Source organism: Aquimarina algiphila (genome assembly GCF_007489275.1).
GTDB lineage: Bacteria > Bacteroidota > Bacteroidia > Flavobacteriales > Flavobacteriaceae > Aquimarina > Aquimarina algiphila.
On record NZ_VLNR01000030.1, the window covers coordinates 1 to 57,671 of the forward strand.

Annotated in this window: 49 protein-coding genes, 1 pseudogene and 1 riboswitch; of the genes and pseudogenes, 19 read left to right on the forward strand and 31 right to left on the reverse strand. The window is 32.6% G+C overall.

Translation table 11 applies throughout. The features are described from left to right. The first annotated feature begins 111 nt into the window (after positions 1-111). Entirely contained in the window at positions 112-1,035 is a 924-nt protein-coding gene (locus FOF46_RS14905) for an outer membrane beta-barrel family protein (protein WP_167571852.1), read from the forward strand. Positions 1,036-1,104: 69 nt separating this feature from the next. After that, positions 1,105-1,494, forward strand: a complete 390-nt coding sequence (gene gloA2 / locus FOF46_RS14910) for an SMU1112c/YaeR family gloxylase I-like metalloprotein (protein ID WP_143917006.1) — start codon at positions 1,105-1,107, stop codon at positions 1,492-1,494. Positions 1,495-1,547: 53 nt separating this feature from the next. On the opposite strand, the gene FOF46_RS14915 is transcribed toward gloA2, so the two are convergent. The 3 genes from FOF46_RS14915 to FOF46_RS14925 are packed head-to-tail and all read right to left on the reverse strand — an operon-like array spanning position 1,548 to position 5,520. After that, positions 1,548-2,348 (reverse strand): SDR family NAD(P)-dependent oxidoreductase, encoded by an 801-nt coding sequence (locus FOF46_RS14915; RefSeq protein ID WP_143917007.1) that lies wholly within the window; start codon positions 2,346-2,348, stop codon positions 1,548-1,550. Continuing rightward, positions 2,345-4,444, reverse strand: coding sequence for a carbamoyltransferase family protein (locus FOF46_RS14920; protein ID WP_143917008.1), 2,100 nt, complete (start codon positions 4,442-4,444; stop codon positions 2,345-2,347). Before FOF46_RS14920 ends, FOF46_RS14915 begins: the two co-directional genes overlap by 4 nt. Positions 4,445-4,461: 17 nt before the next feature. Then, a complete protein-coding gene (locus FOF46_RS14925; protein ID WP_143917009.1) occupies positions 4,462-5,520 on the reverse strand; it encodes a hypothetical protein in 1,059 nt (352 codons plus the stop codon). Positions 5,521-6,202: 682 nt separating this feature from the next. On the opposite strand from FOF46_RS14925, the pseudogene FOF46_RS33075 reads away from it, so the two are divergent. Both FOF46_RS33075 and FOF46_RS14930 read left to right on the forward strand, forming a co-directional pair. Continuing rightward, a pseudogene (locus tag FOF46_RS33075) lies at positions 6,203-6,331 on the forward strand (hypothetical protein); the annotation flags it as partial. 276 nt (positions 6,332-6,607) lie between these two features. Beyond that, positions 6,608-6,865, forward strand: coding sequence for a transposase (locus tag FOF46_RS14930; protein WP_143917010.1), 258 nt, complete (start codon positions 6,608-6,610; stop codon positions 6,863-6,865). A 599-nt stretch (positions 6,866-7,464) separates the two neighbouring features. On the opposite strand, the gene FOF46_RS14935 is transcribed toward FOF46_RS14930, so the two are convergent. The 4 genes from FOF46_RS14935 to mnmE all read right to left on the reverse strand — a co-directional run bounded on the left by FOF46_RS14935 (position 7,465) and on the right by mnmE (position 12,436). After that, positions 7,465-8,598, reverse strand: a complete 1,134-nt coding sequence (locus FOF46_RS14935; protein ID WP_143917011.1) for a hypothetical protein — start codon at positions 8,596-8,598, stop codon at positions 7,465-7,467. Between the two features lie 8 nt (positions 8,599-8,606). Further along, positions 8,607-8,882: a helix-turn-helix domain-containing protein gene (locus tag FOF46_RS14940; protein WP_143917012.1), complete on the reverse strand. Its 276-nt coding sequence runs from the start codon at positions 8,880-8,882 to the stop codon at positions 8,607-8,609. 863 nt (positions 8,883-9,745) lie between these two features. After that, a complete protein-coding gene (locus FOF46_RS14945; protein ID WP_143917013.1) occupies positions 9,746-10,873 on the reverse strand; it encodes a site-specific integrase in 1,128 nt (375 codons plus the stop codon). A 171-nt stretch (positions 10,874-11,044) separates the two neighbouring features. Then, complete coding sequence (mnmE, locus tag FOF46_RS14950; protein ID WP_143917014.1) at positions 11,045-12,436, reverse strand: tRNA uridine-5-carboxymethylaminomethyl(34) synthesis GTPase MnmE; 1,392 nt, start codon at positions 12,434-12,436, stop codon at positions 11,045-11,047. A gap of 314 nt (positions 12,437-12,750) precedes the next feature. On the opposite strand from mnmE, the gene FOF46_RS14955 reads away from it, so the two are divergent. After that, a complete protein-coding gene (locus FOF46_RS14955) occupies positions 12,751-14,640 on the forward strand; it encodes a trypsin-like peptidase domain-containing protein (RefSeq protein WP_167571855.1) in 1,890 nt (629 codons plus the stop codon). 199 nt (positions 14,641-14,839) lie between these two features. Further along, positions 14,840-15,178 carry a DUF4870 domain-containing protein gene (locus FOF46_RS14960; RefSeq protein ID WP_143917016.1) on the forward strand — a complete coding sequence of 113 codons (339 nt, stop codon included), beginning with the start codon at positions 14,840-14,842 and terminating at the stop codon, positions 15,176-15,178. A 61-nt stretch (positions 15,179-15,239) separates the two neighbouring features. On the opposite strand, the gene FOF46_RS14965 is transcribed toward FOF46_RS14960, so the two are convergent. Then, on the reverse strand, positions 15,240-16,523 hold the full coding sequence (locus FOF46_RS14965) for an ammonium transporter (protein ID WP_109438549.1): 1,284 nt from the start codon (positions 16,521-16,523) through the stop codon (positions 15,240-15,242). A 45-nt stretch (positions 16,524-16,568) separates the two neighbouring features. Next, positions 16,569-16,907 carry a P-II family nitrogen regulator gene (locus FOF46_RS14970; protein WP_109438550.1) on the reverse strand — a complete coding sequence of 113 codons (339 nt, stop codon included), beginning with the start codon at positions 16,905-16,907 and terminating at the stop codon, positions 16,569-16,571. A gap of 496 nt (positions 16,908-17,403) precedes the next feature. Between FOF46_RS14970 and gltB the strand changes: the two genes are divergently transcribed. Both gltB and FOF46_RS14980 read left to right on the forward strand, forming a co-directional pair. Continuing rightward, on the forward strand, positions 17,404-21,903 hold the full coding sequence (gene gltB, locus FOF46_RS14975; protein ID WP_143917017.1) for a glutamate synthase large subunit: 4,500 nt from the start codon (positions 17,404-17,406) through the stop codon (positions 21,901-21,903). Between the two features lie 13 nt (positions 21,904-21,916). Then, positions 21,917-23,380, forward strand: coding sequence for a glutamate synthase subunit beta (locus FOF46_RS14980; protein ID WP_109438552.1), 1,464 nt, complete (start codon positions 21,917-21,919; stop codon positions 23,378-23,380). Between the two features lie 208 nt (positions 23,381-23,588). On the opposite strand, the gene FOF46_RS14985 is transcribed toward FOF46_RS14980, so the two are convergent. The 18 genes from FOF46_RS14985 to FOF46_RS15070 form a co-directional block, all read right to left on the reverse strand. Beyond that, complete coding sequence (locus FOF46_RS14985) at positions 23,589-25,055, reverse strand: S41 family peptidase (RefSeq protein ID WP_143917018.1); 1,467 nt, start codon at positions 25,053-25,055, stop codon at positions 23,589-23,591. Between the two features lie 201 nt (positions 25,056-25,256). Continuing rightward, a complete protein-coding gene (locus tag FOF46_RS14990; RefSeq protein ID WP_143917019.1) occupies positions 25,257-28,025 on the reverse strand; it encodes a M56 family metallopeptidase in 2,769 nt (922 codons plus the stop codon). Beyond that, on the reverse strand, positions 28,025-28,384 hold the full coding sequence (locus FOF46_RS14995; protein ID WP_109438555.1) for a BlaI/MecI/CopY family transcriptional regulator: 360 nt from the start codon (positions 28,382-28,384) through the stop codon (positions 28,025-28,027). The genes FOF46_RS14990 and FOF46_RS14995 overlap by 1 nt, the downstream gene beginning before the upstream one ends. 207 nt (positions 28,385-28,591) lie before the next feature. After that, entirely contained in the window at positions 28,592-29,830 is a 1,239-nt protein-coding gene (locus FOF46_RS15000; protein WP_143917020.1) for a glycosyl hydrolase family 18 protein, read from the reverse strand. Positions 29,831-30,041: 211 nt separating this feature from the next. Continuing rightward, positions 30,042-30,977, reverse strand: a complete 936-nt coding sequence (locus FOF46_RS15005; RefSeq protein WP_143917021.1) for a threonine ammonia-lyase — start codon at positions 30,975-30,977, stop codon at positions 30,042-30,044. A gap of 81 nt (positions 30,978-31,058) precedes the next feature. Then, positions 31,059-31,700, reverse strand: coding sequence for a fused MFS/spermidine synthase (locus FOF46_RS15010; RefSeq protein WP_143917022.1), 642 nt, complete (start codon positions 31,698-31,700; stop codon positions 31,059-31,061). Between the two features lie 57 nt (positions 31,701-31,757). Continuing rightward, on the reverse strand, positions 31,758-32,717 hold the full coding sequence (locus FOF46_RS15015; RefSeq protein ID WP_109438559.1) for an aldo/keto reductase: 960 nt from the start codon (positions 32,715-32,717) through the stop codon (positions 31,758-31,760). 17 nt (positions 32,718-32,734) lie between these two features. After that, positions 32,735-33,583 (reverse strand): alpha/beta hydrolase family protein, encoded by an 849-nt coding sequence (locus FOF46_RS15020; RefSeq protein WP_143917023.1) that lies wholly within the window; start codon positions 33,581-33,583, stop codon positions 32,735-32,737. Positions 33,584-33,585: 2 nt separating this feature from the next. Continuing rightward, complete coding sequence (locus tag FOF46_RS15025; protein WP_143917024.1) at positions 33,586-35,106, reverse strand: M20/M25/M40 family metallo-hydrolase; 1,521 nt, start codon at positions 35,104-35,106, stop codon at positions 33,586-33,588. Between the two features lie 204 nt (positions 35,107-35,310). Further along, complete coding sequence (gene dnaN, locus FOF46_RS15030; RefSeq protein ID WP_109438562.1) at positions 35,311-36,429, reverse strand: DNA polymerase III subunit beta; 1,119 nt, start codon at positions 36,427-36,429, stop codon at positions 35,311-35,313. 124 nt (positions 36,430-36,553) lie between these two features. Beyond that, positions 36,554-37,129 carry a DUF1572 family protein gene (locus tag FOF46_RS15035; protein ID WP_143917025.1) on the reverse strand — a complete coding sequence of 192 codons (576 nt, stop codon included), beginning with the start codon at positions 37,127-37,129 and terminating at the stop codon, positions 36,554-36,556. A 117-nt stretch (positions 37,130-37,246) separates the two neighbouring features. Then, positions 37,247-38,278: a FecCD family ABC transporter permease gene (locus FOF46_RS15040; RefSeq protein ID WP_109438564.1), complete on the reverse strand. Its 1,032-nt coding sequence runs from the start codon at positions 38,276-38,278 to the stop codon at positions 37,247-37,249. Beyond that, on the reverse strand, positions 38,279-39,418 hold the full coding sequence (locus tag FOF46_RS15045; protein ID WP_143917026.1) for an ABC transporter substrate-binding protein: 1,140 nt from the start codon (positions 39,416-39,418) through the stop codon (positions 38,279-38,281). 132 nt (positions 39,419-39,550) lie between these two features. After that, a complete protein-coding gene (gene cobC, locus FOF46_RS15050) occupies positions 39,551-40,069 on the reverse strand; it encodes an alpha-ribazole phosphatase (protein ID WP_109438566.1) in 519 nt (172 codons plus the stop codon). Further along, on the reverse strand, positions 40,051-40,815 hold the full coding sequence (locus FOF46_RS15055) for an adenosylcobinamide-GDP ribazoletransferase (RefSeq protein WP_143917027.1): 765 nt from the start codon (positions 40,813-40,815) through the stop codon (positions 40,051-40,053). The genes cobC and FOF46_RS15055 overlap by 19 nt, the downstream gene beginning before the upstream one ends. Positions 40,816-40,849: 34 nt before the next feature. Continuing rightward, positions 40,850-41,173 carry a hypothetical protein gene (locus FOF46_RS15060; RefSeq protein ID WP_143917028.1) on the reverse strand — a complete coding sequence of 108 codons (324 nt, stop codon included), beginning with the start codon at positions 41,171-41,173 and terminating at the stop codon, positions 40,850-40,852. Between the two features lie 66 nt (positions 41,174-41,239). Beyond that, positions 41,240-42,277, reverse strand: coding sequence for a nicotinate-nucleotide--dimethylbenzimidazole phosphoribosyltransferase (cobT, locus tag FOF46_RS15065; protein WP_143917029.1), 1,038 nt, complete (start codon positions 42,275-42,277; stop codon positions 41,240-41,242). 12 nt (positions 42,278-42,289) lie between these two features. Beyond that, a complete protein-coding gene (locus FOF46_RS15070) occupies positions 42,290-42,802 on the reverse strand; it encodes a bifunctional adenosylcobinamide kinase/adenosylcobinamide-phosphate guanylyltransferase (RefSeq protein WP_143917030.1) in 513 nt (170 codons plus the stop codon). 84 nt (positions 42,803-42,886) lie between these two features. After that, a riboswitch (cobalamin riboswitch) is annotated at positions 42,887-43,182 on the forward strand. A gap of 81 nt (positions 43,183-43,263) precedes the next feature. Between FOF46_RS15070 and FOF46_RS15075 the strand changes: the two genes are divergently transcribed. Further along, positions 43,264-45,186 (forward strand): TonB-dependent receptor plug domain-containing protein, encoded by a 1,923-nt coding sequence (locus tag FOF46_RS15075; RefSeq protein WP_143917031.1) that lies wholly within the window; start codon positions 43,264-43,266, stop codon positions 45,184-45,186. Positions 45,187-45,258: 72 nt separating this feature from the next. On the opposite strand, the gene FOF46_RS15080 is transcribed toward FOF46_RS15075, so the two are convergent. Further along, positions 45,259-46,671 (reverse strand): S41 family peptidase, encoded by a 1,413-nt coding sequence (locus FOF46_RS15080; RefSeq protein WP_143917032.1) that lies wholly within the window; start codon positions 46,669-46,671, stop codon positions 45,259-45,261. A 229-nt stretch (positions 46,672-46,900) separates the two neighbouring features. Here FOF46_RS15080 and FOF46_RS15085 point away from each other — a divergent pair, with 229 nt between their 5' ends. From FOF46_RS15085 to FOF46_RS15100, 4 genes are all read left to right on the forward strand, one after another. Further along, entirely contained in the window at positions 46,901-47,410 is a 510-nt protein-coding gene (locus FOF46_RS15085) for an RNA polymerase sigma factor (protein WP_109438573.1), read from the forward strand. Next, a complete protein-coding gene (locus FOF46_RS15090; protein ID WP_143917033.1) occupies positions 47,397-47,834 on the forward strand; it encodes a hypothetical protein in 438 nt (145 codons plus the stop codon). Before FOF46_RS15085 ends, FOF46_RS15090 begins: the two co-directional genes overlap by 14 nt. Before the next feature lie 51 nt (positions 47,835-47,885). Next, a complete protein-coding gene (locus FOF46_RS15095; RefSeq protein WP_109438575.1) occupies positions 47,886-48,422 on the forward strand; it encodes a DUF4252 domain-containing protein in 537 nt (178 codons plus the stop codon). 149 nt (positions 48,423-48,571) lie between these two features. After that, complete coding sequence (locus tag FOF46_RS15100; protein WP_208746781.1) at positions 48,572-49,075, forward strand: DUF4252 domain-containing protein; 504 nt, start codon at positions 48,572-48,574, stop codon at positions 49,073-49,075. 77 nt (positions 49,076-49,152) lie between these two features. Here FOF46_RS15100 and purB read toward each other — a convergent pair whose 3' ends face one another. Both purB and FOF46_RS15110 read right to left on the reverse strand, forming a co-directional pair. Then, positions 49,153-50,496, reverse strand: coding sequence for an adenylosuccinate lyase (gene purB, locus FOF46_RS15105; RefSeq protein ID WP_143917035.1), 1,344 nt, complete (start codon positions 50,494-50,496; stop codon positions 49,153-49,155). Positions 50,497-50,707: 211 nt separating this feature from the next. Beyond that, positions 50,708-51,262: an adenylosuccinate lyase gene (locus FOF46_RS15110; RefSeq protein WP_143917036.1), complete on the reverse strand. Its 555-nt coding sequence runs from the start codon at positions 51,260-51,262 to the stop codon at positions 50,708-50,710. A gap of 179 nt (positions 51,263-51,441) precedes the next feature. Between FOF46_RS15110 and FOF46_RS15115 the strand changes: the two genes are divergently transcribed. Further along, positions 51,442-51,978: a heme-binding domain-containing protein gene (locus FOF46_RS15115; protein ID WP_143917037.1), complete on the forward strand. Its 537-nt coding sequence runs from the start codon at positions 51,442-51,444 to the stop codon at positions 51,976-51,978. 116 nt (positions 51,979-52,094) lie between these two features. Here FOF46_RS15115 and FOF46_RS15120 read toward each other — a convergent pair whose 3' ends face one another. After that, positions 52,095-52,778, reverse strand: a complete 684-nt coding sequence (locus tag FOF46_RS15120) for an SIR2 family NAD-dependent protein deacylase (RefSeq protein WP_143917038.1) — start codon at positions 52,776-52,778, stop codon at positions 52,095-52,097. A 387-nt stretch (positions 52,779-53,165) separates the two neighbouring features. On the opposite strand from FOF46_RS15120, the gene FOF46_RS15125 reads away from it, so the two are divergent. The 5 genes from FOF46_RS15125 (at position 53,166) to FOF46_RS15135 (ending at position 57,653) form a co-directional block, all read left to right on the forward strand. Then, positions 53,166-53,903: a LytR/AlgR family response regulator transcription factor gene (locus FOF46_RS15125; RefSeq protein WP_109438581.1), complete on the forward strand. Its 738-nt coding sequence runs from the start codon at positions 53,166-53,168 to the stop codon at positions 53,901-53,903. 422 nt (positions 53,904-54,325) lie between these two features. Continuing rightward, entirely contained in the window at positions 54,326-54,487 is a 162-nt protein-coding gene (locus FOF46_RS31585; RefSeq protein WP_167571857.1) for a hypothetical protein, read from the forward strand. Between the two features lie 88 nt (positions 54,488-54,575). Beyond that, positions 54,576-54,749 (forward strand): hypothetical protein, encoded by a 174-nt coding sequence (locus tag FOF46_RS31590; RefSeq protein ID WP_167571858.1) that lies wholly within the window; start codon positions 54,576-54,578, stop codon positions 54,747-54,749. A gap of 90 nt (positions 54,750-54,839) precedes the next feature. Beyond that, the gene (locus FOF46_RS15130; RefSeq protein ID WP_143917039.1) at positions 54,840-56,885 is read left to right on the forward strand and encodes an ATP-binding protein; all 2,046 of its coding nucleotides are present in this window, start codon (positions 54,840-54,842) and stop codon (positions 56,883-56,885) included. Between the two features lie 96 nt (positions 56,886-56,981). Continuing rightward, positions 56,982-57,653, forward strand: coding sequence for a response regulator (locus FOF46_RS15135; protein WP_109438583.1), 672 nt, complete (start codon positions 56,982-56,984; stop codon positions 57,651-57,653). Positions 57,654-57,671: the final 18 nt, after the last annotated feature.

The following is a 57,671-nucleotide window of genomic DNA, read 5'->3' on the forward strand; positions in this document are numbered from 1 at the left end:
ACAAGTTATTTAATACACACACTTTTGGGGGTGGGTCAATTTAAACAAGAATAGGTGGGTCAGTTTAAATAGGATTTACTGGGTCAATATAATAGGAATAGGTGGGTCAGTTTGGCAAGAATTTCCACTGAGATTACTAATATTAATCTAGAGTCAAAAAGAAGGGATTTTGTAAATCAAAAAAGATATTCGGATTTATTTCCTTCTGCTTTTTTCCGATATACCATTAATGACCATCATAAATTTCAATTGTCGTTATCTAGAAGGATCAATAGACCCAGAAACTGGATGATTATTCCATTTTCATCATTTACTGATGAAAGAAATGTGTTTTCAGGTAATCCGGAAATAGATCCATCGTATACCAACTTATCCGAATTAAATTATAATTATAAGATTTCCAAAAAATTGAGTATTAATCCAACATTGTATTATAGGGGAACATCAGATGAAATGGAGTTTTTTGTTGAAAAACAAACTGTAACAATTGATAATGAGACCAGAGAAGTATTTGTGTCAACAATTGCAAATATAGGTCAATATAATGCTTTTGGATTAGAAATGGGAGTATCATATAAACCTTTTCCTTGGTGGAATATGTATCTTGAGTTTACCTTTAATGGTTTTAAACAAGTAGGGTCTTTTAGAGGAGCAAGTTTTGATGGAGAAGGCGTTTTAATCTATGGCAGATACAATACGACAATTAGTTTTTTGGATTATTTTAAGTTACAGGTCCAGAATAATTATAGAGGTCCAATAGAAACAGGTCAATATAAAAGAAAAGGGATATATCAAATGAATGCTGGTTTAAGCATTGATTTGTTTAATCAGCGTGGATTATTGACATTTAATATAAATGATGTTTTTAATTCTGGGGTACGGAAGGTAACATCTTTTGGTTCGGACTTTACTAGAGATTTGGAATTACAAAATAGGATTCGTCAAATAAATTTGTCGTTTAGTTATATTTTTAATCAAAATAAAAACAAAGGAAAAAAAGGTAATCAATATGATAATTTTAAAATTATTAATTAAAATTACCGTCAAAAAATAAATATTAACTGACTTTATTATGAAAGATAAAAGTCATTTGTTTTGTTGAAAATGATTAAATTAAATAAAGTTCATCACGTTGCAATAATATGCAGTAATTACGAAGAATCAAAAGCTTTTTATATTGATCTTTTGGGTTTCAAGATAATGAATGAAATATATAGAAAAGGAAGACAATCATACAAATTAGAACTATCATTAAATGGGTTATATGTGATAGAACTCTTTTCTTTTCCTAATCCACCGAAACGAATTTCAGGACCTGAAGCAGTTGGGCTAAGGCATCTTGCTTTTGAAGTGGATGATTTTAATTTAACGCTAAAAGTTTTGAAAAGAAAAGGAGTTAAAGTTGAGGAAGTAAGAATTGATAACATAAAGAATAAGAGATTCACGTTTATATTTGATCCAGATAATTTACCCATTGAATTAGTTGAAAAATAATTGAAATTCATATCACGATGATCGTTTAGTATTAAGTTAGTTTTGGTTGTTTTTTATTCTAATTTAAAGGCTTTACGAATATTTTTAAAAAAACGTTTTGGAAAGAATTGTCGTTTAAATACCCAACTAATTTCGGGCCCTCCAACGAATTTATGATCAACGTCTTTTTTAATTGCTCTAATTACTTCTTTGGCACAGCGATCCGTAGCCATTCCAAATTGTCTTTCTTCTCCGGTAGGATTTCCTTGTACTTCTCCACTTTCTGTAATTAATCGTTCACCTATACCTGTGTTTATAAACCCGGGACTTACAATTAATATGTGGATGTTATCCTTATATAACTCCATTCGCAAGGATTCAAAATATCCTTGTAGAGCAAATTTAGAGGCTGAATAGGTAGAATGAAAAGGAAAACCGAGTTTACCTAAAATACTTGATATTACAACAATTTTACCTTTTTTTTTCAGTTGCATTTTCTTTGCGACTAGTTTGGTTAAATTAATTGTACCAAAAAAGTTTACTTCCATTATTTTCCTTTCAATTTCATTTGGAGTATCCAATGTTTTTGTTCGATGTCCAATACCTGCATTATTAATTAATATATCAATTCTACCAAATTTTTGAACTACTTTCTCAACTTTATCAGGAAAATCTTCAATATTCTCAAGATCAAAAGGAAGGATTAAAATGTTTTTTCTGCGAGATTTAGAGTTTTTAGCTACTTTTTTTAATTCCTCTTCTCTTCTTGCAGAAAGAATTACGTTCGCTCCTGCATTAATAAATTCGAATGCTAGAGCTTTCCCAATTCCGGAAGATGAACCGGTTATCCAAACTATTTTATTTTCAATATTCATTTTCTTATTAAAAAATCACCCATGACAAGAAAATCCAAGTCACATTCATAAAAAAAATTAAGAGCTTCATTCGGAGTCTCGACTATAGGCATTTTCCTGCGATTGAAAGAGGTGTTTAGTAGTACTCCTATACCTGTTTTTTCTTTGAATTTGTTAAGAAGTTTGTAATATTTTTTATTCCAGTTTTCAGTAACTGTTTGAATTCTACAAGAACCATCCTCATGCACTACCCCAGGAATTTTTTCTCTCCATTCTGGTTGAACTTGTGCTATCATGAGCATATAAGGACTTTCTCCTTGAAAGCGAAAATAATTTTGAACGTCTTCAAGTAATACTGAGGGAGCAAATGGCCGAAAATCTTCTCGAAACTTAACTTTGGAATTAATAAAATCTTTAATGTCAGTACGTCTAGGATCGGCCAAAATACTTCGATGTCCTAAAGCTCTAGGACCAAATTCACTTCCTTCTTGAAACCATCCAATGGTATAGCCGGCAGCTAATAAGTCTGCTGTTATAGAAATAATGTCTTTCTCTTTGGTATATTGAACATTTTGGTTATTTGTACTAAAATTATTCAATAATTTTACCATTATTGATTCGGCCTTATTCTTATCTAAACTATGTTCCATATTTGGAATATCACCTTCTACTATTAATTTGTGATTAGTTATAAGATCGGGTATAGTAATTGAGCCTAACATCCATTTTATAAAATCCGAACTGGATATAGAAATCACTCCTAGTGGTTTTTGTGTTATTTCTTTCAAAACATCACATTTTTTATCATTAAATACAAGATTGTATATACGATATTCTTTTATTTTAATTTGAAAAATGAAGTCTGACTTAGGTAAGTGTTTTGGAATTATACATTCAGAGATTACGTTAAAAAAGTTATCAATAATTTTGTCGTTATTAATATTGTCTGTGAAAAAGAAATTATTAATAGCACTTTGAATTTCCTCCGAAGAATAAATTTTTCCAAAGCAAGTATTACCATTGTTTTTTTTGCGAGGATTTTTTAAAATTTCTAACCAGCCATAATAGGCACAACCAATAGCAAGACCATTATCTCCAGCAGCAGGTGTAACATATAGATTTTCAAATGGGGTACTATCTAAGATTTTTGCGTTAATTACTGCATTCAAAGCTAAACCACCAGAATATGCTAGGTTTTTAACGTTACAAATTTTAAATCTTTCATTTAGCAAATTTAGAATTGCATTTTCAGTTTCTTTTTGTATCCAATAAGCAATGTCGGCAAAATACTGAAAACGATTCTTAAAATCTTCGTAATCCAAACAAGGTTTATCAAATTTTTTTTGCCAGTCATCCTTTACAAAAACTCTACCATTTTCAAATTGGAAAATTTTAGTTTGATAAGTTTTAGGATTTCCATAAGGTGCCAATCCCATTAGTTTTCCTGCTTGCCTAAACATTTCATTTGATCTATTACCTAGGCAATATGTGCTGGCTTGTTCATACAAGTCTCCTATAGAATGATCTACAAAAAATGGAAACATTGAAAGATGAGGGAAATCTTTTCTACATGAAAAATCTTTAAAGATAGTTTTCATTCCATCTTTAGAATAGAAATAAAAACTATCTTTTTCAAAAAGTACATTTAAAAAATCATTGCTAACTTTTTTAGGAAATATCTCTCCTTGGAGATCTATACAATACTTCATGGATTGACCAAATCCATCTATAATGCATATTGCCATTTCGTCAAATGGGGCTAAACCTATAGCATTGTAAGCATGTGCCAAGTGATGTGAAATACTTATAATAGGTACATTATGCTCACCTTTTGTTATTAACCTTTTCCCATTTCCTCCCCACATTTTGTGATAATCTTCAAGATATATGTGAGAATCTCCACATTGGACAATTAAGGTTAAATCATTAATTTTAATACCTTCAGAATTAAGACAGTAATTAATTGCTAGATTATCATTAGCACCATCATGTTTTTTTCTTGTTAATCGTTCCTTTTCTATAGCAACAACGATCTCTCCATCTTTAAGTAAACAGGCTGAACCATCATGAGGTGATAATCCTGTACCTAAAACATAAATAGGTTTTTTATTTTTCATTATTTAATAAAGTTAGATTATAATATTTCTATTGCTCTTACTCTATTTAGCCACGTAAGAAGATCAATTATGATATTTTTTTGGACATTTTTATAAGTTTGAATTAAATTAGTGACACTTATTTTTTTTCCACTATTTATTTGAAGAATTATTTTGTGAATTTCCGAGCTATAATTAATTTGATAAAAATGTCCATTAGCAGCAATGCCGATATCAACCTCAATATGGATGCAAATTATTGGAAATTTGATATTAGTGAGAGAAACTTCTGAAATTTCGGAAATAGGATTTATTAATGCTTCTAAAGGTTCAGGTGGAAACGTAAAATTAAACCCAGTAACTAATTTAGACCACTCTTTCAAAATCGAAACTTCAGAAGTTGCATTTTGAATAATATTTTGGGCAAGACTAATCTCCTCTGGAATAGTTAACATATTTTTATGAGGATTTTTAGGAAATGGTAAAGAATCTTTCGGGAATACTCCTGTTGTATTTCCCGATTTTTTTGCAATTAATGCAAGTAAAGATGTTAGAATGTTTTTTTTACAAGTTAATGCTAAAGCTAATGAAACTGAGAATTCATCAACTTTTTCACTACAATGCCATAATTCCGAAGGCCAATAAATAAATCCTCCTGGTTCAGCTTCCATTAAAATCGAATCTTTAATAAAGTTAGAATATTCTTCTTTCTTAGTTAAATTTGGATGATCTTCTATGTAATTTTTAGGCCAAAATCTCATCCCTTTTCTCCCTATTACTGGAATATGAAAAACACTGTCTTTTTCAAAATCTTGATGAATACCGAAAGGGGTTTTACAATTTCCAATGAAAAGATTTGTAACTGTTCCTATTTTGTTGAACCCTACATTTTTATATAATTCGTACAAAAAATCTCTTCCAAAGTTCCATAATGAAAAGTTTTGAGCTTCTAATCTGTTTATGATTAAAGTATAATTTTTCCCTTCGAGTATTTCTGAGACACGTTGGTGATAACTTAAAAAGTCTTTATCATCAATTCTAGGGTAAAGAGGGTGATCTGTATAATATTTTTCCTTTCCAGAATCTAACCATAGCATGCAGAATACAGGTTCTCGGTTTTGTTGTAAACAATTAATTACAGATTTAAATAATAAATCTTCGTCTATAGGAGGTTTTTCAAAAAGATCATTTATGGATAGAGGGGTTTTCTCCCAATGATTTTTAATGAAATGAGTCCAAAAATTAAGGTCCTTAAGAGTATGTGTCATAAAAAATATTTATTCAATTCTATTATTATAGGTTTTGAGCGCTTTACGTAAAAATAAAAAATTATTAATTGTCTAAAAGGCATTAAATTTGGTTATTAATGTTTAAATAATCTATTAAAATTTACCTTGCTTTTTGATTTAATACAATGAATATTTTTTATGTTTTTTTAATTTATCATTAAATCTAGCCAAAAAAATAGTTTTTTAACTATACAGTATTAAATATAAAAAAATCAATTCTTTTGAATGCTTATATTGGTATAAGATTGTTAACTTAGTTGTTTTTACTAGCTTTTTACTTTTTAGAGCAAATCTCTTTGAAGGTGAGATTAAACTAGTTAAGCTAATTTATATATTTTTTTTCTTTTTTTAAGTTCTCAAATAAAGAAAAAACTACACTTTTTTAGTATTTGACCAAAAATACAACGGTTACTGTTCTATTACTTTGCTTTTACATTAAATATATAATTCCCCCGGAAATTAGGGCAATAAGTTAAGTTCAAAGTTTACTGCAAAGTTCAAGACGAAAGTTGTTTTAGAAGCTTTGAAAGAACGAGAGACAACCAATGAGTTGTCTCAACGTTTTACTGTTGCCCCACAGCAAATCACCTCATGGAAAAGAGTTTCTGAAAAATGCTGAAGGCATTTTCACCAAAACTTCTAAACCTAAAAAGAATGAAGTCTAAGAAAGGGAAAAACGTTTGTTGAAAACTATTGGGCGGCAAAAGGTAGAGGTTTATTTTTAAAGAATGCCTTGTCATGAAAGAGAGTATACAACAACGTAGATAGCATGTTGATAAGGCGCACAAGTTAAGTGCTGTTCATCAGTATGAACTGCTTAGAATCTACCGCAGTGGATTGTATCATAAATCCATAGGTGATTCGGATTTAAACCTAGGGTTGATGCGCTTGATCGATGAAAACATATGCACATCCTTGGTTAGGAGTTCCTAGAATGAAAGCATGGTTACAAAAAGATAAAGGGTATCAAATCAATTATAAACGCATAGTGTGTCTTTACAAATTGATGATCACTAGTGCTATTGGTCCAAAACCTAATACTTCTAGACGAGGTAAAGGAGAGCTTCATAAGATTTATACCTATCTGCTGAAAAACCTTAAGGTCGAACATTCCAATCAAGTATGGGCATGGGTATCACTTATATCTCTATAAAAAGGGGGCTGTATTTGGTTGCCACCATTGACCTATACAGTCGTTTTATAGTCGGATGGCTATTATTCAACACCATGATTGCTGAGTGATGCAAACAAACTCTGGGTACTGCTATTGAAAAGTATGGTACTCCAGAAGTTTTAAACACAGATCAAGGAAACCGGTTTACCGCTCTGGAATTTAGTACCTATGTAACCAAGGACCAAAATATCTGATTAAGCATGGATGACAAAGGAAGGGTCATTGACAATATTTTTATTGAACGCCTTTGGCAAAATCTGAAATATGAACATGTATATTTGTTCCCATCTGATGATGGTTTGCAATGCTCCAAGGGATAAAAACCTGGTTATAACAAAGAATGTAGATATCAAAACTTGTATAATGAACATCCTATAGCATTTATAAACAAAACTTAAAACCGGCAGCATAGTGAAAAATAAAGAGAAAGTCAGGTTGTTAACAAAAAGGATAAGTTATCAGTCCCCCTCCAGACCCCTTCTTTCAACTTCATTATCATCGTATTTTTTAATATACTGTTCTAAACATTGGAGGAATTATAGTTGTTTTAAAATTGAACATTAAAAACAAAAGTCAAATCAAATTTCTAGGTTCGTCGGGGTAATGACTGGATATGCATTTTGGGCTCCTTTCATTTCGGCCCATGCAGAGCTCTTGTATTCTTCTATTATTCTTTCCTGAAATAGTTTTATGAATTCTTTTCCAGTATGGTTAGTCGCCTTTTTTTTGTTTATCCGGCAATTTCTGATGAAGGAATCATAAGCTTTGACAAACAATCTAAATGTACTCTTCTCAATGTTGATCAAACTCTTTAAGATATCGATATCATTGGAAGAAAGTTCGTGTCTTGTTTTCCAATAATGGAGTTTTTGGGTAATATGCTGTCTGGTAAAGGTTTCTTTCCTTAGATTAAGGTCAATGTCCTTTGTATAGTAGGGTTTTATGTTAATTAAATTGCCTTTTACCGAACTGTTGAAGGATACATTGGAGCTTCTGTCAAGTTTCGCTCTTAGGGGTTTTAATACACTCTTATTGAATGTGTTTGCATCTTTGTATGAGTAGTCATAGGCTTCCTGGAGATTTTCGAGCTTTACCTTGGTTCCCTTTTCGGGAAGTTCCAGGAGCCATAGGTAAAACAGAACTTGTTTCATTTTTGAGAGCTCCCAGGCTGTATCAAAAAAAACGGGATTGTAAGAACAGATTTTTAAAAACTTTTCGATCCAATAGCTGGACATCAAGAATGAAATTTCTCCTTTCGATATATTGGCGTTACTGATTACACCTCCATAGGAACGAATGGTTTTTCCCCGGAGGTTCTTTGCTTTATGCCAACCTTTTTCAAGTTCTTCCAAAAACTCAAGACCTTTCTCCACCTGGCGATAATTTAGGTTTTTGTCAATATCGGAAACTTTATAGGTAAATCTTGCGTAGGTATTGTGCTTGGTCATGAAATCCTTATCAAATAGGGAAAGTTGGCCTTTGTTCCTCTTAACTTGGAATTGGTCATAACTCAAATCGTTGAGTATCTTGAAAATAATTCTAGCCGTCGTAATCGGTGCGGTAAGAAGCTTTTTGTTAGTAAGAGGGGAAAGAATTTCCCGTCGTAGTGCTATCGGGAAATTTACAATGTCACTGTGTTTTTTCCCTTTGTAATGTCTTACTGGTTCGATTTCTTCAGAAACGGTGCTATTGAATGAATATGTATCTTTCATGTTAGATTTCAGGATTTGCTCAATACATATTTCAGTGCTTCAGCTTCATAAGCTTCTTCAGGTAGAGTTTTGTTTTTGAGACACCAGGAATCGATATCGGTTTTCTCAAAGAAAATGAGCTTACCGTTAGGTTTTGAATGCGGAATAACATTCCCTGAGGTAAGTTTGTACATATAACTTTCCTTGATACCCGTATATAAGCATGCCTCTTGAAAGTTGAGAATATTCTTATTCAACAGTAATAGTTTTTCTATTCTGTCCAATTGGATTTGAAATTTGTCCATTTGTATATTTTATGAGATTGATAAATGGACAAGCGCTTGTCGTTGACTATTGAATTCGGGACAAACCTAGAATAAGCATACTAAAGGAAAGTATACATTGCACACAATGCACACATATTTAGATTAAATGTTTGCATTGTTATAGGTGTAGGGCAAAGAATATCGATTTGATCATTTCGCTCTTGCTAGAAATAGGTGTTCTGATTTTTGAATTGCGGATGGTATTGTAATTGTAATTTTTTCCGTCTGCCCTCTTAATAAGATTGGATCTATCAAAAAAATCGATCATTGACAATTTGCTTTGGGAATAGTTAGCTTTTAGGTTTTCAAAAAATTCTCTGCAGCTGGGAGCATCAAAATTAAAGTATAAAAGAGAATTATGTGAGTGCCAATTCTTTTTTAGGACATTATAAAAATCCTCATAAGATGTTAAGTTATCAATTATGAACTGGTATCTGACCAATTCATTGTATAACTTTCTCAATTGAAAATCTGAGATGGAAATATTAAAATTATGATGATTTTTTTCTTTAGGAATAGAAAAATTTTCATGGAAAGCGATTAAGTCGTTCTTTCTATATTCAGGAAAGAACTCATAATACAACAAACTAAAAAATAAGAAAAAGAGATAAAGGGCTAACAATACAAATAAAGTACAGAACACTTTTAAAATTATTGAATCAAATTGAACCAATCCGATAATAAGATAAACTATAAGAAAAAGTAAGACCGAATCAAGAAAAAACAAGAAAGTTTTAGTTACGTATTCGCTCAGGAACCTTTGTTTAGTGCGGCTTAAGCTTAAAATATTCCTATTTGTAATATTTACGATTTGTTTAAAAAAAAATCTCAAGGTCAAATATTTATTTTATTGTTATTCGTGGTATTAATGTAGAGGCTTCTTTTGCCTTTTGGTCTACTATTTTTGCATAAATCTGTGTGGTTCTGATCTCTCTATGCCCTAATAATTTTGAAACGGTGTATATATCTGCTCCGTGACTTAATAATAAAACAGCATTGGTATGCCTTGCGCTATGAAAAGTAATATGCTTTGTAATGCCTGCTCGCATACACCATCTCAATATTTCAGCATTAAAATGAGCTCCATATTTCAGCCCAACAAAAACTCTGTCATTCATTCCCTGTCTTTCCCCTAAAAGTTCTCTCGCCTCTTCAGAAATGTATAAATATTCTAGGCCATCGGTCTTATACTGTTTAAATATAATCCTGGAACCTTCATCCTCATCGCGTACTTCAGACCATAGCATTTTATTTATATCACTCCACCTCAGACCGGTCATACAACTGAATAGAAATGCTTTTTTTAGCATTTTATGTTTACATTCTGCTTTAGAAAGGTTTTGGAGTTCCGATAAGGTCAGGTATTCCCTTTTTGTCTCTCCTTGCTCAAACCCATTAACGCCCTTTACTACATTGTCATGAAGATAATCTTCTTCATAAGCTTGTTTCAAAGCAGCTCTAAACTTATTAAAATATGTGTATTTCGAATTCTGAGCGAGAGATGTATCACTTTTAGTTTTTGCTTCACTATCAAGGTATTTTTTAAAACCCAGAACAAATTCTTTATCTATATCTTGGAAAGATAGGTTTGCCGGACAATATTTTTCTAGATGCTTCTGCGCCGCATCCCAGTTATCATAATTGGCTTGGGAATCCATCCGATCATTTTTTACCTTTTTATAGAAGTCAAGGAAACGCACTTTTTTCTTTCTGGTGTTTGCAATACCATGCTTCCCTTTAATTAGATCAGATTTCTTAATGGCAAGAATACTTTCAGCAAGTCCGTAGTTTTCCTTATTGACTAATTTTTCTTTTTGCGTTTTAGGATCGGCATAGACATAAAGTTTTAGAAACTCATATTCTTTGAGGTTATGTGGTTTGCCATTTTTAAGAATATAACCTTTGTAATATTCTAAATAGAGACTATATCTTCCATTTTTAATTTTTTTCTTTCTTAACTTTATTTCCATAAACGAGACGCAAAATTTGTCACTTTCCTCTAAAATGTAACTTGAGTAGCAAATTGGTAACAAAAATAAGACAAAAAAAGGAAAATAAAAGAAAACAAAAAAGTTCTAAACTTCCTATAAAGCCTTTAAAATAGAGCTTAGTCAAAAAAAGGAAACAAAAGGAAAACAATTTTACTTCCCGATGCAGAAATTAGCAAAAATATTACCTAATAAATCATCGCTGGTAATTTCTCCTGTGATTTCACCAAAATGATATAAAGCTTGTCTGATATCTATGGCCATTAGATCTCCAGAAAGTCCAGAATCTATACCGTACTGTACTTTTTGAATTTCTTCTAATGCTTTTAATAAAGCATCATAATGTCTAGAGTTAGTCACTATAGTCTCATTATTACGTAAAGCACCTGTATTGACAAAATCTAAAAGCTTATTTTGTAATTCTTCGACCCCGGTATTTTGCTTGGCCGAAAGTAAATGGATATTCTCGATTTCTGAGGTCAAATGGTTGATTTGATTATTCTCTAATTTATCGACTTTATTAGCGACTATGATTAGCGGTTTTTGAGGGTATTTATTCTTTATCTTCCCAATTTCAGTTTTTAATTGCTGAAGACTTTCTGGGTTTAATTGTGAACTATCCACTAAATAGATCACTACTTGTGCTTGTTCAATCTTTTCAAATGTCTTTTTAATACCGATACTCTCTACTACATCTTTGGTATCTCTTATTCCCGCTGTATCTATAAATCTAAAACTGATTCCGCCAATATTAATTTCATCTTCAATAGTGTCACGAGTTGTTCCTGCGATATCAGAAACAATAGCTCTTTCCTCATTGAGTAAAGCATTGAGTAATGTTGACTTACCGACATTAGGCTCTCCTACAATGGCTACAGGAATTCCATTTTTAATAACATTCCCAACTGCAAACGAGTCAATAAGCCTTTTTAGAACGTTAGTGATTCTTGAGATAAGATCTTTAAATTGTGTACGATCAGCAAATTCTACATCTTCTTCTGCAAAATCTAACTCTAGTTCTATAAGTGATGCAAAATTAAGAAGTTCATCCCGCAATTTTTTAATTTCGTTGCTAAAACCACCTCGCATTTGTTGCATAGCAATTTGATGAGAAGCTTCAGAATCTGACGCAATGAGATCAGCAACGGCTTCTGCCTGGGATAAATCTAATTTACCATTAATGAAGGCACGTAAAGTAAACTCTCCTGGATTTGCAATTCGGCACCCTTTACGCAGTAGTAATTGAATGATCTCCTGTTGGATATAGGTAGAACCATGACAAGAAATTTCGATAGTGGGTTCGCCTGTATACGAATTTGTTCCTTTAAAAATAGAAACTAATACTTCATCCAAAATTTTATCTCCATCAATAATATGTCCTAAATGAATAGTGTGACTTTTTTGAGAGCTTAATTCTTTTCCACTAATAGAGTGAAACAGAGGAGAACATATCGTAATTGCTTCTTTCCCTGAAACACGTATAATAGCTATAGCCCCCGCTCCAGAAGGAGTAGCTAATGCAACTATGGTATCTTGTGCGATCATATGTTTTACGTATCGAAAAGCAAAAATAGACATTAATAAATGTATTTTAAATTTTGCCTGTCAAAGTTTTTTGAGGAGTTGTTTTTCTTTTCTATCTTGTGAGAGGATATGAAGATGTACTTTGACAGTACTTCTTATTTTATTCGATTCGGAAAATAAAAAGAATAAGAGAAAACCACTGGTTTTCTTTTGATTAAAAAGAGTTGACCAGTTAGTGGAATACAGGTTTGCAGTAGTTAATTTGACCGCAAAAATCTATGTACTAACTAAATTTAATGTCTAACCCATATATTTTTAATCTTAATCTTATTCTTATGAAAAACACAAACTCAATAAATTTTAATAAACCATTTTTCTTGTATAAGCTGGGTGTTCTGGTTTGCATGATTTTTATGCTCTCACCCTTAATAAATTGGGCGCAAACAGATGAACTCCCCAGACATTATGAACCCTACAATATGAGAATGCAATCAGAGGGTGTTCAAAGTAAAAGCAGTTCTCAGGTTATTACACGAACTATTTCAGAAAAAGGGGCAACCTGGTTACGTTTATTTTTAAAGGATGTAAATCTTGGAAAAAATAGTACACTTAGTATTACTTCTGCATTAGATGGTGCTACACAAACATTAACGTCAACGACCATTAAAGATTGGAAAAATACAACGGCTTATTTTAATGGAGATGAGGTTACATTGAAGCTAACAGTAGCTCCCGGAGAAAAGTCGATTGGTTTCAATATTGTAGAAGTAGGAGTAGGGGAAAATGACCCTGGAGCAAAATCTCAATGTGGATCTGCAGATGATAGAGTAGATTCTAATGATGATGCAATTGGACGAATAGTTCCTATTGGTTGTACAGGATGGATTATCACCAATGGTAGATTAGTTACTGCAGGACATTGTGTTAGTAGTAGAGCGCAGCTTATCGAATTTAATGTGCCAAAATCTAATCCAGATCGTACTATTGTACATCCAGGTCCAGAGGATCAATATCCTATAGGTAATTTTGTTACTAATTATGTTAGAGGTAGACCAGAAACAGATTGGGCCGTATTTACGGCTAGCGCAAATTCTCAAACGGGACAGACTCCTATTCAGGCACAAGGAAAATCATTTAATGTTGTACAGAGTAATCCAGGTAATACTATTACAATTACCGGATTTGGTACAGATACAGGTATAGATAATCAGACACAGCAAATTCATACAGGTCCGTTATCTTCTGTAAATAATACCTTTGTAAGGTATAGAACTGATACCACCGGTGGTAATTCGGGAAGTCCAATAATTGATGCAGCAACAGGAAACGCAGTTGGTGTTCATGCTTATGGGGGATGTACAGGATCCGGAGGTTCTAATTTTGGAGAAAGAGCTACAATACCTGATTTTTGGGATGCTATGGGGTTAGGAGGAACTACTCCTCCAGGAGGTTGTACTACCATAGATTTTGATGATTTTCAAATTAACTCATTCTCAAATCAAGATAGTTCGGGTAACTTTTCAGTGCAAAACAACGGAGCATCGTTGTCATTGCAGAATAATACATGGAAGTATATTGCTTTAAACTATAATGTAACAGCAAATACAGTACTCGAATTTGAATTTAGTGGTTCATCTCAAGGTGAAATTCATGGAATTGGTTTTGAAAATGATAATTCGCTAACTTCTTCAAGGTACTTTAGAGTTTATGGTACACAAAACTATGGAGTTGGTAATTTTGATAATTATCCAGGTTCGGGAACCAGAACGTACCAAATTCCGGTAGGTAATTTTTATACAGGGAGTATGGATAGATTGGTGTTTATTAATGATAATGATGCCGGAAGCGGAAATACATCTATATTCAGTAATGTAAAAGTGTATGAAGGATCTTGCGGACAATCGGCTACAGCAGAAAACTTAATTGCCGAATTAGAATCTGCTACCCCGATACTTGGAGATGAGAACGAAGGAAGTTTATCAGGATTAAAATTATCACCTAATCCAGCTCAGGATGTTTTTACATTGTATGTTAATGAATACGCCAAAGGAAGAATTAATGCTACAATATATACTATTTTAGGAAGTGAAAAAGCTCAAATAGAACTACAACCCGGTGTTAATACCGTTTCGACACGTAGCTTATCCTTAGGAGTAGGTATTTATTTAGTTAAAATTGATGGGAGTGATGGAGAATCTAAAACTCAAAAATTGATTGTTAATTAAACATAATTTATTAGAGACATTAAATTAGTAGTTACTAAACACCTCGATCTTTCTCGAGGTGTTTTTTTATTAAAAGATATAGTGATATAATTTTTGATAAACTAACTGTAACAAAATGCTATTTTTTTCGTCATATCAATATAAGTTGCTAATATTTTTAGCAATTATTACATCATCAATCAACCAAAAAAAAAGAACCATGAGAGACGACAAATCAGTATTAGTCATTACACATTTATCACAATTATTAGACCTTGTTACGGGGTTTGGAGGGTTTATAGTACCTCTTATATTATGGTTAACTCAACGAGAAAGGGTACTAGCTATGGATGAGCACGGGAAATCAATTATGAATTTTCAGATAAGCATGTTTATCTACGCACTTATTTGTATTCCACTAACATTTTTGTTTGGACTTGGAGCTTTAGGACTGGCAGTAATTGGAGTATTATGTTTTGTATTTCCTATTATTAATGCTGTAAAGGCTGATAAAGGAGAACGCCCATCTTATCCATTTTCAATACAAATTATTAAATAATAAAAAAAGCGGGTGATTTTAATACATCATCCGCTTTTTTTAATTAGTTTTTTTGATTCAATTAATCTCTGCCATAAACATTTACTCCATGTTCATGAACATCTAATCCATCAATTTCTTCTTTTTCAGAAACTCGTAATCCTATAGTTTTCTTTAAGATGAATAATACAATAAAACTAGCTAACACAGCCCATCCTATCATGGATAATGAACCCAAAGTTTGAACACCTAATTGCTTAAATCCTCCTCCATATAATAATCCTCCGGCAAACTCATCTCCTGGTATAGCAAATACACCTACTAATACAGTTCCTAAGAAACCACAAACACCGTGTACAGATATTGCTCCCACCGGGTCATCAATTTTTAACTTTTTATCAATAAATTCTATAGATAATACCACTACGATTCCAGAAATTAATCCAATAGCAAGTGCTCCCCATGCGTTAACATTACCACAGCCTGCAGTAATACCTACCAAACCAGCTAGGGCTCCGTTAAGTGTCATAGAGATGTCTGGTTTACCGTACTTGATCCAGGTAAAGAACAATGCAGTAATAGCTCCCAAAGCAGCTGCTAAGTTGGTATTGATAATAACACTACCGACAGCTACAGAATTAGAGCCGCCAAAAGCTAATTGAGAACCTCCATTAAATCCAAACCATCCTAACCATAGAATGAATACACCAAGTGCACCTAATACCAAGTTATGTCCTTGAACAACATTAACCTTACCGTCTGCATATTTTCCAATTCTTGGTCCAACTAATTTTGCAGCAACCAGTCCAGCAAATCCACCTACAGCATGTACGATTGTTGATCCGGCAAAATCAATAAAACCAAGGTTGTTAAGCCAAGCTTTATCATCAAAAGGCCATAACCAACTACCTGAAATAGGATAAATAATGGTGGTTAGAATAGCTGAGAAAATTAAATATGTCGAAAATTTTGTTCTTCCTGCTATTGCTCCTGAAACTATGGTTGCGGCAGTTGCACAGAATACGGTTTGAAAAAATAAGTTATGCCAATCTTCTTTATTAAAGAAAGCTAAATCTGAAGGATCTCTCATGAAACCTCCAAGGATAGTATCTCCACCATACATGATAGAATATCCAACTACCCAAAACATTAAAGAACCAATGGCAAGATCCATAAAATTCTTCATTATTATATTACCAGCGTTTTTAGATCTGGTAAACCCCGTTTCAACTAAGGTAAACCCAGCTTGCATAAAGAATACCAAAATAGCAGCAATGATAATCCATAATATGCCAAGGTCAGCATTGATTCCTTCAACTGCGGCTTCTACTGCTTTTTGAACCTCTTGTTGTTGTATATCGTTCATAAAATTTTATTTTAATTTTTAAGTTGATTATTTTTAAAAGTAAAATTAGGATAAGGTTACCCCACCTTTTTCTGAAGTACGAATTCTGTAGGCTTCATTAACTTCAGAAACAAAGATTTTTCCATCTCCAACTTCTCCGGTTTTTGCCGCTTCTAATATGGTAGCTATTGTTATTTCTTCAAAGTCATCATTTACTATAATAGATAAATATCGTCTTTGGATATCGGTGGTACTATAAGATACACCTCTATAAACGCTTCCTTTTTGCTCGTTTCCTACACCAGTTACATCCCAATAAGAGAAGAATGTGACCCCTTTATCATGAAGAGCTTCTTTTACAACTCTGTATTTGGATCTTCTGATGATTGCTTCTATTTTCTTCATAAAGAATAAAAGTTAAAATTAATGTTAAATCTTTTTCAAAAATATGTGAATTTATTTTTTACATCCAAATTTTGTGGGGTAAACACGTAATTTTTATCATTTTGTGATATTTACCCCCTAAAAAATTAGGGGTACGTATTTTTTTTTGAAAAAAAATAGTGATTTGATACCTTGCTGAAAATGATTTTTTACGAAAACGTTTTCATTGTAATTTATTGATAATTAGGTGAGTATGATTTTTTGTAAAACATTGTTTTTATTGGTTTTTTACAAAAAACGCATTATCAAATTCGTAATAAGAAGTCCTTATTTTGTGATTATTTTATACAATATGGTCTTTTTTTAGTGAGCTCAAAAAAGTGAAGCCGAATGATTCCTTTTTCTTTTCCGTTCCTTAATGATTTGTTAATTTCATCAACTTGAAACATTGTAATCATCTCAATTTTGTAATGGATACTAAATTAATGATGAATTCATAATTAGATCGGAAAACAGTATGAAGAAACAAGGAATGTATTTACCAGAATTTGAGCACGACGCATGTGGTGCAGGATTCATATGCAGTTTAGAAGGAAAAAAGTCAAATGATATTATTCATAAAGCATTAGAGATTCTTGAAAAATTAGAACATCGAGGTGCGGTAAGTGCTGATGGAAAAACTGGAGACGGAGCGGGTATATTGATTGATATTCCTCATGACTTTTTTGTAGAGCATTGTGATTTTGAATTACCCCAAGCAGGGGAATATGCAGTAAGTAATGTTTTTCTTCCTAAAAAAGAAAACCAACGACAATTCTGCATCGATACATTTGAGAAAAATATAGCTGATCAAGGATTAGTATTATTAGGTTGGAGAGATGTGCCTGTTGATCATATTCATTTGGGTGAGATTGCAGCAACAACAGAACCTTACATTAAACAATTATTTATAGGTAAAGAAAAAAAGGACCAGAGCTATTTTGATTTTAACTTAAAACTATTTACTGCCAGAAAAATTACTGAACATACTATATATAGTTCTAGACTTTCTGAAAATAAATTCTTTTATCTACCAAGTTTATCTACAAAGACTTTAATATTTAAAGGATTATTAATGCCAGAAGATATTAAGTTGTACTATACGGATCTTATGGATCCAAAAGTAGTAACAAGATTAGCTTTGGTACATCAACGATTCTCAACTAATACTTTTCCTACTTGGGATCTAGCACAACCTTTCAGGTATATGTGCCATAATGGAGAGATCAATACGTTAAGGGGTAATGTTACCAGAATGCGTTCTAGAGAGGAATTATTAAAGAGCGATTGGTTTGGTGAAGACATCAAAAAAATACTTCCTGTAGTATTAAAAGGTAAATCAGATTCAGCTTCTATGGATATGGTGGTAGAATTGTTATTAATGACAGGAAGATCACTTCCAGAAGTCATGATGATGATGGTACCAGAAGCGTGGGAGAAAAATAAAGAAATGTCTGAGGCCAAGAAAGCCTTTTATGAATATAACTCTTGTGCAATGGAACCATGGGATGGTCCTGCTTCGATTCCATTTACCGATGGTAATTATATTGGAGCGGTACTGGATAGAAATGGATTGAGACCCTCTCGTTATAGTGTAACTAAGGATGGTTATGTAATCATGTCTTCAGAAACAGGGGTTGTTGATCTGGAACCAGGTAATATTGAGTATCATGGTAGATTAGAGCCAGGTAAAATGTTCCTGGTTAATATGGGTGAAGGAAGAATTGTTAATGATGAAGAGATTAAAGAAGAAATTGCATCGAAACATCCATATAGAGAATGGTTAGATAATAACCTGGTACACCTTAAGGATATTCCTTATAATGATTGTCCTTTGTTTTTGGGAGAAGAAACTATTGCCAAACGTAAAGGAGTATTTGGATATACGCAAGAAGATAGCGATACGATTATTGCTCCAATGGGGCAGTTAGGTAAAGAACCAATAGGTTCTATGGGGTCTGATACGCCCATTGCTGTACTTTCTGAACGTCCTCAATTAATTTATAATTATTTCAAGCAATTATTTGCTCAAGTAACGAATCCTCCATTAGATGGGATTCGTGAAGAAATGATTACCGATATTAGCTTGACATTAGGATCTGATCATAATATATTTGATATAGATGAGAAACACTGTAATAAACTAAAAATTCAGAACCCTGTAATATCCAAAGAGGATCTTGACAAAATAAAAACATATACAGAAAAAGGATTTAAAGTAACTTCTATACCTATGTTATATAACATTAATAGAGGGTTAAATGGTCTGGAAGACGCGCTTGAAGCATTGCTTAAGAATGTGTCAGAGGTAATTAATGATGGCACTAATGTAGTAATACTATCCGATAGAAATGTAAGCAAACATAGAGCTCCAATTCCAGCCTTACTTGCTTGCTCCTATGTAAATAGTGGTCTACAAAAATTAGGGAAACGATCAAAAGTTAGTATAATTATAGAATCTGCAGAACCTAGAGAAGTACACCATTTTGCATTGTTGTTTGGATATGGAGCAAGTGCTATCAATCCATATATGGTAAATGAGATTATTGGAGAACAAATTAAAGAAAACAATATTTCAGGGCTTACTTTTGAGGAAGCGATATACAACTATAATAAAGCAGTTGGTAAAGGAATATTGAAAGTGATGAATAAGATTGGAATTTCTACTTTGAATTCGTATAGAAGTTCACAATTGTTTGAGTGTATTGGAATTAACACCAAAGTGGTAAATCAATATTTTCCAAATACAGCAACACGTATTGAAGGTATAGGTTTGTATGAGATAGAGAAAGAGATCTCAAAGCGCCATAAAAGAGCATATGTAGAACATGAAGTGGCAGCAGATTTAGATTTAGAAATAGGAGGGCAATATAGATGGAGACGTAACGGAGAGAAACATCAATTTAACCCACTGTCGGTGGCAAAATTACAAAAATCTGTTCGTGACAATGATTCTAAAACATATAAAGAATATGCAACATTAATAAATGAGCAGTCTAAAAGTTTAATGACAATTCGTGGTCTGTTAGAATTTTCTAATTATGATCCAATTTCGATAGATGAGGTAGAACCTTGGACAGAAATTGTAAAACGTTTTAAAACGGGAGCAATGTCATATGGATCAATTAGTAAGGAAGCTCATGAGAATCTAGCCATTGCAATGAACCGTATCGGAGGAAAAAGTAACTCTGGAGAAGGAGGAGAAAACCCGTTACGTTTTTATAAAGATGTAAATGGAGACTGGAAAAATAGTGCAATTAAACAAGTTGCTTCTGGACGATTTGGTGTATCATCAAATTATTTGACAAACGCGGCAGAAATTCAAATTAAAATGGCTCAGGGAGCTAAGCCGGGAGAAGGAGGTCAATTACCAGGACCAAAGGTAAATCCAGAAATAGCCAAAACTCGTAATTCTACACCATATGTAGGTTTGATTTCACCACCACCACATCATGATATATATTCTATTGAAGATTTATCACAACTAATTTATGACCTAAAATCGGCTAATAGAGATGCTAGAATAAATGTAAAATTAGTTTCAGAAGTAGGTGTTGGTACCGTAGCGGCTGGTGTGGCTAAAGCCAAAGCTGATGTCGTATTAATCTCTGGATTTGATGGAGGAACAGGAGCATCACCTTTAACTTCTTTAAAACATGCAGGATTACCATGGGAACTTGGTATTGCAGAAGCACAACAGACATTGGTTGGGAATAATTTGCGTAGCCGTATTGTACTCGAATGTGATGGACAATTAAAAACAGGACGCGATGTTGCTGTAGCATGTTTGTTGGGAGCAGAAGAATTTGGTTTTGCAACAGCTCCGTTAGTTGCTTCTGGATGTGTAATGATGAGGGTATGTCATTTAAATACGTGTCCTGTTGGAATAGCAACTCAAAATCCAGAATTGCGTAAAAAATTCAAGGGGAAGCCAGAACATGTAGTTAATTATATGTATTTCGTAGCTCAGGAATTACGTGAGATTATGGCACAGCTTGGTTTCCGCACGATAGATGAAATGGTAGGACAGGTTAGCAAGTTAAATCATAACAAGGCAATAGAACATTATAAAGCAGCTGGAATTGATCTTACTCCAATTCTACACCAGGTAGATGCACCCGAAGGCGTAGAAATTTATAATACAGAAGGACAAGATCATGGTCTTGGAAAATCTATAGATTTCGAAATTATAGAACAGGCTCATCAAGCGCTTTTCCGTAAAGAAAGAATCACTCTCGATTTTGATATTTGTAATACAGATAGAGCAGTAGGTGCTATTTTAAGTAATGAGATTTCTAAAATATATGGAGCTCAGGGATTACCAGATAACACCTTAAAATTAAATTTTACTGGTGCTGCCGGACAAAGCTTTGGAGCTTTTGCTACCAAGGGGTTAACTATGATTGTTAATGGAAATACTAATGACTATTTGGGGAAAGGGCTTTCTGGAGCTAAATTGATTATTAAAGTCCCCGAAGAAGCTACTATTACCCCAGAAAATAATGTGATTACGGGTAATGTAACATTATATGGAGCTACAGATGGAGAGGTGTACATTAATGGAAAAGCAGGAGAAAGATTCTGTGTTCGTAATTCTGGAGCCAAAGCTGTGGTAGAAGGAATTGGAGATCATGGATGTGAATATATGACTGGTGGTGTAGCAGTAATTCTGGGAGAAGTAGGTAGAAACTTTGGAGCAGGTATGTCTGGAGGTATTGCTTATATCTATGATGACAAAAAGACGTTTGAAGCACATTGCAATAAAGAATCTCTTAATCTAGATCCTGTTATAGAACAAAAGGATATTGATGAACTAAAAACGTTAATTGAAAATCATTATAATGCTACTTTAAGCCCGTTGGCACAGAGAATACTTGAAAATTGGGAAAAAGAATTACCAAAATTTATCAAGATTTTCCCAGAGGAATATAAGCAAGCGTTAAAACGATTAGAAGAAGAAAAACTAGCACAAGCATAAAACGATATTGAACATGGGAAAGATAACTGGATTTTTAGAATTTGAAAGAGAAATAGAACAGTACGAACCTGTTAAAGATCGTATAAAAGATTATAAAGAGTTTACTGTGGCAATGCCAGAGAAAAAACTTAAAGATCAAGGTGCGCGTTGTATGGATTGTGGAATTCCGTTCTGTCATAGTGGATGTCCTTTAGGGAATTTGATTCCTGATTTTAATGACGCAGTATATCGTGGTAAATGGGAAAAAGCAGCAAGTATTTTACATGCTACAAATAATTTTCCTGAGTTTACAGGTAGATTGTGTCCTGCACCTTGTGAAGAAGCTTGTGTATTAGGGATCAATGAAGATCCTGTTACTATCGAGAATATAGAGAAAAATATTGTAGAACAAGCTTTTGAAAACGGATGGGTGAAAGCAAATCCGCCAAAAGAGCGTACTGGAAAAACAGTAGCTGTAATTGGTTCTGGCCCCGCAGGATTGGCAACTGCACAACAATTAAATCGAGCAGGGCATTTAGTGACCGTTTTTGAAAGGGATGAAAAAGTAGGTGGATTATTGCGTTATGGGATTCCTGATTTTAAAATGGAAAAAAATGTAATAGATCGTCGCGTTACTGTTCTGGAAGAAGAAGGAATAATATTTAAAACCAATATTCATATTGGAAAGGATATCAAAGCTGATCAGCTAAAAGAAGATTTTGATGCTGTAGTTTTATGCACAGGAGCAACGGTTCGTCGTAATTTACCTGTAAAAGGAGCTGATTTAAATGGTGTAGTACAAGCCATGGATTTCTTGCCACAAAACAATAGAAGAGTTGATGGGATAAAAGATTTAGGAGAGGAAATATTGGCTACAGGAAAAGATGTTATTGTAATAGGTGGAGGAGATACTGGATCAGATTGTATCGGTACTTCTGTACGGCACGGAGCAACTTCTGTAACCAATTTTGAGATTATGGGTAAAGGGACTACTGAGCGTCCTGCAAATCAGCCTTGGCCATTTTGGCCTATGCGATTACGTACGAGTTCTTCTCATCAAGAAGGTGTAGAACGTAATTGGAGTATTTCTACTAAAGAGTTTTTAGGAGATGAAAACGGAAATTTAAAAGGTTTAATTACGACAGAAGTAGAGTGGGTGAAAGAAAATGGTCGATTTACACTCAAAGAAGTTTTAGGTACTGAGAAGGAGTGGAAATGTGAATTAGCATTATTAGCCCTTGGATTTACAGGATCAGAACCTACCATTGCAGAGCAATTAGGGATTGATATGGATACAAGAACTAATATTAAAGCTACAGAAGATAACTACGCTACAAATGTAAAAGGAGTTTTTGCGGCAGGAGATACACGTAGAGGACAGTCACTAATTGTTTGGGCAATTGCAGAGGGCAGACAAGCTGCTCATCATATTGATAGTTATTTGATGGGAAGTTCTAATTTACCACTTAAAGGTGATGGAGATTTACCCAGAGTTTAAATTAATACTCTCTTTTTAAATATTTTAATTATTGGTGTTAATAAAAGGCTGCTAAAAATGGGAATTAGCAGCCTTTTGTATTTTGCTTTTTTAGAAATACTAATAGATGATTTTTGTATAAATTTACACCTCATTGTTTTGTACCTCATAGCGGCGTTAACAAATAAAAAAAACTACTTATACGAGTGTATAAATTGATTTAATGATTTCACATTGTTGGCAATAGTTTTTTAAGTGTAAATTCCAGAACAGCATCATTGTTTTCTAAAATATCCTGTATAGAGTTTGATACATTGTGATCAGGGACAACACTTCTTTTTTGGATATGTTCATCTATTGTATACTTTGCATGTAGTAAAGGTAAATAGATAGCTGTTTCAGTATGATTTCCTTTGACAGGAATTTGACGTACACCATTACTAATACCTGCATATCCATAGGTTTCTGTTCCTACTAAGTTAGCATTTGCATATTTCTTTAATAGACTTGCAGCAATACCTCCAGCTGAAGCTGTACCACCATTGATCAAGACAACCAATCTTCCTTTATAGGGGTACTCTTCAATCGGGGCATAATTCATCAAATCACGCAGTAACTCATGTTTTGTTACCCTGAAAGTACCATCTGTTTTTTGCTTTAGACCAAAAGACTCATTCAAATTAATTGTGTCGCCAGTTATTTCCAAAAAGTATTTATCATCTACCAGAGTCACTATTTCTTTTGCAGGAGTTATAGATTGGTCAATGAAATATTGAAGCAAGTAAGCTGCATTGCTCGCTTTTCCACCTCCATTATTTCTTAAATCGATTATTAAGTTTTTAATATTGTTATTAGAAATTTTTTTAAAACATTGTTTATAAAAATCTGGATAGGTATTCTCAGGCTCATCATAACTCTCTTTAAAAAACCTACTTATTTTTAGATAGGCATAGTCATCCTTCTTATTTATATTAAAATTAAATGCTTCTTCAGGTTTTGTTTCTAATGGAATTTTTTTGGATGCCCTGGTTTCATATATTTCTTTTGAAATTGACTTAATTTTTGTTTTTATGATTTTCTTTGTTTTATAGTCCCGATAAACAAGGTTGTATATAGGTCGTTCTCCAAATATTTCTGGATAGAGCCTATAAAATGATTTGTATGGCCCACCTAACCAATGTTGCATACCACTGTGACTTTTACCATCAGAAGAATAATGGGCTAAAATTTCAAAAATAATCTCATTACTCAAGTTGCTATCAATAGACAAAATTTCGGACCCCTCAGTGATTTCTAAGGTACTAAGATTTTTTACTATAAAAATACGTTCATCCCGAATATACACTTGAAAGGGAAGTCTTTTTTGATTATGGATAACACTTCCGAGTTTACCGAATGTATATGCCTGTGTATGTCCATCATGTATATTTGCTATCAATTGAAGAACAATTTTATAAAATGCCTTTGCTTCCATCGGTTTAGAGGAACGAAACATCAAATCATTTATCATTTGATCGAACTCCTCATGGGTTTGATGTGTGTAAGTCCCTGGATGAATTTTAGTTAATATTGTTTTAAATTTTTCTAAATCGGCCAGCATTTGTTCAGGTTGGTAAACTAGGTATTCCTGTGCTCTTCCTTTTACTATATACATGCTTAGGAAGCCGATTAGTATTAACCTGAAAATCGTATCCATTTTATTTATATTGTTTTAATACCTGTTATTCTTTGGGTTTACAGTAAAAGTAAATTCAAAGAATAACAGGTATAATAATTGAAAACTCCTAAAATAATTTCGCTCTAAAGATGATGATCAAATTATTACTAATATGAGAATGGAATTAACAACCTTTTCGATTTTTGATTGATTGAATTGATGATTATAGTAGAATCATTTTTAAAAATAAATTTTGATCCTGGTAGCTTGTTCCAATGAAATATTTTTGTCCTTTTCTTTTAATGATTGTACGAATTCTGGAGTAACATTATGGATTTTGAGACCCTTGGCCTGATCTGCAGAAATATTAGAGAATCCGATATCTCTAAATGATTGTACAAACTCTGGAGTAACATTGTGAATTTTAAAAGATACAATCTCATCCAATGGCAGGTTTCCAAATTCAGTCTTTTTGAATTCCTGAATATACTCTGGCGTGACATTATGAATCTTAAGTGATTTTAACTCATCTAGTGGAATATTTTTATATCCTATTTTCTCATATTCAGAAGCAAGTTCTGGACTAATATTATGAATTTTTAATGCTTTGGCATCATCTATAGAAATATTCTTGTATCCAGCTTTTTTAAATGAATTTATAAACTCTGGTGTCACATTATGAATTTTTAAAGCGACTACGTCTTCCAAAGGAATATCTGTATATCCAGCATCATGATAACGTTTTATGAATTCTGGTGTTACATTGTGTATTTTTAAAGAAATCATATCATCTATAGATATATTTTTATATCCCAGAGCAATAAAACCTTTCATGAAGTCGTTCGGATCTTGCTGATCCGAAGACCCATATCCCATACTATTTGTAGAACTAGATTTCTTATTTTTATCTTTATTTTTCGATTTAGAATAATTACTAGCAACTTTTGCTTGTGCAGGTGTTACATTATGAATTTTTAACTTTACGACTTCTTGTAAAGAAATGTTAGGTTGCCCAGATTTTTTGTATGCTTTTATAAGTTCGGGGGTTACATTATGAATTTTGAGCTTCTTTGCTTCTTGTAGAGTAATATTGGGGTATCCTAGTTTTTTATAGCTGTCTATAAGTTCTGGGGTAACATTATGTATTTTTAAATTTTGAGCTTCTTTCAAAGTGATATTTTTGTACCCTGCATTTTTATACTTTTGGATATATTTTGGAGTTACGTTATGAATTTTAAGATTTTGAGCCTCTCTTACTGAAACCTGCGAATATCCCGCCTCTTTAAAAGAATCTATAAATTCTGGAGTAACCCTATGAATACTTAATTTCATATACTCACTTAGTGATAAAGAATTAATACCTTTTTTCTGATAAGAATTGATAAACTCAGGTGATAGATTGTGAATTTTGGCTTTTGTAATTTGTTTTAGTGAAGTTTTATTTCCTGCCACTTTATTGATAAAATTAATATAGGGTATATCAACATTAAAAAGATTGAGTTTACTAATTTCTTCCATGGTATAGGATTGGTATCCTAGTTTCTCTAATTCTTTTCGATACATTTTTAATTTATCTAAAGGAAGAGATTTATGGATGATATCTTCAAAGTCATCTTGGCTGATGTCTAATTTTTCCTTTTTTAGATATGTTAAATATGTAGTATCAAAATCTGTAAAAAAACAATGTACCATATCACTTTCATCGGCTTGTAAACCATATTGTTTTAATGCCTTATTAAAAGTCATGTCCGGGACAAAAGTATACCTTCCATCTCCAAGGCCATTTTCAAATTCACCAATAAAAGTTAATGTTCCTGCTTCTCTTGTTATCACTAATTTTTGTTTGTCACCCTTTGGGAAATTAGCAAAGAAGGACGGTTCGTAGCATCGGGTAGTGGACCAAAAACTTCGTTTTAAAGGCTCAGCGCTCCTAAACATGATACATAATTTTCCTCCCCCTACTTCTGCATCCCACACGCCTTTAGTAAAGTCATTCTTTGTTTGAATTTGAATTTTGGTTTGGATCTGATTTTGAATGTTAAGATCGATTTCAGGTTTGGTGTCACTGATTATAGTTTCTTTAGGTTGTATGGGATTAAAAGAAAATACAGTAATTGCCAGCAATGGAATAATGATTAGGTATTTCCAGCCTGATTTTGTTGTTGATTTTTTAGAATTCATCATGAGTATTCGTTTTTTGAGAAATGATTGATTGTAACTTGTTGCCAAACCAGTTGGCATATTTGGAGTGGAGACTTTTAGAAGGTTCATTTGATATACTTCTCTGTCTTCACCTATATTAAGCATGTTGTTATCAGTTAGATATTCTAGGTTATTATCGATTGCTTTTCGGTATAACCATGCAAAGGGATTAAACCATTGTAGCATTACTAATAGTTCGACTAATAACATATCCAAACTATGCTTCCCTTTAATATGGACTTGCTCGTGTTTCAAAATTTGTAAATATGTGTCAGGATTGTACTGACTGGGATTCATAAATATTCGATTCCAGAAAGAATAAGGGGCGTGTTTTTTATCGGTTTCAATGATTTTGTAATCATCAACCTCTACTGTAGGGTATTTGATCATTCTATATAGTAATACCCCTAATTGTATTATAAAATGGATTCCAAATACCAATATCCCTAATATATAAATATAGAGTACAATGGATTGCCAATCTAAGGACGTATTAAAAGCTGCTTTATTTGTTGTACTCTCGCTAGCACTAAGATGGGCTGCTTTTTTGGTGATTACATGTTCTTCTTCTAAAGTTTCATAATTAGGAGCAACAGAATGTGGTGGTGTAGTAACTACCTCATCAAACGAAGCACTTTTAAAAGACAGGTGTTCTGGTACAGTTATAAAAGGTAATGTAAATGAAAGTATAATCAAGGATAATAAAACCCATCTATTAAGATGATAAAATGTCTCTTTGGATAAGAAAAACCTATATATGAGATAGGATAATCCGATTAATGCCGAGCTATGAATGATATAGTTCATTATTTTTTGTTTTTTATCAGTTGAATGATCTCTTCTAATTCGTCTGTATTTATTTTCTCCTCTTTAGCAAAGAACTTGACCAAAGCTAATGGCGAATTATCAAAATAGTTATTAACTACTTCACCTAATACTTCTTTTTGATATTCGTCTTTGGATACTAATGGATAATATTGAAAGCTGTTTCCATAAGCCGTATGGCTTATGAAACCTTTTTCTTCAAGAATTTTTACAATGGTAGCAGTAGTATTATAATGTGGTTTAGGATCAGATAATTCTTCTATAATCTCTTTTATAAAAGCTTTTTCTAATTTCCACAGACTTTGCATAATCTGCTCCTCTCTTTTGGCTAATTTTTGCATGGAATCAATTTTATACAACAAACATACTACTAATCTATTAGTTTTGCAACTAATTTATTAGTAGTTTAACTAATTAGTTAGGATTAAAAGAGCTTAGGGTTTGATATTAAGGGAGATAGGAGGAAGTGTTAAAAATTTGATAATGTGGTTTAGAAAAGGAAATTTATGTTAGAAATATTATTTTTGGAGGCTATGATTCTAGGTAGACTATTCTTTTTTTTCTCCAAATTTATTAGCTAACAACTCCCATAACTCAGTATTTCCATGATCATACCCCAAAGCCCATATTCCAATTCCGGATAGCTTTTTACTCTTGATCCAATCGTATTTATGAGATAGTGATAAACTATCTTCAAACCATATTTGTTTTGGTTTATCTTCTTTACTTTTAAAAACGGAATACGCACTAGAACTTATAGTATCATACGCTATCTCTAATCGATTATATTTTAATATTTCTTTAATTCTGGTATAGGAATAGTGTTTAATAAAATGATCTGTCTTGCTAGGAATTGATACAGTTTTGGTTTGCCATTCTCCTCCATAATAGGGGAGCCCAACAATTAAATTATTAGGATGCACACCTTCATTCAGGTAATAGTCTATTGAGCGTGACACGCTGTTCTTGCCCCATTGTTTACTGCTGTTTAATGGAGATATTGGACCGGCCTGATCACTAAAACTTCCATAATAATCATATCCCATCAATGTATATATATCAATATAAGGGTTTATCGTCTTGATATCAAAAATCCTGTTTCGGTCAACAGCATATAGCGCTAAAGAAATAGAATATTTAGGATTCGAAGTGTGTAATTTGGTAGATAGATTAATTAAAAAATTACTAAAAGCTTGCTTGTTTTTTTTGGGTACTCCTTCAAAATCTATATTTATTCCATCTGCATCTCTTAATTTTAGTAAAGATGTTAAACTATCTATAAGAGTCTCCTGAGCTTTTGGATTAGATAAAAATTTAGAATTGTTTTTTGATCCAAAATTTGAAACAGAAAGAAACACTTTACATTGATGAACTTTTGCACTATCTATAAGTGCTGTGGTTTTCCATTGATGTATACTTTTATAACTTCCTGTTTCAGGATTAACTTGATAAGAAAAATATGAAATACCCCATAATAAAGAGAAATTGTAACTTTTATAAGCAGAACCACTAGAGTATAAATGCCATCCAAAGGTTTTATATTCTTTACGAAGACGATGTCTGGGTACTGGCTTAGAATGATGTTTTAATTGATTAACACTATCCCACTGAGCTTCTGTTGTAAGATTTAAATTTGAATATATTCCGTTTTTTCTAAAATCAGAAGTAATATACTCTTTAGGTATTTCTGTTGTAGTAGATGTATTGGCTGGCTCTTTTTCTTTTTTGTCATTGTTACATGAAATAATGGTAAGAAAAAGTATGAATAAGAGTAGTTTGTTTTTCATGAAATTAGTGTCAACAGCTAACCAAAAAGGGTAGTGTTTAAGGTTTTAAGTTATTTCATACCTAAGATATACAAAAAATAAAAAAAGAGGAGTAGGTATATGCTGTTTTACAACAAGAATAATATGGTTGTTACGATAAATTCAGAGAATAATAAAAAATAATATTTTTGAATGCCTTGTCATAATTAGATATGTTTTATTTCACAATTCTTTAGAATGGTAGATTTCCCAAATCTACATTTCCACCAGAGAGAATAATCCCTACCTTTTTATGTTTGAACTTTTCTTTTTCTCTAAGCAAAGCAGCAAAAGGAACTGCACAAGAAGGTTCTATTATAATTTTCATTCGTTCCCAAATCAATCGCATTGCGTTAATAATTTCTTGTTCTTCAACTCTAATGATTTCTGAAACGTGTTTTTGGATTATAGGAAAATTAATATCTCCTAATTGTGTTTTTAATCCGTCTGCAATTGTATTTATGGTATCATTAGTTTCAATTTTGCCACTTTGTAAAGAACGGTAAGCATCATCAACTTCAAAAGGTTCGCCACCAATAACTTTACAGTTATTACCATAAAAATGAGCTGCTAATGCTGTTCCGGCAATAAGTCCGCCACCTCCAACAGGAGTTAGGATATATTCGAGATCAGAGTGATCTTCTAATAACTCTAATGCAGCAGTTCCTTGTCCAAGTATTACGTCCAGATTATCAGAAGGGTGTATAAAAGTGGCTCCTTTTTCTTTTTGAATTAAGTCAGCAGCTTGTTCTCTATCTTCTAGAGTGGGAGGGCACTCAATAATCTCACCTTTATATCCTTTTACTGCATCTTTTTTTACTTGAGGAGCGTTAGATGGCATTACGATATATGCTTTTACTCCTAAGCTCAATGCGGCTAAAGATAATGCCTGGGCAAAATTACCAGAAGAATGCGTGACAACACCTTTGGACTTTTGTGCTTCTGATAATTTTGAAATAGCACTGGCAGCTCCACGCATTTTAAAAGCCCCCATTCTCTGAAAATTTTCACATTTAAAAAATAGTGTTGTTCCAGAAATTTCATTTAGTAATCTCGATGTAAGGACAGGAGTTCTATGAATATAGGGCTTAATAGTATTGTGACGATCTTTTAACTCTTGTTTGGTCATTATTTTGTCATAGTTAGCATCTAAAATTATGGTTTTGCTAGAAGTATAGAAAAATATACTGATTTTTTTAACGTTTAAAAATCACTTCTTTTCTCCTATAAGTAATGTATTTGTTCCTTGTACATTGTTATATTGAATGAATTCAATTTGAGATTCGAATTTTGATTTTAGTTGTTTGATTTTAGTATTTTCTTTCAGATTAATCCCAGCATTAAACACCACTTTCCCTTCGGGGGATATTAAATCAATTGTTTTTTTCCAAAATTCTTCTTCGTAAAATGGTTCAGGGACCTGGTTATCAATAAAAATATCAATGATTATGATTTCGAATTGTTTGGTACATTGATTAATATAGTGGAGTGCATCATCACATATAATTTCAAGAGTTGAGCTACCAGTAATATCAAATTCATTTTTTGCAATTTTTATGATGACTTCGTCAATTTCTACCGCAGTGATTTTTCCTTTATGATTGAACTTTTCTTGCAAAGGGTGTATGATACTTCCTCCCCCAAGACCTAATAATAGAATTTGACTATCCTCAGGAATATCTATTTGTGATAGCCCATAAGTAAGTAATTTTTGTAATGTACCATAAGAATAATTAGCATTTTGACTGTCTAATACCTTTTTTCCATTCATCAAAGTGATCTCTAAAGTACCATTAATTTTAGAGGGAATTTCTTTGGTAAACGGAAGTAAATAACTTAATAATTTTTTCATGTTATATGTCGAAAATCTGATGTAGGTCAGCTAATTTATATGTTGTCAAACAAAAAATTAATTCCATGATAACTTTTTTCGCTCAGACCAATATTGAATTGGTTGTGATTTGAAAGACCGTAGACCTTCTATTTCTTTTGAATCAAGTACAAAGGTTGTACTTTTAAGATTATCATTGACATGAGATTGATTTGAAGCTCCACTAAGTACTTTGTAAGGATCCACAGTATCAATACAAAACCGTAAAGCTATGGCATCAATTCCAACTTGATATTTATCTGCAAGTTCTTGTAAAAAAATGTACAATTTTTGATAATTTGGATAGCTGTTATTCGGGAGTAGACGTCCGTTAGCCAATGCTTCTTTTATGACGATTTTTTTATTTTTTGTATGTATTGTTTTTATGATATTCAATAAACTCTGATCAAGAATATTATAAGTGATCTGAAATGCATCAAATAAAGAATGTCCTTCAACTTCAACTTCAAGTGCTTTTTGTATAACTTCTAGTTGATTAGCACCAGAAGTGGTAACTCCAATCATCAGATTATGTTTTGATTTTAGTTGAGCTAATCTTTTTAAAACAACCTCATTTTCTAAAACACCAGATTCAAATGTTGCAGAATGAATCTGATACATTTTTAAATAAGGAAGTATCTTTTTAGACTGTTGCCACTGTTCGTTTAATTTAGAAATACTATGTTCCTTTATCTCATGTTGTGTGGCTTTAGGATCAAAGTTTGCGGTATATGTGTATCCCCATTTCGTTGCTATTTCAATAGTCGAATCATTTTTTGAAGAGACCCAATCTATAAGTAATTCTTCTGCTAATCCATATCCCGGAGCAGTATCAAAATATCGAATTCCGTGTTGATATGCATATTCTAAGGTTTGCCAACTTTTTTTTCGAAAATCTTCTAAAGTAATAGGCGTATTTTCTTCTCTTCTTATATTAATATATTGTGGTCTGCCAATAGCAGCTGTTCCTAGTCCGATTGACGAATAGGTGTTATCCATTTGTTTTAATATTTATATTATAAGTTATCAAACCATTTTACTGTCTTTACCCAAAGAGTTTCCTTAAATTTTCGTCTAAAAAATCCAAAATGACCAATTTTATCGGTTAAAATCTCTTCTAAACGTATAATTTCAATCTCTTTTTGATTTGACTTAAATAGATTATGTATTCTTTTTATTGCTTGTTCTGTTCCTATGGGATCATCTTCTATGCCTAAAGTAAGTAATTTTGATTGATAGGTATTATAAAATAATTTCACACCATTATTTTCTAGTTGTTTTTTTATATCGGTATGCTTTCTTCTATTATGCCACTGATGTATCACTCCCTTTGGAACATCCTCGAGCATTCCAAGTTTTTTACCTGGAAAATAACCAACAACATTGGTAATCCAGGGAAGTATAATATGCCATAAGAAATAAATCTTAGCTCTTTGTTTCTTTGGCCAATCTTTATAATATGCAGTTTGTGCACCAACAGTTATTACTCCACTGATTTCAGTATTTTTTTCTGTCATACCGATAATAGTACCTCCAATACTATGCCCTAGAGTAAGAATTTTTTGATTTGGAAATTCTTTTTTGACGTAATTTATGACTCCTGCAAAATCTTTATCACCCCAATCTAGGAAAGTAGCCTTAAACCCTCTCAGTTTTTTTGGTCTTGACGCCGCAATACCTCTATAATCATATGTAATTACATGGTATCCATGCTCTGCCATAAAAGTAGCATAGTGATGATATAATTTTCTACTGACTGCTGTTGCAGAATTTATAATTAAGACTTTATTATTTGTAACTTTTGATGAAGGAGTATATAATTGCCCCATAAGCTGATATCCATCTTTTGCGGGAATGGTTATCATTTTTATAACTTTTGAGTTAATATTGCTGTAATGGTTTTGATACCGTCTATATAGTTTCCAACTCGAATATTCTCGTTTGGACTATGTTGATTATTATCTTTATTTACGGTGGGTACGATAACCACAGGAATGTTTAAGGTATTCACAAATGGTGAAATAGGAATGGAACCACCACCAGTTCGTATTTGTATGGGAGATTTACCAAAAGCTCTTGTTATAGCATTTCTAAGCCATTGTCCAATTTCAGTATTAAAATCTGTTCTAAAAGCATCATATGCTATTTGATGATTAAAACGAATGATTTTTTTGTATTTCATACGTTCTTCTTCAGTAGGGATGCTATCTATAATATGATACCCTTGATTTATAATATGATTTTTCACCAAATCTACCATATGTTTAGCATTAGTTTCTTTGACTAATCTAATATTCATTTCGGCAATTGCACTTGAAGGAATAATAGTTCTTCTTTTTGTGCCAACCCACCCAGATTTTATCCCTAGGATTCCTAACGATGGATATTGTATTGATTCTTGATAGGTCTCTGCGATATTATCAATTGAGGCAATACCTAATTTTTTTCTCATCGTTTGTTCATCATCCGGAACTTGATTCAGTATCTTTTTTGTTTCTTCAGAAATTTCTATTCCGTCATACCACCCCGGTATAGCTACACGACCATCATCTTGCACCATAGAGGCTAATAATTGTGAAAGGCGTAATGCTGGATTAGGAACATAATTACCATAATGGCCACTGTGTTGAGGTGCTCTGGGACCAAAGACCTCAAGAGATAACGTTGTTATTCCTCTTGCTCCATAAGCTAATGTGGGTTTGTTAGAAATATGCATTGGACCATCAAAAATTACTAACATGTCGGAAGCTAATTGATCTTTATAATCGAGTACAGCCTTAGGTAATCTGGGCGAACTAATTTCTTCCTCAAAGTCCATAATCACTTTAATATTGAAGTTGGGCTCATAGTTTAGGTCATTTATAATATCCATCGCTTTTAGAAACATGACTACAGGACCTTTTGCATCAGAGGTAGACCGAGCAAAAATCCTCCAATCAGGATTAATGGTGTCTTTTAATTGACTTAATGAAATTGTATTCCATGATTTATCTTGATCATTAAATTCTTTTAATGTGGCTCTATAAGGATTATCCTGAAACCATTTTGTAGTATCCACTGGTTGTCCATCGACCTGAAGATAAACCAAAACCGTTTTCTTTGCTTTTTTATAGTTTTTGCTAGCTAATAATAATGGGATTTTTTTTGTTGTGAGTTGTTGAGTAGAGAATCCTCTATCTGTAAACGCTTTTTTACACCATTTAAAGTTTTTTTCGATGTCTTTAGGGAAATGTGCATCATTGGGTAAACTTAGGAGATCAACAAGTTCATCAAATGATGTTTTGGCATAAGTGAGAGACAATTTATTTAATTCCTGATCTGTTATACTTTGGGCAATAGAGTAGGAGGTAATGAATAGAAAAGCGATGGTAGTTAGATACTTTGTCATAATCAAATACGTTGAATGGTTGTTTGTGATTATGGTAAATGTATATAAAAGATTGATTTTTATCTTTTTATTTTAAATAACCTTAACAGGGATTTTTTGTTATTGAATTATTATAATTGATCTTTATTTTTAAATTAAAATATAAAAAAATCCAACCACAATAATATGGTTGGATCTAAATATAATGGTTATTTAGCTAGTGTATTAGTTATTTAGCATTACAGGCATTACTAACATTGTTACATGTTCTCCTTCGTCTAATCCATCAATTGGAGTAAGGATTCCTGCACGGTTAGGAAGTGACATTTCAAGTTGTACTTCATCAGCATTAAGGTTATTCAACATTTCACTAAGAAAACGAGAATTGAATCCTATCTGCATATCGTCTCCTTGATAGTCACATGTTAAACGTTCTTCTGCTTTATTAGAGTAATCTATATCTTCTGCAGATACATTTAACTCTGCTCCAGCAATTTTTAAACGGATTTGATGTGTTGTTTTATTAGAGAAAATAGATACCCTACGAACTGAATTTAAGAACTGCGTTCTTGCAATTGTTAATTTGTTAGGGTTTTCTTTTGGAATAACAGCCTCATAGTTTGGATATTTTCCATCGATTAATCTACAAATTAATTGAGTCTCATCAAAAGTGAATTTTGCATTAGCCTCATTATATTCTATTAATACTTCTGTGTCACTACCAGCCAAAATTCCTTTTAATAAATTTAAAGGTTTTTTAGGCATAATAAACTCAGCAGATTGAGAAGCTTTGATATCTTCACGAGTATATTTAACTAATTTATGAGCATCTGTGGCTACAAAAGTGAGCCCTTCTGTCGAAAATTGAAAAAACACACCACTCATTACAGGTCTAAGATCATCGTTACCAGTGGCAAAAATAGTTTTGCTTACCGCAGTAGCGAGTACATCACCCAAAATATTAGTAGCACTAGGATCTTCTAATTCTACAGCTTTAGGGAATTCTTCACCATCTGCATAAGCCAATGCATATTTACCATGATTAGAACTAATTTCTATAGTGTTATTATCTGCCACAACAAAAGTTAATGGTTGCTCAGGAAAAGTTTTAAGGGTTTCCAATAATAATTTGGCAGGCACAGCAATGGTTCCCTGATCTGCAGATTCTACTTCTAATTTTGCAGACATTGTGGTCTCAAGATCAGATGCAGAAACCAATAATGAATTATTGTCTAATTCAAATAAGAAGTTATCTAAGATCGGTAAGGTATTGCTATTACTAATTACACCACCTAATACCTGCAGTTGCTTAAGTAAGTATGAACTAGATACTATGAATTTCATGTGTGATTTATTATGTACGGTTTTGGCAAATATAATCGTAATCTACAAGGATTTCGATATGCAGAAAACCATAGTTATTAACAAACCAATGGGAGTTATTGACTATTTTTATGAATTCCTAATTCTAATTTGTATCGTCCTCCATCAGCTTATCAGTGTAATGTGCTTTATGCTTGGGATTAGCAAATCGTTTTTCATTATATACCGAAGATTTTCCTTTTGGAATAGAGAGACTTTGCCATTGTTGTCCTGTAATCATTTTTCCTAAAAAAACAATTTGACCGATATGATACGAATAATGCGCTAATTGACGATTGATTGCTTCAGTGATACTGTGTTCTATATTTCGAACATAAATGGGTTGATCAAAATTATCGTCATTAATACTGTCCAAAGCTTCAAAAAGACATTTCCATCCATCATGCCATTTGATTAAAAGTTCTTCTTTTGTTTTAATGTCATTAACAAACTCAGCATCACGTTGCCTCCATTTTTTTTCGCCATCTTCTGTTAAAAAATTTGTCCAACGAGATTTCATATTCCCCCATAGATGTTTGACAATAATTGCAATACTATTACTATCATCATTATATTGCCAAAAAAGTTTTTCTTCTGGTAACTGTGCTATCGTCTTTTTGCCCAATGATTGATAATACTTAAATTGTTTTTGGATTCCTTCTAAGTATTCTGATGCATTCATTATTAGATGTTTTCTTATAAAAATACAACTTTATAGGATACTTATTTTATTTCAAATAAATATGATTTTTGAGTATCATTTTATACTAATGTTATTAGTACCTAAATATGAATAGTTTTAGAACAGCATTTTCCTTTTTCGAACCAATAGCCAGATCACTACAGGTGCCCCTATTAAGGAAGTGATAGCATTAATTGGTAAAGTGTATTCACTAGTTGGTAATTGAGCTATACTATCACAAACCAGCATAATAATGCTCCCAAGTAATACTACTGCCGGAATCAATGTTTTGTGATCTGAAGTATGAAATAATTGACGGGTAAGGTGCGGTACGGCTAAACCAATGAATGCAATTGGCCCTGCAAAAGCAGTGATGCTACCGGCTAGTAAACCTGTAGCTGCAATGATAAGAAAACGACTGGCTTTTATATTTAAACCAAGACTTCTCGCATAATTTTCACCTAATAGTAATGTGTTTAATGGTTTTATGGCGAGTATGGATAATAACATTCCTAAGATTGATATCCCAGAAAAAATAAGTAGATCATTCCAGGAAAGATTTCCGAGGCTACCAAATTCCCAGAAAACATATTGTTGTAATTGATCAGCAGGAGCAAAATAAGAAAGTACACTTACTATCGCAGAAGTAATGCTACCGAACATAAGTCCGATAATTAAAATAGCCATGGTATCTCTAACCCTTGCTGAGACCACCATAACGGCAAATAACACGAGTATACTTCCTAAACTGGAAGCAATAATTAATCCCCATTTTGAAGTTAAGAAAATAAATGTTGTTCCTCCTGCCAAAGCACTTCCCAAAATTAAAATAGCAACTCCAAGTGTTGCTCCAGAACTAATACCAAGAACAAAAGGTCCAGCCAACGGGTTTCTAAAAAGAGTTTGCATTAATAAGCCCGAAACTCCTAATCCACTACCTACAATAATTGCAGTAATCGCTTTTGGCAACCTATAATCAACAATAATATGCCTCCAGGATTCTTTATCAACAGGACCGTTAACCAAACTACTTAAGGTGTCTAGCCAGGGAATAAATACAGAACCCAGGCTGATGTTAGTAATAAAACAAACAATCAGGAGTAAAACAATACCAATAAAAACGCGCTTATATGATTTGTTGGGAATCAATTAATTAAGTTTTTCGAAAAAATAAGGTTCGTAATTGGTTAATACTTCAGGGTGTGCGATATGAATAATGTCTTTTAAAATTAAATCCGGACGCATTGGTCCTAATTCATAGTAAATAGATCCTCCTTTACTACCCATTTTTAATGTTGAAGAATATACGGTTTTATTTTTAAATGCATCAAATAATGCATATTGATGATTCTTTCCTTTGAGTTCTGATAGTGATTTAGAACTCCCTGATCGTATCCATAAATCGGCATGTTGACCTTTATCTAAAACACTTTCAAAACTTAACGTCAAACTTCCTGATTTATTGATATCTGACCACAAATAATTTGTGTTAGCATCTTTTAAAATCTTTGCAAAATAACTATTTCCGCCAGGAATATACCATACATCTTTAAACATACTACCGGATATAACAGTAGGTGCATGTGTTACATCTTGAGCAAGAGTTACGGCTTTATTGTAGTCTTTTTTAATTTTTTGAAATCGTTCTTCTGCAGCCGCTTCTTTTCCGAAGAATGCTGCTACAAATTTTATCCATTCTGCTCTGCCTAAAGGATGTTGCTCCATCCAGGAGCCATTCATGACTACAGGGATTCCGGTTTTTTGAATCAGATCATATGCTTTTGTATCTCCGGTGGCCGAAAATCCTATGATTAATTCTGGAGAGAGCTCAAGTACAACTTCAGTGTTTAGATTATATTCTTTGCCTAGTTCTTTAATAGTGCCATTATCTATCAAAGCACGGGTTTTTTCTGAAGAAATGTAATCAGAATGAGGAAATCCAACTAATTTTTGCTCAAGATTAAGATATTCTAACATCGGTACATCTGTAGTAGAAGTAACCACAACTCTTTCTATAGGGACTTCTACAAATACAGTATTTGCAGCTTTAAATGGTTTTTCTGTTCCTTTAGGATATAGAATATATGTTAGCTCTTCTTCTGCATCTGGCCAAGGAGTTGTAACCTTGATTTCTTTATAGTTTTCCTTATTTAAAATAGTAAATCCAGAAGCATATTCTAATGTTTGTGGCGCCAGATACATAACGGTAAGTGGCTTGGTTTCATCAGGTGCTTTTTTACAAGAAGATTGTAAGGTAACTACCAATATCAGAATAAGAATAGTACGCATAAAGATCGTTTTTGTAAAAATAATTAAATCAGAATAAGTATAAACCTAAAATATCTTTTAATTGAATGTTTATAATCTATACCATAATTCATTGAGAAATGTCTTAAACTGTTTCAAAAGATTACACCTAGTCTATATCACAACCACTTCTCCGTATGCTATTTTAATATCAAAAGAATCTTTAAGTTCAATGTTTCGTAAATACGCTAATAATGCTCGTATTGGACCAGCATGCGAGACAATAATATTTTTTGCATCAGAAGTAGTATCTAAAGAATTAAAGAATTCTACTACTCGTTTTTGAAGCATGATATAAGATTCGCCATTGGGAACAGTAACATTAACAAAATCATTCATCCATGGATCTAATACTTTACTATGGATAGAATCCCACAGTTTTAATTCCCAATCTCCAAAGTTTAATTCTTTTAATCGGTCATCAATAGTTATCTCTTTTTTAAAAGTTTCTGCTAATAACCTGCACCTTTGTAAAGGGCTACTATACACTTTAGAAACTTCAGAAATGGGTATCTTTTGATGTATTTTTTTTACTTCAGAAGGAAAGGAATCTGTAATACCAATATCACTTTGGCCATAACATATACCTTTTTCTATATTCGGAGTTGTATGTCTTACCAGATATATTTCCATAGAGCTATTATTGTGAGATAAAATACCACTTCACTTAGTTGTTGTACAGCACCGGCACAGTCTCCTGTTTGACCTCCAATCCATTTTTTGAACTTATATGCAAGAAACATTTTGGAGACATACATAGGGATCAATGTAAGAAATATCCATGGGTTTTTGAAAAAAAACAATGGAGCAATTCCAAAAATACTACTTATTATTAGCATAGAAATGGTCATGCTTTTTGCGGCTGGTTTAGCTTTACTGTCTTCTGTGTCTCGTACATAGGAATGGGTGAAAATTAAGGTTGTAGCAATAAACCGACTTAGACTATGTCCCGAGATAAGTATCAATGGGATATATGATGTATTGGTTTCTCTTAAGGCAGCAAATTTTACTCCAAGAATTAATAATAATCCAATAGTACCATAAGTTCCCAGTCGAGAATCTTTCATAATTAGAAGAATCTTTTCTTTGGTCCATCCACCGCCAAAACCATCACAAACATCTGCAAATCCATCTTCATGAAATGCTCCTGTAGCGTAAACAGTAGCGAATATGGATAATAATAATGAGATTTCTGTTGAGAAAAGAAAAGAAGCGCCATAATAAATCAAAGCACCAATGCTACCTACAATAATACCGATTAGAGGGAAGTATTTTGAACTAAGTCTTAAATATTGAGGGTCATGATTCACCCATTTTGGACAAGGAATACGCGTAAAAAACATTAATGCTGTGAAGAAAATATAGATTTCTTTTTTCATGATAGCTATTGTTTTTTTATTCTGAAATTGGAGTTTATGGATTAACAGGTGTTTTAAAACGAAGATAGTATTCGCAAAGCGGAAGAAATGAAATAATGATAACAATAATTGATAAGGTAATACCAGTTATTGCAATCTTCTTTTTATTTTTCATTGAAATTACGCCTAAATAAAGCCCCAATAAACCAATACTAACTGTCATAATTTTATAAACATTACCAAATGTATGTAATGAGAATTCTGAAACATTTGTTGTATCTGAAGATAAAATAATAGTTTCACAAATACCACGATTAAACCAGTATACAAAATAGATTCCCATCGTAGCAACAATAACAGATAATATCCCTTTTTTCATTACGCTAAATTAATTCGATCATTTTGCTGTTAGGTTTTTTCTGGATCGTTTTTGATAGAAAATATGTTATTCATTACCAGAAACCCCTGCACTCTCAAAACTAGCCATGTTATTTAAAAAAGCTACAGCCGATTTGATGATAGGATAAGCAACCGCCGCTCCAGTTCCTTCTCCTAATCGCATATCGAGATTAAGTATGGGTTCTTTTTGTAAGAATTCAAGCATTTTTTTATGCCCCTGTTCTCCCGAGGTGTGTGTAAATATGCAATAATCCAAAACCTCGGGATGTATATCATAAGCAGCAAGAAATGCAGCTGTTACTATAAAACCATCGATCATTATTGTCATTTTGAGTTCTGCAGATTTTAAAATGGCACCAACAATCATAGCAATTTCGAACCCCCCAAAAGCTGCTAATGCTTCAAGAGGAGAAGAAGGTGTATATTCTTGGTAAACTTTAGATAAAATTTGTTGTTTGATTTTAATAGCTGAAGTGTCCAGCCCTGTTCCAGAACCTACACATTCTGTCACTGGAATCTCTGTGAAATATGACATCAATAATGAAGCGGAAGATGTATTTCCGATTCCCATTTCGCCAAAACCAATACTATTACATCCAGTAGCATGAGTATCTATGACAATATCAGCGCCTTTTTGTATCGCCAGACTGCATTGTTCTGCGTTCATAGCGGGTTTGTCTTGGTAATTTTTGGTTCCAAAATCAATTTTAGCATCAATTAATCCAGGAGTAACTCCAAAATCGTGATTTACTCCCGCATCTACGATTTTAAGATCGATATTATTTTGTTTACAAAATACATTAATGGCAGCACCTTGGTTTAAGAAATTATAAACCATTTGTGCAGTAACTTCTTGTGGATATGGATTAACTTCACCTTTCTCAGCAATACCATGATCCCCAGCAAAAACAACAATTGTAGGGTTTTTTAAACTAGGTTGATCTGTATTTTGAATCATACCTATTTGTAAAGCTATTGTTTCCAGTGTTCCCAATGCGCCAATAGGTTTTGTTTTGGTATTAATTTTATTTTGCAGTATTGCTTCAAGGTTGTTATTGAAGATAGGTTTTATATCAAAATTCATAGTATATTTAAGTTATTTAGAACCTTTAATTTCGACTGGAATCCCCGAAACCATTAATATGGCTTTATCTGCATGTTTGGCAATATGTTGATTCATCCAACCTTGCAGTTCTGTGAATTTTCTGCCAACTTCGGTTGTGGCATGAACCCCCATTCCTATTTCGTTAGAAATAATGAGTATTGTGGCTTCAATTTTTAAAAGCTTATCAAATTCTGCTTTTGCTTGTGCTAGAGATAATTCGATATTATTTTCTGTATCCACAAAAAAATTGGTAAGCCATAAAGTTACGCAATCAATAACCACGACACTAGAACTTTGAATTACTTTAGAGAGTTCTTTTTCTTCTTCAATGGAGATCCAACGTTCATCCCGATCTGCTACATGTCGATCTATACGTTGGCGATGATTGTCATCCCAAATACGAGATGTAGCTAGGTAATGCGGATTGTGAGATAACTGTAACGCCAGGTTTTGGGCATAGTTGCTTTTACCAGAACGTTCTCCTCCTGTAATGTAATATAGCATTGTTAAAATTGGTTTTTAAGAAGGCAAAGGTAGGTGAATACATATTTATTCGCTAAAGTAATCCGAAATTCCAGAAAATATAATACTTTCGCCCAGAATTCTGGTTCTGATACTCTATTCAAAGAGTTGAAGATTAAAAGGGAATCAGGTGCATTAATTCTGATTTTAGAGTTAATAATTCCTGAGCTGTTCCCGCAACTGTAAACTTTGTCCTTTAAAAAAGGATGCTTGTTGTTAATTCTTTATAAACCACTGCTTGTGCCGAATTTGTTTCGGCATCTTTTGAATCAATTTAAAAGAAACTGAAACGAGTTCAGTTCAAACGGGAAGGTAAACAACAAGACGTGAGTCAGGAGACCTGCCTTTATTCAGCATAAATCAAACTTTCGGGACAAAGGTTTGGGTATGGGTAAACTACATACTTTTTTCCGGTTATTGTAAAAAAATAAAGTATTTAAGTAATGAACAAAAAAATGTTTTTTGGAGCAGCATTTCTATTGCTGGGGTCCTATTTTGCAATTGGACAAGAAATTCAAGAAGACGAAAAGGTAAACGAATTGGAAGAGGTTTTTATTTCTGATTCTAAATTTGGTTTAAAAAGAGAGCAAATTGGTAAGGTGATTACCAAAATTACTGCCGAAGAATTAGAACGCAGTCAAGGGCAATCTGTGGCTACAATACTTAGCAGGGCTGCAGGAGTAATAATTAATGGTAATGGGAGCGCAGCAGGTCAGGAACGAGGAGTTTCGGTTCGTGGAGGACGAAATCGTCAAGTAGTGATTAGAGTTGATGGGATAACAGTTAGTGATCCTTCGGCTATATCAGGAGATTTTGATTTAAGGTTATTATCAGTCAATCAAATACAAGAAATAGAAATTCTTAAAGGAGCCTCAAGTACTTTATATGGCTCTGGTGCATCAGCTGCAGTGATCAATATCATAACAAAAACAGAAAGTAAGAAAAAGATTTCTGCAAATTTTCAATCAAGTATCGGTACAAATCAATCTCAAGATGATCAGGATTATGATATCAATGATTTTGTGAATTTAGCTTCTGTTAATGGAACAGTTGGTAAGGTCAACTATTTGGCAAGTTTGAGTAATCAATTTACAGATGGATTATCGGCTGCAGAAGCAGAAGGAGCAGAAAGTGATGCGTTTTCAAAGTTTAATGTATATGCAAAATTAGGGTATAAGTGGGATGATAATTTTAAGTTTCATTTTTTTGGGAATTTAGATCAATATAAAAATGATTTTGATGCAGCTGCAGGAATAGATGGTGACAATCAATTCGAGAGTCAACAGCTACGAGCTGGATCTTTCTGGGAATTCAAGTACCCTAATGGTAGTTTTACATTTACGAACAGTATAGCAACACTGGAAAGAGATCTTACTGCATCTGGTTTCCCATCAAAATATGAGAGCGATGTATTTACTTTTGATGCATATAATAAATATAACTTTAATAACACTCTATATACTGTGGTGGGGGTAAATGGGTCATATAGTGATTTTAATCTTTTAAGTATTCCTTTTGGGAGTTCTGGTTTAGAAGAAACGATAAGTGATAATGAAGCAGAATTTGATATTATTGATCCTTATATTAATGTTGTGTACACTTCTGAGTTTGGTTTGAATGTTAATGCGGGTGCAAGACTAAATATTCATAGCGTCTATGGTAATGAGATGGTATATAATGTGAACCCTTCATATACGTATAAATTTGGTGATAATTATATTAAAGCATTGTCTTCATATAGCACAGCTTATATTACCCCGTCTTTGTTTCAGTTGTATGATGTTGCATTTTTGAGTGGTAATCCTGATTTATCACCAGAAGAAAGTACTACTATCGAAGGAGGTGTAGAATTATCGCACGAGAATAGAGCCAGAGTGAGTGTAGTTTATTTTAATCGCGAATCAGAGAATTTTATCACTTTTGATCCTACTACTTTTGTAAATATTAACTCTGTTGATGATATTAAAGTAGATGGGGTAGAAGTAGAAATATCGGCAAAAACAGTAGAGGATAAATTATCTGTAAATGCTAATTATACGTATACCAATATTGATAAATTAGATGATAATATTCGAATTCCTGAGCATATGGTTAATGCAAGTGTTGGATATCAGTTAAATAAAAAGACTTATACTTCAATACGTTATCAATATAATACAGAAAGATCGGATACTGATTTTGCTACGTTTACTCCTGTTACTTTAAAAGAGTTTGGGCTGTTAGATTTTTATATTAGTCACAAATTGATGAATAATTTGACCGTATATGCAGCAATGAATAATATTACTAATGAAGATTACCAAGAAGTTTTTGGATTTAGCACAAGAGGAAGAAATGCCAGAATAGGATTTGATTTAAAATTTTAAAAATAAATTAAGAATCCATAAAAAAAGCTCTCAATCTAGATTGAGAGCTTTTTTTTAATTTAAAAATAAATATTATTCTGTTTTAGACAAATCTATATCTCGATACATGCGTTCATAATTAGCATCATACATATTACTATTTCCAACGCTTTCTAATCGAATACTATGATAGCTTTTTGCACTTCTTGTTCCTAATATATTATCCAGGGCAGCTTTTAATAATGGCTCATTTTCATTACCCAAAGTTCCTAAATTAGTAAAATCTTCTTCAATTTCTATCTCTGGAGTAAAGCCATCAAAATAATCTGTAAAACCTACAGAATTAATTGATTTAAGGACTAAGGGTTGCATAGCATATGTATGTCCGGGATCGGCACCTTGTCGTCCAAAATTGTCTGAATCATATAGTGTGATAGAAGCCTGAAACTTTCCTCTAGAGGTAGATCCAACTTGTACTACATTAATATAAGGATCAAGACCATTAATAACTAACTCACTTGCAGAAGCAGAACTTCTGGTTGTTAAAATATATACTCTAGTCAAATTAAGATTATTAATAGCTTCTCCTGTACGTATTTGATTATCAAAACGATTAACACTGCCAAATTGATCCTGTCGATCTGCGTTCCATTCCTCTGTGGTAAAGATCTCACCATTAAATTGTCCGGTAATCATGCTAGAGAGATCAATGGCACTTGCCACAGATCCACCACCGTTGTAACGTAAATCTAATACCAAATCAGTAATTCCATCGGCAGAAAACTGTGCAAAAGCAGCGTTGAGTTGTGTGTCAAAATCTGCAGTAAAAGCATTATACATAAGATATCCTACCGGGCTACCACCCACATCTATTGTATTTGCAATAAAAACAGGATTCTCGGTATATTGAACCTTAGTAAGAGAAACAGAAGTACTTGTTGGGGTTATATCAGTTCCATCATAAGTTGCTAACCCAATAGTATAGGTATCGGGATCCAATAATTCTCTAAAGTTACTTCTGGTGAGTTGAGTACCATTTACAGTATTAAAGACATCACCTCGTTTTAATCCTTTTGTTTCAGCATCAGTACCAGGAAGGATATAACGCACATATCCGAAAACATTGTTAGAGTCATTTGGATAACCCACCAAACCGAATTCCATACCATTATTCCTTGTGATACCATCAAACGCTTGTTCTAATGCTACATAATCATCAACCAGAAAACTAAAATCATCTACATTAGATTGCAATGCATCAAAAATAGCTTGCGGAGAAGAAAACCCTTGTAAGAATTGAGTAAAGTCTTGATTAGAAGGAAAGCGATTATCTGCCAAATCAGGAACATCTGCTTTATACAAATAAAAGACATTCATGCCTTTCCAAATATAATCATTGATTTCTAAGGTGCTGGATACTTGCTGTACATCATCATTGTCATCAAAACATCCTGTAAGTACATTTCCGAAGAGTAATAATAGAGCAAAATATTTTAGGTACTTCATGTATTTCCTATTTTTTTGTTTTTTGTGTCAAATACAAAATCACAATAATCATTCCGATTACAGTAGACATATACTAAGGAATGATATATTACATTTGGATCTGATACAGTATATAAGCGTTAAATGTAACGACTTTATTATAATTTTAAAAAAGAATGTAACAAATTACATACATAGTCGTCTCCCTAATATAAAGCTGACAAAGTTTTATACAAACCAAACCACCAAAATGAGAGAAGGAGCATTTATAACGCTTACAAACGGATTTAAGGATAAACTTTTTAGGTTAGCCAAGCGTTTACTTGTAAGCAATGAAGAAGCAGAAGATGCTACACAAGAAGTATTGCTGAAACTGTGGAAGAATAAAAGTAAAATGGCTGAATATAAAAATGTAGAAGCTTTTGCCATGACAATGACCAAAAATTATTGTTATGATAAACTTAAGGCCAAAGAAACCGGAAACCTGAAGATTGTTCATAGTAATTATAAAGATGAGCAACCTTCGTTACAAAGACAAGTAGAAGCTAGAGATAGTCTCGATTGGGTTGGTAAGATTATGGATAATCTGCCAGAACAACAAAGAATGATTATTCAGCTTAGAGATATAGAACAATACAATAATCCAGAAATAGCAGAAATGCTAGGAATTAATGAAACGGCAGTGAGAGTTGCCTTATCAAGAGGAAGAAAAAAAATTAGAGAAGCATTATTAAAAAAACACAATTATGGAGTTGTCTAACATAGAAAAATTATTAGAAAAGTATTTTGAAGGCGAAACGACCATTTCTGAAGAAAAAGAATTAAAGGTTTATTTTACCAGAGAAACTGTGCCGGCGCACCTGGAGAGATACAAAGATCTATTTCAATTTTTTTCTCAGGAGAGTACCATAACCGCTACTAAGGATCTAAAACTAAACACCCGAAGAAAAACCAGGTATGCCTGGGTTGGTGTAGCCGCATCCGTAGCTTTGATTGCAGGAATATTTTTAACAAATCAGCCAACAAAGCCGGATAAAAACTTAGGAACGTATGAAGATCCAGAAATAGCATTACAGGAAACCAAAAAAATCCTCAATATGGTTTCACAATATATGAATGAGGGTAAACAGGAATTAGTGTACCTGAAAGAATTTGAAAACACTAAAAATAAATTTATAAAATAAAAACAACAACAATCTCGAATGACATCGGGTTAATAATTTAAATTAAGTGATATGAAAAAGTTAGCAATTATATTAGTACTGGCTGTTTTACCATATGTATCGAACGCACAAAGTAATTTTGATAAGTACGAAAACATGAAAGATGTAACCTCTATGGTTATGACAAGTAAGATGTTTAAACTGCTTAGCAAAATTGATTTTGAAAGCTCAGATAAAGAAACACAGCAATATCTTAATCTGGTAGAAAATATTAATAATATCAAAGTATTTGTTACTGATAATAAAGAAGTAAGCCAAAAAATGAGAAGTGATGTTGATAGTTACCTTAAAAATTCTTCTCTGGATGAGTTAATGCGAGTAAAGAGTGATGATGGCGAAAACATTAAGTTTTATGTAAAACCAGGAAGCAGTGAGGATTATGTAAAAGAATTGTTCATGTATCTGGAAGGAAATGATAATCATGACGGGCCAGGAACTGTTATACTTACTATTACGGGTAATATAGATCTAAAGCAAGTATCTAAACTGGCAAATGATCTTAATATTCCTGGCGGAAAAGAATTGAAAAAAGTGAAGAAAGGAAACTAATCAGGTTTTAATAATATAATGATCATATTACTTCTAGTTGAATGATTAGAAGTAATATGATTAAACATCAATCAAAACAATCAACCAAAAAAATCAAAGAAATGAAAAATGTATTTAAAATTTTAGGGATAGTTTGCATATCGCTGCTTATGAGTTGTAATAGCGAACCATCACTACAGAAGTATTTTGTGGATCACCAGGGAGATGTAGATTTTATTGCAGTGGATGTACCTTCTAGTCTTTTGGATAAAGAAACGGTAGAGCTTAATGAAGAGGAGAAGGAAGCACTGGAGAGTATTAAAAAAGTAAACTTTTTGGCATTACCACTTAATGATAATAATGAAATAAGGTTTGAAGAAGAAAGTGTAGCTATAAATAAGATTCTTAGTTCTGAGAAGTATGAAACGTTAATGCGATTTGGGTCAAACGGAGCTAAAGTAGTATTAAAGTACCAGGGAGAAGAAGATGATATTGATGAGGTAATCGTTTTTGCTACAGATCAGAAAAAAGGATTAGCATTAATACGTGTATTAGGAGATAATATGAGACCAGAAAAAATGGTTAAACTAGCACAATCTGTAGAAAAAGGTAAAATTGATCTTGATGCATTCAAAATGATAGGAGAAACTATCAGTGATAACATTGGTGATTAATACATAGTTATGTTATACAAAAAAGCGTTGATATAAATAATATCAACGCTTTTTTTATTATTATATCTAATCACAGATTATATCCCGGTATAATTTGAAGGCGTAATCTGTTTTAATTCTGTTTTTATCGTATCAGAAACATCAAGGGTTTCAATAAATTCTGCAATAGAATTTTGATTGATCTTTTCATTGGTTCGAGTAAGCCCTTTTAAAGCTTCATATGGATTAGGATAGGCTTCCCTTCTTAGTATGGTTTGTATAGCTTCTGCGACTACAGCCCAATTGTTTTCAAGATCTTCGGCAAATTTTTCTTCATTTAAAAGAAGCTTGTTTAATCCTTTTAAAGTAGCCTGAAAAGCAATGACTGTATGTCCAAAAGGAACCCCTACGTTTCTTAGTACAGTACTATCAGTAAGATCACGTTGCAATCGACTTACGGGTAATTTTGCAGCAAGATGCTCAAACAATGCATTTGCGATCCCCAGATTACCTTCACTATTTTCAAAATCGATTGGATTTACTTTATGTGGCATAGCAGAAGATCCTACTTCTCCTTTTTTGATTTTTTGTTTAAAATAATCCATAGATACATACGTCCAGATGTCACGATCAAGATCTAATATAATCGTATTGATTCGTTTGAGACCATCAAATAAAGCAGCCATATGGTCATAGTGCTCAATTTGTGTTGTTGGAAACGAGTGGTGTAGTCCTAATTTCTCTTGTACAAATCGAGTACCAAACGCTTTCCAGTCAATATCTGGATAGGCTACTTTGTGAGCATTATAGTTTCCTGTAGCACCACCAAATTTTGCAGCACTCGGTATATCATTCAATAAATCAAACTGTGCTTCTAATCGCGTTACATATACCTGAAACTCTTTACCTAAACGGGTAGGAGAGGCTGGTTGCCCATGTGTACGAGCTAACATAGATATTTCTGACCATTCACCAACCAAAGATGTTAGTTTGTCTTTTAATTCTAAGTATTGCGGAATATATACTGTTCCTATGGCTTCCTTAATACTTAACGGAATAGCAGTGTTATTAATATCTTGCGATGTTAATCCAAAATGAATAAATTCTTTGTATTGTTGTAATCCAAGAGCATCAAATTTTTCTTTGATAAAATACTCAACCGCCTTTACATCATGATTGGTTACTTTTTCAATATCTTTTATAGCCTGCGCATCTGCTGTAGAAAAAGAAGTATAGATTTCTCTCAGTTTACCAAAAACAGAAGTGTCTATATCTTGTAATTGTGGTAATGGAATTTCACATAAAGCAATAAAATATTCTACTTCTACAAGCACTCGATACTTAATTAAAGCCTCTTCACTAAAAAATGGACTAAGGGATGCAGTTTTTGAAGCATAACGACCATCTATAGGAGAGATAGCTTGTAAAGGAAATACAGACATAATTTTCTTTTTTTGAAGCTGCAAAGATAAAGTTTATGTTTTGATTTTTGATTTACGATTTACAATTTTTTGAGAAGCCAGAAATTGAAGTTTTAAAGTCAAGAGCAAAAGGTCTATCAGAAAGATATTGCAGAGATAAAGCTTAGATCTCTCCCGACTTCTGTCTTCTAACACCTAACTCCTGTCTTTTGTCTTGTGACTTCCGTCTTAACTACAACAACTTCTTTAATATCATTCTAGATCTGGCTTGATATGCTGCACTTCCTTCATGATAATTATTTTCCAAAATGATTTTAAGTTCGGGGTGAATCCAGTCAAATTCTTTACCTAATAAATATAGAGAAGTCATAGCATATGCTTTTGGGGCAACTTTTTGATCTGTGATCAGCCAATCAAAACAAATCTCTGTAATTTTTTCTCTATGCGATTCAGTTAAAAATTTTTGTACAGGAGTATTTTTCTTTTGGTAGTATGCTACAATAAGATATTCAAATATTTTAGCCATAGGTCGCACTGCAGGGTGCTGATGTACTTTAGGAACAAGGACCATAAGTTGATCGAGATATGGTAAAACCTCTTTTAGATTTTGCTTGCACAAAAACTCTAATCCCCAGGAGGCTCTACAAGAAATTTCATCATCAACCCGAGCACAAATCGTTAATAGTTCTGGTAATAATTCTGGATGATCAAGAATCAAATATGCAAAATATTTCCTTTTTTCTCGTGAGTGATTAATAGTATTTAATACATTTTCAAGGGATATCATAAGGCAGTATACATAATACTAAACAGTGTTGTGATTAAGGTAAAAAATAGGTCTTTGCAGTAAATATTCAAAAGTAAATAAATAATAATTAGGTGTTAAAATCGTTATCTCTATCAATTACAGGTGATTATGATGTGTGTCAGGTTGTATTATCAATAATTTCATTAAAAAATAACACAATGATCAAAAGAATATTTTTACTATTATTTTTTGTTTTGGTGATTTCTCAGTTTTTAAGACCAGATAAAAACCAGGGCAGTTATGATAGCATAGCAACATTCGAAGCTGCTGCAGAAGCTCCTGTTGAGGTAAAGACCATTTTACAAAGTAATTGTTATGATTGTCATAGTAATACTACCAGATATCCATGGTTTATGGAAGTAAGCCCTATTACGCATTGGATGTCCTATCAGATTGATGAGGGAAAAGAACATTTTAATGTATCAGAATGGGACTCCTATACAGATAAACAAAAAGATCACAAGCTAGAGGAATTTATAGAGATGATAGAGAAAAAAGAAATGCCTTTAAAGCCTTATACCTGGATTCATGGAGAACTATCTGGTCAGGATGCAGAAACCTTAGTGAATTGGGCAAAAGTTGTTCGCTCTGGGATAGGAAAAACAGAGGAAACTCCACAAACCAAAGAAGGAGATTCGTTACCCATAAAAGAATCTGATACTACAGCGATAGAAGAAGTAACTGCAGAGGAGTAGTGTTCTATAATCGTATTTTTGTCATTCCAGCGAAGGCTGGAATCCATTTAGGTACAAAAGGTATAGATTCCAGCTTTCGTTGGAATGACATCAATGATATCTATCTATGTATATTGTTAATTTTGTTGTAACAACTCTTCTACTACTTTAGGAACACCAGTCGTAGCATTCTCTGATAGTATAGTTAGGTTAGGTTGAGGTGAAATTGATGGTTTTGGGTCAATAAAATAAACAGGTGTTTGATGCTTGGCATATTGCAGTAATCCTGCAGCAGGATATACTTGCATCGATGTACCAATAATAAGTAGTATATCTGCTTTTTCTGTAATCTCGATAGCGACATCCATCATAGGTACTGCTTCTCCAAACCATACAATATGAGGGCGTAGTTGAGAGTTATGTTCACAATGATCTCCAAGGTATAAATCCTTCTCCCAGTCTAAAACCAGTTGTTCATCAAACTGGCTTCTTACTTTTAATAACTCACCGTGCAAATGGATAATATGACTGCTACCAGCACGCTCGTGCAGATCATCTACATTTTGAGTAATTATGGATACATTGTATTGCTTTTCTAGTTCAACAAGAGACAAATGACCCATATTAGGAGCTACAGTATGGAGTTGACTACGTCTTTTATTGTAAAAATCTAATACCAGTTCTGGATTATTCCTCCACCCAATAGGAGATGCAACCTCCATAATATCATGCCCTTCCCATAGACCATTGGCATCTCTAAACGTGTTTATACCACTTTCTGCACTAATTCCCGCTCCGGTAAGAACCACTATATTTTTCATTGTATTTTCTTCTAAAACTAGGTGTAAAACTATTTAAAATAATTGAGTGACAAAGGAGAACAGATATAGATTTTTATGATTTGTACAATATAAAGTCATAGTCTTAAGTTATTATTAGGACTTTTTTAACCCAAATAAGTTGTTTTTGACATTTTTTTATAAAATGACATACTTATCTCCAGATGAACTCGTTATGTGTTTTAGTGCATTTTCATCGATTAAATGTAAATATTAAACGATGATTAACACAATGTTAGCTCTTGTGGCTAGCGGGTTTCCGCAATAATATTACGGTTTTACCGTACGGAAAAAATAGCCAAATGAACTATCTTGTAATTATGATAATTTGATGTTTATAACCAACTCTAATTTTTTAACTCATACCCTATGAAATATCCTTATGTAATTATTGACAATGATCAAAAAATTGCAGATTCTATTCAAATTTCTTTAGAAGACCAACCAGATTATATCTGTACAGGAATCGCTAAAGATGAGCATGATGCGTTGGATTTAATTTTAGAGAGAAGACCTCGGATTGTTTTTTTAGAACCAGAAGTACCAGGAATACATTGTGATAAAACACAATATAACCTGATGACAGAACTTGCTAAGTATATGTCTAGGCTACCAGAGTTTATTGTAATTACCAAAACATCAGATTATGCAATAGAAGGAATACGCAATAGAATTCTGGACTATATCCTTAAACCATTTAATAAAGGGCAAATTAATAGAACATTAATGCGATTTGTAAAAGACTTTGATCAGGTAGAAGATAATACCTTATGTTTTAAATCCTATGGAGACTATAGATTTGTAGATGTTGATGAAATATTATACCTCAAAGCAGATAATAATACTACTGATTTTATGATGAGCAATGGTAACAAGGTAGAAGCATTTAAAACCTTAAAACATTTCCAGCATCTGTTACCTGACCATTTTGTTAGAATTCATAATAGTTATATTATCAATACGCACTATGTGTCAAGAATTCATTTTGGAAAAGCCAAATGCGCTATAAAAAATACAGACGATTTAATCCCATTCTCCAAATCATATAAAAACAATGTAGAGGAGATTAAAGATACTTTAGCCAAAAAAAGTCTAATTTATATATAAGATTTTATAGGTTTATACTACTATAGAAACCCGATAAACATATAACGTTTATCGGGTTTTTTGTATAAAAACAATGGGTTTTTAGGTTGTCATATTCTTAGTACTTCCTTTCCTACAAATAGGGGTATTGTTAAAAATCCGTCCATCTACTCGTATAATCGGTCAATGTACTTCTAATAGAGGCCAAACTACTAAAGACACCTTAATATATTGGGCGCGAGGAGGGAATACAACTACATTTGTAGTGTACAATTAGAGATACAAAAACAAATAAAAATTAAATAGAGTACTCTAGTAAAATAAACGTCGTTTGCGCAGCGACAACCCCGAAATTAAAAACGAAAAATTGAATACCCCCTAAAGATTTTAAAAAAAATCTTTATCAAAAAAAAACAAAGTATTAAAACTAAAAGACTAACATTATGAAAACTATAAAAACATTATTCGCTATATTATTTTTAAGTACATTTTTTATCGCTTGTGAAGCAGACTCAGTAAATGACGAAGTTGGGATTGAAATTAATGACGAAATCTCTGAAGATGATGACGGTCAAGTTATTACTCCAACAACTCAAGGAAACTAATCATTAATTTCTACAGATAACAGAAATAATTTTGTTTACTTTTCTAAAAACAATAATAAGACACTATTTTAATTTTAAGACTAACGTTATGAAATCTATAAAAACATTATTCGCTATACTATTTTTGACCACATTATTCATGGCTTGTGAGACTGATTCAATAAACGATGAAGTGGGAATCGAAGAATTTGATGAATTCGGAACAGAAGATGATGACGGAGTAGTAATTTCACCACCATCATCAGGCGGAACAGAGAACTAATATAGAAACTAAGTTAATTAAAAGCTCTAATATAATTAGAGCTTTTTTTTTATTTGTAAATTGAGTATTTTAGAAAAAAATTACTTTTCTATGTTTAGATTTCTATTAAGATTTATAATTATTATCTTATTACTTTTTCAAATTGGATGTGATAATCTAGATAAAGAAGTAAAGAATGAGGAATTGAAATCAAATTTAATACAATCTCATATTGATGAAGCTAGAAACAAAAAAAACTCGGATGAAGAACGAAAAAACAATTTAGAAAAAGCATATGGCATTTATTCTACACTTATTGATAATACATATAAAATAGAAAAAATTCAAGAAATTTCATTTGTGTATTTTGAACTTAAAGATTATGATAATTATAGAATAATGAATGAAAAAGCCTTGAAATTATCTAAATCTATTAATGATTCATTGAATATCGCTGAATCACATACTTATTTAGGGCTTTATTATAAGGCGTCTAGACTTGATTTAGCATATGAAAACTTCTATGAAGCTGAGGAGATATATTCATCCTTATATAATAAACAAAATGGATCTGAGGGCCATGCATTTGATAGAGGTAAGGTTTTAACAGATCTAGCCCTTATATTAAGAAAAATCAAAAATTATAGTGAAAGTGAATCATTAACTATTAAAGCAATAGAAAATTTTGAATTAGCTAAAAATAACTTGTATATACCATTATGTTATACAAATTTGGGAATAATAGCAAAGTATACAGAGTTTTATGATAAAGCAATTGAATATCATAAAAAAGCGATAGAATATGCGAAAGGCACAGAAGCTGAAGTGTTGCAGATACTTACTTCTTATAACAATATAGGTACAACATATAAATCTCAAAAAAAATATGATAAAGCAAAAGAATATTATAATAAAGCACTAACATACACTGATTTTTTAAGTAAAAATCCAAAAAGACGTGCTAGATTAATTGATAACTTAGCTTATGTTAATTTTTTGTCTAATGATACTTCTAATATCCCAGATCTTTTTTTTAAAGCGCTAAAAATACGAGATAGTATAGGGGATAAATATGGAATTGCTACTAATAAGTTGCATCTAGCAGAATATTATAAATCTATAGGAGAAGATAGTATTTCAAGGATGTACGCTTATCAATCGAAAGATTTATCGTTAGAATTACAAAAGAATGAAGAGTTATTAAAGACTTATCAAGTTTTGTCTAAAGTTTCAGATAGTAAGGAGGGATTAGAATATGCAAATGAGTATATCAAACTGAATGATAGTTTAGTTAAAGAAGAGCGCTTATTTAGAGATAAGTTTGCTCGTATTCGTTTCGAAACAGATGAAATTGTAGAACAAAATCAACAAATCAGTCGAGAAAATGAAATCCTAATCATTGCAATACTAGGATTAACAGCCTTATTTTTATTGGGATATATTATTTTTAGACAACAACAGAGTAATAAAGAGCTATTATTTGCTCAAACCCAGCAAGAGTCTAACGAGGAGATTTATCGATTATTCATTAATCAACAAATCAAACTAGAAGAAGGTCGGCAGTTGGAGCAACAACGTATGTCAGAAGAGTTGCATGATGGGGTATTAGGTAGATTGTTTGGGGTGCGATTGAGCCTCGATGGGATCAACCAGCGTGCCAATGATGAGTTTACAGATTCAAGAAATAAATATATAGAAGAGCTTAAAGCCATAGAAAAAGAGATACGACTCATCTCTCATGATCTGGGTGCAGAAACCTTACCGTCTGATGTAGCCTATATTGATGCGGTAGAAAACCTGATCAAAGACCTGTGCGAAGTGCATAAGCTAGAGTTTGAGTTTAATAATGATGAGGATATCGATTGGGAGGAGATTGATGATCAGAAAAAGGTAAATTTCTTTAGAATTTTACAAGAGTCGATGCAGAATATTTTTAAACACGCCCATGCAGATAGTATAAAAATAAACTTTGATTATGTCGAGGATAAAATAAATCTTACTATTTTAGATGATGGAATAGGGTTTAGAGAAAATAAGGTTAAAAAAGGAATTGGTTTAAAAAACATTACTTCGAGGGTTAGTCAGATGAGTGGAGTAGTTAAGTTTTTGAGTGAAGTAAACTCAGGAACTACCGTATCAGTAAGTGTACCGGTGTAAAACTAATAGATAGAATAGATACATACTATTTTTTCTTTTGCCGAGTTAAATTATAATACGGTATTATTTTTAAAACCTAAACAACAATTTTTAAAGATGAAGAAAAAACTAAAAGTTCTTATGATCGATGATCATCCCATGATTATCGAAGGGTATAAAAATACCTTGTTAGGAGAAAATCAAAAAGAGTATCAAATTAAGATTGATATTGCATCCAACTGTGATGATGCATATGCAAACATCGTAAAATCTTCTGAGACGGTACCTTATGATATGCTTTTTATTGATATCAAATTACCTCCTTCTTCAGACGGAACGATTACTTCTGGTGAGGATTTGGCAAAACATGCCAAAGAATTGTTGCCAAAGTCAAAGGTGATTATTCTCACCATGCATAGAGAAGATCATAGAATACATAACATACTTAAAAACATTAACCCGGCGGGATTCTTAATTAAGAGTGATCTTACGTCTAGTGAACTGTTATTGGCATTCAATAACATTGTAAAAGGTAAAGCCTATTATAGTGCCACGGTAAATGATCATTTTAGAAAAATGATGACCAATAAGTTTTCTCTGGATGAAAAAAACCTTAAGATTTTGTATCATTTATCTCGGGGTGTAAAAACGAAAAATCTTCCTAATTATGTGAGCTTATCACTAAGTGCAATCGAGAAAAGAAAAAATCAGATTAAAGAGATGTTTTCTATTGCCAAAGCTGATGATCAAAAATTATTAGAAGAAGCTCGCAAAAGAGGTTTTATATAATATAACATATTGATATTT

Excerpts from the sequence above, each read along its gene's own strand:
- gloA2 (WP_143917006.1), top strand. The coding sequence starts at position 1,105 with ATGATTAAATTAAATAAAGTTCATCACGTTGCAATAATATGCAGTAAT.
- FOF46_RS14915 (WP_143917007.1), bottom strand. The coding sequence starts at position 2,348 with ATGAATATTGAAAATAAAATAGTTTGGATAACCGGTTCATCTTCCGGA.
- FOF46_RS14920 (WP_143917008.1), bottom strand. The coding sequence starts at position 4,444 with ATGAAAAATAAAAAACCTATTTATGTTTTAGGTACAGGATTATCACCT.
- FOF46_RS14925 (WP_143917009.1), bottom strand. The coding sequence starts at position 5,520 with ATGCTATGGTTAGATTCTGGAAAGGAAAAATATTATACAGATCACCCT.
- FOF46_RS14930 (WP_143917010.1), top strand. The coding sequence starts at position 6,608 with ATGAAAACATATGCACATCCTTGGTTAGGAGTTCCTAGAATGAAAGCA.
- FOF46_RS14935 (WP_143917011.1), bottom strand. The coding sequence starts at position 8,598 with ATGAAAGATACATATTCATTCAATAGCACCGTTTCTGAAGAAATCGAA.
- FOF46_RS14940 (WP_143917012.1), bottom strand. The coding sequence starts at position 8,882 with ATGGACAAATTTCAAATCCAATTGGACAGAATAGAAAAACTATTACTG.
- FOF46_RS14945 (WP_143917013.1), bottom strand. The coding sequence starts at position 10,873 with ATGGAAATAAAGTTAAGAAAGAAAAAAATTAAAAATGGAAGATATAGT.
- mnmE (WP_143917014.1), bottom strand. The coding sequence starts at position 12,436 with ATGATCGCACAAGATACCATAGTTGCATTAGCTACTCCTTCTGGAGCG.
- FOF46_RS14955 (WP_167571855.1), top strand. The coding sequence starts at position 12,751 with ATGAAAAACACAAACTCAATAAATTTTAATAAACCATTTTTCTTGTAT.
- FOF46_RS14960 (WP_143917016.1), top strand. The coding sequence starts at position 14,840 with ATGAGAGACGACAAATCAGTATTAGTCATTACACATTTATCACAATTA.
- FOF46_RS14965 (WP_109438549.1), bottom strand. The coding sequence starts at position 16,523 with ATGAACGATATACAACAACAAGAGGTTCAAAAAGCAGTAGAAGCCGCA.
- FOF46_RS14970 (WP_109438550.1), bottom strand. The coding sequence starts at position 16,907 with ATGAAGAAAATAGAAGCAATCATCAGAAGATCCAAATACAGAGTTGTA.
- gltB (WP_143917017.1), top strand. The coding sequence starts at position 17,404 with ATGAAGAAACAAGGAATGTATTTACCAGAATTTGAGCACGACGCATGT.
- FOF46_RS14980 (WP_109438552.1), top strand. The coding sequence starts at position 21,917 with ATGGGAAAGATAACTGGATTTTTAGAATTTGAAAGAGAAATAGAACAG.
- FOF46_RS14985 (WP_143917018.1), bottom strand. The coding sequence starts at position 25,055 with ATGGATACGATTTTCAGGTTAATACTAATCGGCTTCCTAAGCATGTAT.
- FOF46_RS14990 (WP_143917019.1), bottom strand. The coding sequence starts at position 28,025 with ATGAACTATATCATTCATAGCTCGGCATTAATCGGATTATCCTATCTC.
- FOF46_RS14995 (WP_109438555.1), bottom strand. The coding sequence starts at position 28,384 with ATGCAAAAATTAGCCAAAAGAGAGGAGCAGATTATGCAAAGTCTGTGG.
- FOF46_RS15000 (WP_143917020.1), bottom strand. The coding sequence starts at position 29,830 with ATGAAAAACAAACTACTCTTATTCATACTTTTTCTTACCATTATTTCA.
- FOF46_RS15005 (WP_143917021.1), bottom strand. The coding sequence starts at position 30,977 with ATGACCAAACAAGAGTTAAAAGATCGTCACAATACTATTAAGCCCTAT.
- FOF46_RS15010 (WP_143917022.1), bottom strand. The coding sequence starts at position 31,700 with ATGAAAAAATTATTAAGTTATTTACTTCCGTTTACCAAAGAAATTCCC.
- FOF46_RS15015 (WP_109438559.1), bottom strand. The coding sequence starts at position 32,717 with ATGGATAACACCTATTCGTCAATCGGACTAGGAACAGCTGCTATTGGC.
- FOF46_RS15020 (WP_143917023.1), bottom strand. The coding sequence starts at position 33,583 with ATGATAACCATTCCCGCAAAAGATGGATATCAGCTTATGGGGCAATTA.
- FOF46_RS15025 (WP_143917024.1), bottom strand. The coding sequence starts at position 35,106 with ATGACAAAGTATCTAACTACCATCGCTTTTCTATTCATTACCTCCTAC.
- dnaN (WP_109438562.1), bottom strand. The coding sequence starts at position 36,429 with ATGAAATTCATAGTATCTAGTTCATACTTACTTAAGCAACTGCAGGTA.
- FOF46_RS15035 (WP_143917025.1), bottom strand. The coding sequence starts at position 37,129 with ATGAATGCATCAGAATACTTAGAAGGAATCCAAAAACAATTTAAGTAT.
- FOF46_RS15045 (WP_143917026.1), bottom strand. The coding sequence starts at position 39,418 with ATGCGTACTATTCTTATTCTGATATTGGTAGTTACCTTACAATCTTCT.
- cobC (WP_109438566.1), bottom strand. The coding sequence starts at position 40,069 with ATGGAAATATATCTGGTAAGACATACAACTCCGAATATAGAAAAAGGT.
- FOF46_RS15055 (WP_143917027.1), bottom strand. The coding sequence starts at position 40,815 with ATGAAAAAAGAAATCTATATTTTCTTCACAGCATTAATGTTTTTTACG.
- FOF46_RS15060 (WP_143917028.1), bottom strand. The coding sequence starts at position 41,173 with ATGAAAAAAGGGATATTATCTGTTATTGTTGCTACGATGGGAATCTAT.
- cobT (WP_143917029.1), bottom strand. The coding sequence starts at position 42,277 with ATGAATTTTGATATAAAACCTATCTTCAATAACAACCTTGAAGCAATA.
- FOF46_RS15070 (WP_143917030.1), bottom strand. The coding sequence starts at position 42,802 with ATGCTATATTACATTACAGGAGGAGAACGTTCTGGTAAAAGCAACTAT.
- FOF46_RS15075 (WP_143917031.1), top strand. The coding sequence starts at position 43,264 with ATGAACAAAAAAATGTTTTTTGGAGCAGCATTTCTATTGCTGGGGTCC.
- FOF46_RS15080 (WP_143917032.1), bottom strand. The coding sequence starts at position 46,671 with ATGAAGTACCTAAAATATTTTGCTCTATTATTACTCTTCGGAAATGTA.
- FOF46_RS15085 (WP_109438573.1), top strand. The coding sequence starts at position 46,901 with ATGAGAGAAGGAGCATTTATAACGCTTACAAACGGATTTAAGGATAAA.
- FOF46_RS15090 (WP_143917033.1), top strand. The coding sequence starts at position 47,397 with ATGGAGTTGTCTAACATAGAAAAATTATTAGAAAAGTATTTTGAAGGC.
- FOF46_RS15095 (WP_109438575.1), top strand. The coding sequence starts at position 47,886 with ATGAAAAAGTTAGCAATTATATTAGTACTGGCTGTTTTACCATATGTA.
- FOF46_RS15100 (WP_208746781.1), top strand. The coding sequence starts at position 48,572 with ATGAGTTGTAATAGCGAACCATCACTACAGAAGTATTTTGTGGATCAC.
- purB (WP_143917035.1), bottom strand. The coding sequence starts at position 50,496 with ATGTCTGTATTTCCTTTACAAGCTATCTCTCCTATAGATGGTCGTTAT.
- FOF46_RS15110 (WP_143917036.1), bottom strand. The coding sequence starts at position 51,262 with ATGATATCCCTTGAAAATGTATTAAATACTATTAATCACTCACGAGAA.
- FOF46_RS15115 (WP_143917037.1), top strand. The coding sequence starts at position 51,442 with ATGATCAAAAGAATATTTTTACTATTATTTTTTGTTTTGGTGATTTCT.
- FOF46_RS15120 (WP_143917038.1), bottom strand. The coding sequence starts at position 52,778 with ATGAAAAATATAGTGGTTCTTACCGGAGCGGGAATTAGTGCAGAAAGT.
- FOF46_RS15125 (WP_109438581.1), top strand. The coding sequence starts at position 53,166 with ATGAAATATCCTTATGTAATTATTGACAATGATCAAAAAATTGCAGAT.
- FOF46_RS31585 (WP_167571857.1), top strand. The coding sequence starts at position 54,326 with ATGAAAACTATAAAAACATTATTCGCTATATTATTTTTAAGTACATTT.
- FOF46_RS31590 (WP_167571858.1), top strand. The coding sequence starts at position 54,576 with ATGAAATCTATAAAAACATTATTCGCTATACTATTTTTGACCACATTA.
- FOF46_RS15130 (WP_143917039.1), top strand. The coding sequence starts at position 54,840 with ATGTTTAGATTTCTATTAAGATTTATAATTATTATCTTATTACTTTTT.
- FOF46_RS15135 (WP_109438583.1), top strand. The coding sequence starts at position 56,982 with ATGAAGAAAAAACTAAAAGTTCTTATGATCGATGATCATCCCATGATT.